Below are 55,977 nucleotides of genomic sequence, written 5' to 3'. Positions count from 1 at the left end.
ATCCCGACTGATTCCGAAACCCCTGCCCCGGCCGCCGCTTCCGCCCCCCGTCACCCTCGGCTGATGCGGGCCGTCAAGCGCCGCAAGAACCCGCCGCTGCGCCGCAGCGATATCACGGTGACGGAGGAGAGAGCGGTTCGGAAGGCCGTGAAGGCGGCGGCGCTGGGAAACGCCATGGAATGGTTCGACTTCGGGATCTACAGCTATCTTGCGGTCACCATCGGCAAGGTCTTCTTTCCGTCCGGAAATGACACGGCCCAGGTTCTCTCCTCGCTTGCGACATTCGCCGTCGCGTTTCTTGTACGGCCGCTCGGCGGGCTGTACTTCGGACCGCTCGGCGACCGTATCGGGCGGAAGAAAGTCCTGTCCGTCACCATGATCATGATGGCGTCCAGTACGCTCGCCATCGGCCTCATCCCCGGATACGCCACCATCGGCTTCGGGGCGCCCGCGCTGCTCATCCTCTTCCGGATGCTCCAGGGCTTCTCCACGGGCGGTGAATACGGCGGGGCATCCACCTTCATCGCCGAGTACTCGCCCGACAAACGCCGTGGATTCTTCGGCAGTTTCCTGGAGTTCGGCACCCTCATCGGCTACACCGCCGCCGCCGGAATGGTCACGGTGCTGACCGTGGCGCTCTCCGACTCCGCGATGCAGTCCTGGGGCTGGCGCGTTCCGTTCCTGGCCGCCGCCCCCGTCGGGCTGATCGGCCTGTATCTGCGGCTGAAGCTGGACGAGACGCCCGCCTTCCGGAAGCTGGAGGACAACGGCGCCACCGCGGCCGAGGAGCGCAACACCCGGCCGTTCTGGCAGGTGTTCCGGACCCAGTGGCCGGTGATGGTGCTGTGCATCGCGCTGGTGGCCGCGTACAACATCACCGACTACATGCTGCTGTCCTACATGCCGACGTATCTGTCGGACACCCTCGGCTACAGCGGCACCAGCGCCCTGGTGTCCATCATCGTGGTGATGCTGGTCCTGATGGCGGCCATCACCTTCGTCGGCCGCCTCTCCGACCGCATAGGCCGCAAACCGCTGCTGATGAGCGCTTCGGCCGGCTTCCTCGTCCTCGCCGTGCCCAGCTTCCTGCTCATCAAGCAGGGCAGCCCCGCCGCGGTGTTCGCCGGGCTGCTCCTGCTGGGGCTGTGCCTGCTGCCGTACGTCAGCGTCATGTCGGCGTCGCTGCCCGCGCTGTTCCCGACCGATGTGCGCTACGGCTCGCTGTCCATCGCGTTCAACATCTCCGTCTCGCTCTTCGGCGGCACCACGCCGCTGGCGATCGAGGGCCTGGTCAGCGGTACCGGCGACGATCTGATGCCCGCGTACTACACGATGGCCGCGGCCCTCGTCGGCATCATCGCCACCGTCGCGATGAAGGAGACCGCCCGCAAGCCCCTGGAGGGCTCCCCGCCCGCCGTCGCCACCAAGGAGGAGGCCATCGAGCTGGTGGCGGCCCAGCGCTCCTGACCACCGCCATGACCTCAGAGGTCATCGACCCTCCCGGCGGTGCCGCGGCAGAGTGAGGGCAACGGATCCCGGGCCGGCGCACTCCGGCCCGGTATCCGGTCCCTGACCAGTCGCATTCGCATTCCCGTTGAGGAGCGTGACCCCCATGACCTTCGACTACAACGCCGCCGTGGCCCGCTACTTCGAGGCGTGGAACGCCACCGAAGCCGACACCCTCGCCAAGGCCGTCGCCGCCGCCTGGTCCGAGGACGGCAGCTACACCGACCCGCTGGTCGACGTCCGCGGCCATGAGCAGCTCGCCGCCGTCATCGCCGGGGCCCATGAGCAGTTCCCCGGCTTCGAGTTCCGCCACACCGGCACCGCCGACGGCCACCACGACATCGTCCGGTTCACCTGGGAGCTGGTCTCCACCGCCGACGGCTCCGCGCCGGTCGCCGGATTCGATGTGATCACCCTGGCCGAGGACGGCCGGATCCGCTCCGTCCTCGGCTTCCTGGACCGCGTCCCTACGGCCTGACCAGCTCCCCCAGGGCGGCGGCGGTCTCCCGGTCGGCCGGGAGGAACGTCTCGATGGCCAGCTCGGAGACGGTCACGTCCATGGGGGTGTTGAAGGTGGCGATGGTGGAGATGAAGGAGAGCACCCGGCCGCCGTGCTCGATCATCATCGGGAGGGCGAACGGCGCATGGCCCCCGGCCACGGCGCTCTCCCGGCCACCGGCCACCGGCAGCGGATAGGCCGCCACCTCCTCGTACACCGCCCGCAGGGCGGGGGAGCGCATCACCGCGAGCTGGCGGTCCATCTGGTCCAGCAGATGGCCGCGCCACTCGCGGAAGTTGCGGATACGGGGCGCCAGGCCCTCCGGGTGGAGGGTGATGCGCATCGCGTTGAGCGGCGGCACCAGCAGATGGTCCGCGACGCCGTCCAGCAGCATGGCGATCCCGCGGTTGGCCGCCTGCACCTCGTAGGTGCCGTTCACCACCAGCGCTGGGTAGGGCTCATAGCCCGTGAGCAGCCGCTCCATCCCCTCGCGCAGCGCGCCCATCGAGGGGTCGTCGACCGCCCGCTCCGGGTAGTGCGGGGCGTAACCCGCGGCGAGCAGCAGCGCGTTGCGCTCCCGCACCGGTACGTCGAGATGGTCGGCGAGCCGCAGCACCATTTCCTGGCTGGGCCGGGAGCGGCCGGTCTCGATGAAGCTGATGTGGCGCGAGGAGGAATCGGCGCGCAGCGCGAGCTCAAGCTGGCTGATGCGCCGGCGGGTCCGCCAGCCGCGCAGCAGCTCACCCACCCCGGCCGACGTGGCAGTTGTCATGGACCGAAGGTAACCGACCCCGGAGGGCGGACGTGGCAGGGTGGAGGCGCCGACCCGTCACCGGGACGAGCCGGTCCGCCACCCAGGACGAAGGGATGTGCCATGGCAGTCGAGCCGCTCGGCCAGCAGGAGATCGAGGACCGCCTCGAACCGCTTTCCGGCTGGTCCTACGCCGACGACCGGCTCTCGCGCCGCTATGTCCTCGACGGTCATCCGCGGGCGGCCGGACTGGTCGCGGAGATCGCCCGGATCCAGGAGGAGCTGGGCCACCACTCCGATCTGACGCTCGGGTACAACACGGTCGGCGTCACGGTGAACACCCACAGCGTGGGCGGCAAGGTGACCGAGCTGGACTTCGGGCTCGCGCGCCGCATCGAGGCCGCGGCCAGGGAGCACGGCGCACGCGACGTGTGAGGTGACCAATCCGCCGCCCGGACGGCCCCGAATACCTCCCGGAAGATACCGGTGGCCGTGCGGCGGAGTGAGGACGCCGGCGGCTCTGCTTCAGGAGGCAGACCGATGAGCGACGTGGCCGCTGCCCTCGTCCCCTTCGCCGAGCGCCTGCTCGGCGCCCCGCTTCCGGTGCGGCTGTGCGCCTGGGACGGCAGCGAGGCGGGGCCGCCGGGGGCGCCCCGGGTGCGGCTGCGCTCCCGGCGGGCGCTGCGCGGGCTGGTGTGGCGGCCCACCGGATACGGCCTCGCCGAGGCGTACATCAGCGGTGACCTCGATGTCGAGGGCGACGTCACCGAGGGCCTGCGCGCCGTGTGGCACGCGGTACGCGGGCGTCCCGCGCCGCCATCCGGACCCGCCCTGACCACCCGGGCCAGAGCCGCCGCCACCGCCGCCCGGCTCGGCGCCCTCGGCCCCTGGCCGCCCGCCCGCGCGGCCCCCGGGGGCCCGGATGCCACGGCCGAGTTCCATGAACGGCTGCTGGACCCGTCCATGGCTCAGTCCTGCGCCTACTGGACCAGCGAGGACCCCGCGTACCGGCTCGCCGACGCCCAGCGCGACAAGCTGGACGTCATCTGCCGCAAGCTGAACCTGGTGCCCGGCGCCCGGCTGCTGGACATCGGCTGCGGCTGGGGAGCCCTCGCCCTGCACGCCGCCGACCGCTACGGCGCGCAGGTCACCGCCGTCACCACGGTCCGCGAGGAGCACGACCTGCTGGCCGAGCGGGTCCGCGAACTCGGCCTGGACCACCGGATCGACGTCGACCTGTGCGACTACCGCGCTCTGCGGGGCGGCCAGTACGAGGCCGTCGCCTGCGTCGAGACGGGCGAGTACGTCGGCGACGAGCAGTACCCGGACCTCGTCCGCACCCTGCACCGGATGCTCCGCCCCGGCGGCCGGGCCCTGGTCCAGCAGATCTCCCGCCCGTCCCCGGGGGCCGACGCGGGGCCGCCGCTCGCCGCGTACCTCGCCCCCCAGCTGCGGATGCGCCCGCTCGGCGAGACCATTGGCCGTCTGGAAGCGGCCGGACTCGAGGTGCGTGCCTCGGAGTCGCTGCGCGAGCACTACGTTCGCACGGTCACCGCCTGGCGCACCACCCTGGAGGCCGACTGGGACGGCTTCCGCCGCCTGGTGGGCGAGGCCACCGCCCGCGGCCGGCACCTGTGGCTCGCCGGTGCGGCCCTCGCCCTGGAGGAGGGCCGGATGGGCATCGACCAGATCCTCGCGGTCCGCCCCACCGACCGCGGCGTCAGCTGCATGCCGGTCACCCCCGAGTCCTGGTACCCGGCGGTGCCGGTCTGACCGCCGGGCCGGAGCGCGGGGCGGAGCCCCGACGGGACGTCAGCCGCGGCCCCGGGCACGTGTGAAGCGGTTCAGGCCCGCTTGCAGGTCGACGATGGGGTCGGGGTAGTCCAGACGGGAGCGCTCGGCTTCCGGGAGGCGCCAGGGGGTGTGGACGCGCGGGCCCGCCACTCCGGCCAGTTCCGGGACCCAGCGGCGCACATACGAGCCGTCCGGGTCGAAGCGCCTGGCCTGGGCGAGCGGGTTGAACACACGGTTGGGGCGGGTGTCGGTACCGGTGCCCGCCACCCACTGCCAGTTGAGCTGGTTGTTCGCCATGTCGCCGTCCACCAGCAGGTCCAGGAAGTGCCGGGCGCCGATCCGCCAGTCCGTGTACAGCGTCTTGGTGAGGAAGCCGGCCACCAGCAGTCGGGCCCGGTTGTGCATCCAGCCCTCGTGGCCGAGCTGCCGCATCCCGGCGTCGACCAGCGGATAGCCGGTGCGGCCCGCTTTCCAGGCGGCGATCTCCGCGTCATCGGCGCGCCACCGGTCGTGGCGGGGGCGGTAGTCGGTGTGGGCGGCGTCCGGGCGGGCGGCGAGCACCTGGTGGTGGAAGTCGCGCCAGGCGAGCTGCCGGACGAACGCCTCGGCGCCCGCACCGCCCGCCTCCCGTGCCCGGCACACCAGTTCCGCCGCGGACAGACAGCCGAAGTGGAGATACGGGGAGAGCCGGGAGGTGGCGTCGCCCGCCAGGTCGTCGTGGTCGTCGGCGTAACCGTCGAGCCCCGACCGCCGCCAGGCGTGGAACCGGCGGCGCCCGGCGGTCTCGCCCCCCTCGGGCAGTCCGGGCGAGGGGGTGCCCGGGGCGAGCGAGGCCACCGCGGACAGCGGTTCGGAGCGCAAGCCCGACAGCCCCGGCATCGGCACGGTGCGCGGGGCGGCCAGCGCCCGGCGCGGCTCGATCCGCTGCCAGGCGCGGAAGTACGGGGTGAACACGGCGAAGTGGTCCCTGCCCGCCGGGACCACCTCGCCCGGTTCGACCGCCGTCACCACCGCGCCGTGCACCCGCAGGGTCCGCCCGTCCGCGGCCAGCGCCTCGCGCAGCCGCGCCTCGCGCCGCCCCGCGTAGCCGCTCACCCCGCCCGCGATATGGACCTCCGCGGCGTCCGCCTGTGCCGCCACCCGGCGGATCTCCGCCACCGGATCACCCTTACGGAGGACCAGACGGCCCCCGCGTTTGCGCAGCCCCGCGTCCAGATCGGCCAGGGCGTCCGCCAGGAACGCCACCCGGTTGGGGGCGGCGAACCCCGTGCGGGCCAGTGCGCGGTCCACCATGAACAGCGGAACGACCTGGTCGGCGGCGCGGAGGGCGGCATGGAGCACGGGGTTGTCACACAGCCGCAGATCGGAGGTGAAGACGGCGATCGAAGAGGTCACCCTGTTCGTTTACACCGGCTCAGCCCGAGGGGAACGTCATCAGCGCGACCGGGTCGGTCGTCGGTGCCTTCGAACCCCCGGCGGGCTCCACGGTGAGCCCCATGGCCGACGCCTGTCCGACCGGCCCGTGCAGCAGGGTCGCCGTGCCACCGTCCTTGGTGTGCAGCAGCCCCGCCGAGCGCATCGTGCCCCCGTCGCTGAACCACAGCTGGTAGACCCGGCCCGAGGGCGGCTCGGGCAGTCCGGAGGCGAGGAACGCCGCCCGGTCAAGGCCGCGGGAGACCACGACCGCGCCCGTCGCCCCGTCCGTCAGCCTGCCGCTGCGGGTACGGGCGTCCGGCGCGGCCAGTACCCGGGCCAGCTCCTCCACCTCCGCGACCCGCCGCTCGGCGCGGCCCGCGGTGTCCCGGGCGTCGGACGCCTGCCGGTACTGCCACACCGCGGCCCCGCCGAGCGCGGTGGCCCCGGCCAGACAGGCCGCCAGGGCGTAGTCGAGGCCCCGGCGGCGCCCACCGCGCCGCCGGGGTCCGGCATGGGACTCGCGGGCGCCGGAACGGCCCTCCTGGGTCCGCCGGTCGTCGCGGCCGTCATGGGCCGCCACCCGCGGCGGCTCCTGACGGACCGTGGCGATCCGCCGCATCACCTCGTCCTTCATCAGCGGGGACGGCGTCAGCGAGCTGGCCACCGCCAGCCGTCCGGCGGTCTCCCGCAGCTCCCCCACCTCCTGGGCGCACGCCTCGCACACCGCGAGATGGCGCTCGAACTCCTCCAGCTCCCGGCCCGACAGCGCGTGCACCGCGTACGCCCCCGTCAAGGTGTGCAGATCGGCTCTGGTCATGCCCCGACCCCCATGCAGTCCCGGAGCCGGATGAGCCCGTCCCGGAGTCTGGTCTTCACGGTCCCCAGCGGCAGCGACAGCAGCTCCGCCACCTCGCGGTAGGTACGGCCCCGGTAGTAGGCGAGCGTCACCGACTGCCGTTGCAGCTCGGTCAGCGTCCGCATGCAGCGGCGCACCTGCTCCCGTTCCAGCCTGGCCTCCACCTGCTCGGTCACCTCGTCGAACGCGGGGGTGCGGGCGAGCAGCGCGGCGCGTGCCTCGCGGTCGGACGCGGCCTGCGCGGACCGTACCCGGTCCACCGCGCGCCGGTGCGCCAGCGTCATGATCCACCCCATGGCGCTGCCCCGCCCCGGCTCGAACCGCGCCGCCGTCCGCCACACCTCGACCAGCACCTCCTGGGTGACCTCCTCGGCCTGCGCGGGGTCGCGCAGCAGACTGCGGGTCAGCCCGAGGACGGGCCCGCTGACGGCGTCGTACAGGGCCGCGAACGCGTTCTGGTCCCCCCGGGCCACCATGTGGAGCAACTCCTCGAGGGCCGGGCCGCGGGCGGCCGGTCCGCCGATGTACACGGGTTCTCTCACAGGCCGTCCTTCCGGGATGAGCGATGCGGCGCACACGCACGTGTCGTACCTCATTCGTGGCGCGGAAGGGCGTGGATTGGTGAAGCTGCTCCGAAGATGCGCAGGAAGACGGGCAGGCAGCGGCGCGGACCGGGGAATTGCCGTTCCGGCAAGATACGTTGGCGTTCCCTCGGGGCGCGGGGGAGGCTCGGCGCCATGACCGGACACCAGGGCGCGCACGCCCACACCCAGGGACATCACCACACCGATCTCGACTGGAACGTCCTCGGTCCGCTCCTGGAGCAGGGTGCCGAGCTGAACGGCCCGGTCCACCGCCAGGCCGCGGAGTGGCTGGACGGACGGACCGGCCGGGCCGTGCACCGGATCCTCGATGTCGGCAGCGGCCCCGGGGTGGTCACCTGTCTGCTCGCCGAGCTCTTCCCGGAGGCCGAGGTGGTCGCGGTGGACGGCACTCCGGAATTGCTGGAGCGGACCCGGGAGCGTGCCGCGCGGCTGGGCCTCGCCGACCGGGTGACCACCCGGTTCGCCGAACTGCCCGGCGATCTCGGGGCACTGGGCGAGGCGGATCTGATCTGGTCCAGCAAGACCGTGCACCACCTGGGCGACCAGCGGGGGGCGGTCCGCGAGCTCGCCCGGCTGGTGCGCCCCGGGGGAGTGCTGGCCCTGGCCGAGGGCGGGCTGCCGCTGAACTGTCTGCCGTACCACACGGGGCTCGGGCGGCCCGGTCTGCTGGCCCGGCTCGAGGTGGTCAACAGGGAGATGTTCGCCGAGATGCGGGAGTCGCTGCCGGACTCGGTGGAGACGATCGACGACTGGCCCGCGATGCTGACCGAGGCCGGTCTCGACGGGGCCACGAGCCGTACCTTCCTCCTCGATCTGCCCGCCCCGCTGGACCTCCCGGCCCGCCGCTGGCTCCTGGCCGAACTGGGCCACCGGCGCGAGGCCGCCGCCGATCTGCTGGCCGACGGCGACCTCGTCGCGCTGGACCGGCTGCTCGACCCCGGCGACCCGGCCGGGATCATGCGGCGGCCCGATGTGTTCGTGCTGAGCGCCCAGACCGTCCACAGCGCGGTGCGGACGGGATGAGGCGGGGTCAGCCGGTGGTGAGGGTGAGGCTGTAGGCCGAGAGGATCGGATTCAGCGGCTGGTAGTAGGTCGTACCGCCCCGGGTGCAGTTGCCGGAGCCGCCGGAGAGAACGCCCTGTCCCTCGCTGCCGGAGATGTACGGCCCGCCGGAGTCACCGGGCTCGGCGCACACATTGGTGCGGGAGACGCCCCTGACGGTGCCCTCGGTGTACTGCACGCTGGTGTTGTGCTGGAGGATCGTGCCGCAGTGCCAGCCGGTGGTCGAGCCGGAGCGGCAGACGGAGGAGCCGACCGGCGCCTGCTGGGAGCCGCTGACGACCACATTGGTGTTGTCGGCGCCGACAACCCACGGCTGCGGCGTCCAGTTGTTGTTGGTCTCCACCCACGCGTAGTCGTTGCCCGGGAAGGTGGATCCCTGGAAGGAGCCCTGGGCGACCCGGTTGTACCCGGCGGTGGAGTCCCCGGGGTCGCCGCAGTGGCCGGCGGTGACGAAGCCGTTGCGGTCGCCCTGGGTGACCGAGAAGCCGATCGAGCAGCGCGCGGAGCTGTTGATGTAGTACGCCTCGCCGCCGCGCAGGTCGTAGAGCGGACGCGGCCGCTCGGCCGACTGCACGACCCGGACGACATCGCGGTCGGCGCCGCTGGCGGCGACGAAGTCCGTCGCCCCGGCGGTGTTGTTCGCCTGGACCACCACGCTGTTGCTCCTGACGTCGACGTACCAGGCGGAGGCGGCGTCGACGGCCGGGGCGCGCTGGGCGGCGGCCCGGTCCAGGGCCTCCTTGGCGGTGGTGAGTTCCGCCAGGCTGTGGTCGACGACCGCGGCCCGGGCGCCGCTGGCGGTGATGGTGCCGCTCTGGCCCCGGTCGGTGGTGGCCACCGTGAGCTCGGCGGTGTTGCCGCTCACCCAGGCGCCGCCGTAGCTGCTGCCGAGGCTCTTGCGCAGACCGGGCTCGGCGGCACCGGCCTGGTACTCGTTGTTGATCCGGGTCTTCGCCTCATCGGCCGTCAGACCGAGGTCACGCTGCATGGCGGCGAGCATCCCGGGCGGGATCTCCCGCTGCGGGCCGTGGGTGGGATCGCCGGGGTCGGCGGCGGCTGGTATCCCGTTGCTCAGGAAGAGGGCGGCCAGGGCGAGGGTGCAACCGGCGGCCAGTTCAAGGCCGTGACGGCGTCTGCGGGGCATGTTCTGTCTCCTCAGGCGTCATAAATGGTCACGCTGTGTGTCTTACTGATCGCCAAGCGTAATTGTGGGGGCCGAGGACCGCTCGGCGGGCGGCTCCCTGGGGGGTGGCCGCGAGAACGCCCCGAGGAGGCGCGCACAAGAACGCCCCGCCGCGTCGTACGCGGCGGGGCGGTTGGGCCGGTCGGCCGTCGGGCCGGTGCCGGGGTCAGATCATGTTGAAGGTGTCGGGGTCGGGACCCAGCCGGTTGCCCGCGTCCATCGCCCCGAGGGTGGACAGGTCCTCCGCGTCCAGCTCGAAGTCGAAGACGTCGATGTTCTCCGTGATCCGCGACGGGGTCACGGACTTGGGGATCACGACATTGCCGAGGTCGAGATGCCAGCGCAGCACCACCTGGGCCGGGGACTTCCCGTACTTGGCGCCGATCGCCGCCAGCTTCGGGTCCTCCAGCAGCCCCTTGCCCTGGCCGAGCGGGGACCACGCCTCGGTGGCGATGCCATGGCGTGAGTTGAACGCCCGCAGCTCCGCCTGCTGGAGCTGCGGATGCAGCTCGACCTGGTCGATCGCCGGGGCGACCGAGCCCTCGGAGAGCAGTCGCTGGAGATGCGCGGGGTGGAAGTTGGAGACCCCGATGGCCTTGGCCCGGCCGTCGGCGTAGATCTTCTCGAACGCCTTCCAGGTATCCACGAACCTGTTCACCTCGGGCAGCGGCCAGTGGATCAGGTAGAGATCGATGTAGTCCAGGCCCAGCTTGGTCAGCGAGGTGTCGAAGGCGCGGAGGGCGGCGTCATAGCCCTGGTCGGAGTTCCAGAGCTTGGTGGTGACGAACAGCTCGTCGCGCGGGATGCCCGACGCGGCGAGTGCTTTCCCCGTGCCCTCCTCATTGCCGTAGATGGCCGCGGTGTCGATGCTCCGGTACCCGGACTCGAGTGCCTGCCGCACCGCGACCTGTGCCTCGTCGTCCGGAACCTGCCAGACACCGAACCCGAGCTGGGGCATCCGGACGCCGTTGTTGAGGGTGATGAAGGGGATCTTGCTCACGAGCAGTCGATCCTTACGTCGGATACACATACGTCCTACGCCACCGTCAACGATCAACGGCCGTGGCGCATTCCCGCCGTCCGTAATGCTCCGGTCCGGCGCATATGTCCGAAGGGGCGAATCCGTGGTCCCTATGGCGTGCCGGCATGACGGACGGCGGCACCGCGTGATCTACGCGGGGGCGGCCCCGGTGCCGGCACCCCACCCGCGTCCCCCGGATCCGCTTTGCCGCCGGCCGCGCCGGCCGGCGCCGGTACCGTGCCCAGCGGACCGTAGAGACCGGCCGCGAAGGCCGCCGCGTCCGCACCGGCCCGCGAGTTGCGATGGTGATCATCACCTCGGCCGCCCCCGCGAAGAGCGGGGTGCCGGCGGGCCGCCGCGCGGGTCACCGAGGTGCCATGAGCGGCAGCGGGTCCGCGATCTCCTCCCGGAAGCGGTGCAGGGTGTGGCCTTCGCGCACGGTGGCCCCCACCGCGACCGACGCCCGGGTCATCGCCCCGCGCGGCGCCCGGACCACCATGGCCAGCCGGTACGTACCGCCGATCCGCACCGCGTGGGTGTGCCGGATCTCCCAGCCCGGATCGGAGCGCAGCTCCCGCCGCGCCTCCAGACAGATCCGCTCACCGGGGTCGGAGCGGCCGCCGTCGAGGAATCCCAGCCGCGGCCCGAGGCGGGCGGCCGGGGCGAACGGCGCGTCATCGGCCGCCTCGGTGCACTGCCGCGGGGTCATGGACCAGGCCACCGGCTGGAAGGCGGCGGCGCCGTCGCGCGCCGGCTCGGCCGAGAGCGTCAGATCGAGGTTGACGGAGTGCAACTCGGGCTCCGGCGCGTCCCGGGCGCAGGTCACCGAGCAGTGCAGCAGGTGGTAGACGGCGCTGTGCGCCTCGGCCTGGAGGAAGGCGGCCAGCTCCGGATCCCCGCCGACGAGCTGCGCCGTCACGGGTACGGACACCGGCCCGCCCAGGACGACGTGCCCGGTCAGCGCCGGGACGGAGGACCGGGGTGTCTCCTCGGACGGCAGGGACAAGATGCGTTCGGAAAGGTCGGGGAGAATGACGTCGATCATTTCGTGCCCCCTCAGAGCGGTCGGTGGCTCGTCAGCGGTACAGCGCCTCGACTTCGACGGCGTACGCCTGCTCGATCGCCTTCCGCTTCAATTTCAGCGAAGGCGTCAGCAGACCATGCTCCTCCGAGAACTGCGCGGCAAGTATCCGGAACGTACGAATTGACTCCGCATGGGAGACGGTGGTGTTCGCCGCGACCACGGCCCGCCGGATCTCGGTCTCCAGATCCGGGTCCCGGACCAGCTCGCTGGGCGGCAGTGCCGGCTTCCCGCGCATCGTCAGCCAGTGCGAGACCGCCTCCGGGTCCAGGGTGACCAGTGCCGCGACATACGGGCGGTCATTGCCGACCACGATGCACTGGGCGACCAGCGGATGCGCCCGGACCCGCTCCTCCAGCCCCACCGGCGCCACCGACTTGCCGCCGGAGGTCACCAGGATCTCCTTCTTCCGCCCGGTGATGGTGAGATAGCCGTCGTCGTCCAGGGCGCCCAGGTCACCGGTGGCGAGCCAGCCGTCGCGCAGCACCGCGTCGGTGGCCTTCGGGTCGTTGTGGTAGCCGGCGAAGATCTGCCCGCCGCGCAGCCACACCTCCCCGTCGTCGGCGATGTACACCGAGGTCCCGGGGATCGGCACCCCGACCGTGCCGTAGCGGGTGCGCTCGGGCGGATTGGCGGTGGCGGCGGCGGTGGACTCGGTGAGCCCGTAGCCCTCGTAGACGGTGACGCCCGCCCCCGCGAAGAACAGTCCGAGCCGCCGTTCCATGGCCGAGCCGCCGGACATGGCGTGCCGGATCCGGCCGCCCATCGCCCCGCGCACCTTGCTGTAGACGACCTTGTCGAAGAACTGGTGCTGCATCCGCAGCGAGGCGCCGGGGCCGGGCCCGGTGCCGAACGCCTTGGCCTCCTGCGCCTCCGCGTACCGCACCGCGACGTCCACGGCCTTCTCGAACGGCCCGGACCGGCCCTCCGCCTCGGCCTTGCGCCGCGCGGCGGCGAAGACCTTCTCGAAGATGTACGGCACGGCGAGGATGAAGGTCGGCTGGAAGGTCTGGAGGTCGGGCAGGAGCGCGGTGGCCGAGAGATTGGGCTGGTGGCCGAGTTTGACCCGGCCGCGGATGGCGGCGACCTCCACCATCCGGCCGAAGACATGCGCCAGGGGCAGGAAGAGCAGGGTGGCCGCCTGGTCGCCGGGCTTGGAGTGGAAGGCCGTCTCGAACCGCTCGACGATGTTGTCGCACTCGGCCATCAGATTGGCGTGCGTGATCACACAGCCCTTGGGGCGACCGGTGGTGCCCGAGGTGTAGATGATGGTCGCGGGCTGGTCCGGGGTCACGGCCCGGCGGTGCCGCTCCACCGTCTCGTCCTCGACCGAGCCCCCGGACGCGAGCAGTTCCTCCAGCGCCCCGGCGTCCAGCTGCCACAGCCGGGCCAGCTGCGGCAGCCGTCCCACCACCGAGCCGACCGTCATCGCGTGGTCCTCGTGCTCCACCACACAGGCGGAGACCCCCGCGTCGTACAGCATCCAGAAGACCTGCTCGGCGGAGGACGTGGGGTAGAGCGGCACACTCTGGGCGCCCAGGGTCCACAGCGCGAAGTCGAAGAGCGTCCATTCGTAGCGGGTGCGGGACATGATCGCGACGCGGTCGCCGAACCGGACCCCCTGCGCCAGCAGCCCCTTGGCGAGTGCCATCACCTCGTCCCGGAACTGGTGCGAGGTCACGTCCTGCCAGTGGCCGTCCACCGTCTTCCGGGCGAGCGCCACCCGGTGGGGATCGGCGTCCGCATGGTCGAAGACGGCGTCCGCCAGTCCTCCGGCCTGGGGCGTCGTCGCCATCGGGGGGACGGTGAACTCGCGCAATACCTGCTCCTTGAAGCCGCTCCGCACAGCGCCGCGACGCTACCGGATCGGGCCACCGATGCGGGAGAGGCCCTTTGTGCCCGGAACGCGCGGAATGCGTGGCGCCCGGTGAGATGAAAGGCTGTCAACCGGGGAGTCCGGGGGCGGGATTGCTGTGAGTCGCGTCCTATGCACCGCATGTGTGGCTCATATGTAACGGATTTCTGCACGGAATCTCTCCGATGGTGGCACAGGGCCCGCCCGAATGGTGCCGGCGGGACACTTCGCCGATGCCCGCACAGCGGCGTCACACGGCCGATTTCCGTACAGCGGTGCGAAGTCCGGTGACCCGGACACCGACCGCGGCCTGCGGCCCGGGGTCGATGCCGGATCCATGGGTTCACGCCAGGTGTGGTGACCGTCACACCGGCCTGGGGGCGGGGGTCAGCCGTGGCCGACCGGTTTGCGGGCGATCAGAAACGCCTGCGGGGTGGACTCCGTATGCGACTTTGTACGCACCGGCTCCCGCACCGTCCGCGCGTGCACGGGCAGCCCGGCCCGGTCCAGCAGCTCGGCGATACGGTCCGGCCGCCACCGCCGGAAGGTCAGGTCCACCTGGTGGCCGAACGCCTCCGTGAAGCACAGCGGATCGTCGCCCACCTGGAACGCGACCAGCAGCCGGCCGCCCGGCGCCAGCACCCGGTGGAACTCCGCGAACACCTCCGGCAGCCGTTCCGCCGGGACATGGATGGTCGAGTACCAGGCCACCACCGCCGCGAGCGAACCGTCCGGCTGGTCCAGGGCCAGCATCGACCCCTCCTCGAACCGCAGCTTCGGATGTTCCCGCCGGGCCAGCGCCACCATCCCGGGTGACAGATCGACCCCGAAGACGGACAGCCCCAGACCGTGCAGATGGGCCGTGACCCGCCCGGGCCCGCAGCCGACGTCGGCCACCGGCCCGCCCCCGTCCTCCCGTACGGACTCGGCGAACCCGGTGAGCACCGCGCGGTCCAGCGGTCTGCCCGCCAGCACGTCACGGAATTGTTCGTCGTAGTCGGCGGCCAAGGTGTCGTAGGACGTCCGGGTGGCCCGGAGGAAGTCGGCTTCGGTCATGATCGGGCACCCTACCGATGTCCCGGGGCCCGGACCTCGGACCCCGGGAACATGGCCGGTTCACCGTCTCAGCGGTGGGCGGACCGTACACGGTCCAGGGGCAGACGGACCAGGGCGCCGGAGCCATGGCCGTCGAGCGGGGCGTTGAACTCGCGGATCCGACGGAGTTCGGTGTCGCTCAGCGCCCGGTCGTAGAGCCGGAACTCGTCCAGATCGCCCGTCATCCGGGACCGGCTGTCCACGGACTGACCGAGGTGAAGGGCGAAGGGCGAGGTGCGGCTGACGGTGCCGGGGGCGTCGGGCGCGGTGGCGGCCGCGCCGCCGTCCACGCTGAGGGAGAGCCGTCCCCCCGAGCGGATCAGGGCGAGATGGTGCCACTGCCCGTCGTTGTGCGCGCTGCTCGTACTCACCGAGGCGCTGGTGAAGGTGGCGAAGCCGTTGACCGTGGTCATCAGTGCCCGGATCCGGTTGCTCGCCGGTTCACCGCGCAGCCAGACCTGTGGCTGCCTGGTGCCGATTCCGCCCATCCAGAGGAAGGGGTGCTGCCCCGAGGCGGCGGAGTAGCGGAACCACATGCTCACGGTGAAGTCGCGGGTGCCCAGTGGCAGTGCGTCCCGGTAGGGCAGCCGTACGGCGTCGTCGGTGCCGTCCAAGGCGAGTCCGCGGCCGAAGCGGCCCTCGGTGCCCGACGCCTCCCCGAGCACCGACGCGGGCCGGGCGGCGGGGGCGCGGTCCTCGGTGGTGGGCGCGGGGGCCCGGCGCGGGCCGAGCCAGTCCTCGGTGAACCGGGCGAAGCGGATCTCGTCGCGTGCGTCGACCGCGCCGCCCTCGTAGAGCAGCCCGACGGTGTGGCGCGAGATCGCGGTCATGTCCGAGTAGCCGGACCAGTCCGTGGTGACCACCGCGCCGTCCTCGACGCCGTCCCAGCTGCGGGCCTCGTCCCAGGAGGAACGGATCATCATGGTGCGGCGCCGGTCGGGGTCGGCGGGGGCGGAGAACAGCAGTCTGCCGTGGCCGCCGCGGCCGGGGTCGCGCAGCCGCAGGATCGACCCCTGCACCTGCGGGGTGGGCAGATCGGGGAGGGTGCGGAAGGGTGCGGTGAAGCTCTCGCCGCCGTCCCGGCTGATGGCGTAGTCGCGGTGGCCGAGGTCGGTGCCGTCCTGTTCGCGCCCGCTGACGTAGACCGAGCCGTCGGAGCGCTCCACGAGCGTCATCTCGGACGGCTTCTGCCGGAAGGTGCCGTCCGCCGCGATCGGGAAGGTGTCCACCGCGCCGATCTTCCATTGCCTGCCGCCGTCGTCGCTGTAGGCGAGCGCGGCGTGGTTGTGGGTGATGCGGGTGCCGTCGTGGCTCTCGGTGTTGACGGTGAAGAGGAGACGGCCCTTGTGGCGGCCGTGCCGGAGCTGGATGCCGTGCACCGGACCGGTGGCGTACCAGGAGTTCCAGGACGGCGGCAGGAGAGCGGGGCTGAGGTCGGTCGGGGCGGACCAGGTGGCGCCGTCGTCGTCGCTGTACTGGAGGTGCGGGGTGCGGTCACAGGGCACATCGCAGCTCTGGGAGTCGTCCCGGCCGGTGTTGTAGGTGCTGGCGAGCACGATACGGCCGGTGCGCAGGTCCACGATGGGCGCCGGGTTGCCGTGGGTGTCCCCGCCGCCCTCGTTGATCACCTGGAGCGGCCCCCAGGTGCGGCCGCCGTCGGTGGAGCGCTTCAGCACCAGGTCGATGTCCCCGGCGTCACCGCAGTTGTCCACCCGGCCCTCGGCGAACGCCAGCAGGGTGCCGTCCTTGGACTTCACCACCGCCGGGATCCGGAAGCAGGAGTACCCCTGCTCCTCGGCGGCCTTGAACAGCACCTGCTGCTCGAACCCGGAAGCGGCGCGGGCCGCGGACGCGGGGGAATCCGAGTCCGCGGCCCGTACCGGAAGCGGGGTCAGGGCCAGCGCCGCGGCGGCGAGCAGCACCGCCGCGCGGCGTCGCCACGGTCTGCTGCGGGGGCGGGGAAGGGGAACTGACGCCATGGTCACGACCTGCCCTTCGGACGGTCCGTCAGAGCCACCGGGACGGTGGACGGTATCTGGACGGCATCGGCATCTGGACATCAGGACATCAAGACATCCCATGTCTCAGGGTGACTGCGGCAGAAAGTTTCTCGTCTTCCGGCCGCCCGCCACAAGGACCTTGCGTCATATCTCTGCGGAACAGGGCGGGTTGGCGGCGTTCGGGTGCCGGTCCGGGGTCAGCGGGGGAGCAGTACGACCTTTCCGAGGTTGCCGCGTGATTCGATGATCTCGTGGGCCTTCGCGGCCTCCTCGAGGGGGATCTCGGCGTGCACGGCGGGGCGCAGCCGTCCCTCGGCGAAGAGCCGCCAGAGCTCGGCGCGATGACGTGCGTACAGCTCGGGGCGGGTCCGGGAGAAACGGGCCATGGTCAGTCCGGTGATGGTCCGCGAACCGGACAGCAGTTCCCAGGCGGGTACGGTCCCGCCGCCGGAGTTGAAGAAGACCAGCCGCCCGCCGGGGGCGACGGCCGTCAGGGCGCGGGGCAGGACCTCGCCGCCGACCCCGTCGAGCACGGTGTCGACGGACTCGCCCCAGGACTCGTCCCCGTACACCACCACCGCGTCCGCGCCGAGTCCGCGCAGGAACCCGGCCTTGCCGGGCGAGCCCACGGCGGCGACCACCCGGGACGCGCCCTGGAGCCGGGCCAGTTGGACCGCGAGATGCCCGACGCCGCCGGCTGCTCCCGTGATCAGCACGGATCCGCCGGAGGACGGCGCGGCGGGGGCGGCTTCGGCAGTGGCGGCTTCGGCGGTGGCGAGGGCGGCCAGGGCGACATGGCCGCTGCGGACGAGGGCGACGGCGTCGACGGCGGTCGCTCCGTCGGGGATGCGGGACGCCGTGAAGACGGGGCGGTGGTCACCTCGGCGTAGGCGCCCGAGAACGAGATCGCGGCGACCCGGTCGCCGACCGCGAAGCCGGTCACGTCCTCCCCGAGCGCGAGGACCTCGCCCGCCACATCCCCGCCCAGCACCCCGGGCAGCGGTGCCGACCGGTCCCGGACGCGGCGCACGCCGGGCAGGGTCACACCGATCGCCTCGGTACGGATCAGCAGCTCACCGGGGGCGGGGACGGGGGGTTCGGCATCCTCGACGCGCAGCACCTCGGGGCCGCCGTGGGCATGGAAACGGACACGGCGCATGGATGCCTCCAGGGGTCGCAGGAATTGTTGGGTGCCCCAACGGTATCTGAAATTCATGGGGAAGGCCAACGTTGGTAGGCCCCATGAATAAACGGGTAGGCTGGTGCCATGCCCGAGACCTCGTTCGCCCCCGCCCATATCCGCGCCCTGCCCAGCTGGCTGCTCGGCCGCGCCGCCGCGCGTGGTCACCGGCTGGTGGCGGAGGCCCTGGCCGGTGAGGGGATGCGGATGATGCACCACGCGGTGCTGTCCGCGGTCGCGGAGCTGGGACCGGTGTCCCAGGCGGAGTTGGGCCGCAGCCTCGGTATCGACCCCAAGGACATGGTCGGGATCGTGACCGATCTGGAGGGGGAGGGCCTGGTCACCCGCAGTCCCGATCCCAAGGACCGCCGCAAGAACGCGATCGCGATCTCGGCGGAGGGGGAGCGCCGGCTGCGGCGCACCCGGCGGCTCGGTGACGAGGCGAACGACGAGCTGACGGCGGGGCTCAGCGCGGCCGAACGGGCGCAGCTGGTCGCGCTGTTGCGGCGGATCGTCGAACCGGGTGAGCCGTGCGCGCCGGACGCGTCGGACGCGTCGGCCGCCCCGGGCGAGGGCGCGCGGAAGGGCTGACGGCCGGCACGGCGCGGCCTCAGCGCTCGACGGCCCCCGTCGGCAGGGCGACGCGCTCCTCGCCCGCGTACACGTTCATCGAGGTGCCGCGCAGAAAGCCGACCAGGGTCAGCCCCGTCTCCGCGGCCAGGTCCACGGCCAGCGAGGACGGTGCCGAGACCGCCGCCAGTACCGGGATCCCCGCCATGACCGCCTTCTGCGCCAGCTCGAACGAGGCGCGGCCGGAGACCAGCAGCACCGCCCCGGACAGCGGCAGCAGCCCCTGCTGGAGCGCCCGTCCGACCAGCTTGTCCACCGCGTTGTGGCGGCCCACGTCCTCCCGCACGTCCAGCAGTTCGCCGTCCGGGGTGAACAGCGCCGCCGCGTGCAGTCCGCCGGTCCGGTCGAAGACGCGCTGCGCGGCGCGCAGCCGGTCGGGAAGGGCGGAGAGCGTCCGCGGCTCGATCCGCACCCCCGCCGTCTCCGCGCCGTCCGCCGTCAGCGGCCACCGCGCGGTGGTCCGTACGGCGTCCAGGCTGGCCTTTCCGCACAGTCCGCACGACGACGTCGTGTAGACGTTCCGCTCCAGGGTGATGTCCGGGACGGCGACACCGGGCGCCAGCTTCACATCCACCACGTTGTACGTGTTCGAGCCGTCCTCGGTGGCGCCCGCGCAGTAGACGATGTTCGCCAGCTCGTCCTGGTGCCCGAGCACCCCCTCGCTCACCAGGAAGCCCGCGGCGAGGGCGAAGTCGTCTCCGGGTGTCCGCATGGTGATCGCCAGCGGTTTGCCGTTCAGCCGGATCTCGAGCGGTTCCTCGGCCACGAGGGTGTCGGGCCGCGCGCTGACCGCGCCGTCCCGGACGCGGATGACCCGGCGCCGCTCGGTGACCCGTCCCATGTCGATCAGTCCCGCTTCCGTGCGTGGTTCCGTACCGCCCCATTGTCCAGCACACGGACGGGCTCGGGCTTCAGCGGCCGGGGTTCTCCAGGCGCTCCATACGGTCCACCGCCTCCTTGGCCTCCACCAGGTCCGCGTCGGTGAGCTTGCGGTAGACCTTGATGGCCTCGACCTTCTTGTTCTCCCGCAGCAGCCTCACCACCTCCTCGACGCCGGGCTGGGGCACGGTGATCCCCAGATGGTCGATGACCAGGTCGACCTTGCGCTCGATCCGCGCGGCCCTGCGGTCCAGGCGTCGCATCCTGCCGTCGATGGCGGGGTAGAGCAGGACCAGCGCAAAAAGAGTGATGTAGACAGCTATCTCCATGGGCGGCAAGCGTAATGGCCTGCCTCTCCGACGACATGGACGGACGAGGTCCACTGCCTGGACCGACCTGTGCGCCCAGTCGGCTGACGTGATGTCAGCCATATCGGGAAGGGAACCGGGGCATCCGCGCGCCCTGGACCAGTACCGTCACATGCGTACGGAACTCGCACGTCACTTCACGCTCCGTACGGAACCGCACATCGGAAACGCCACCCCCGCCCCGCCCGTGCGCACGAGAGCGGAGACAACAGATGGCACCCACCCTCACCCTCAAGCCCAACACCGCCTGGGACGACGCCTGGCGACGCTGCCTGGCGCTCGCACCCGAGGCGTTCCAGGACGACGGCGTCCACAACCTCTGGAACGGCCGCTGGCAGGCCGACGGCCATGCGCTTCCCGCCACCACCCCCGTCGACGGCAGTCCGATCGCCGGTCCGCCGCGCCTCGACGCCGACACCGCTCACCGGGCCGTACGCGCCGCCCTCGACCAGCACCGCGAGTGGCGCCACACCGCCCTGCCGGAGCGGCGGGCCCGCGTCGTCGCCGCGCTGGACGCGCTCACCGAACACCGCGACCTGCTCGCCCTGCTCCTCGTCTGGGAGATCGGCAAACCGTGGCGACTGGCCCGCGCCGATGTGGACCGGGCCATCGACGGTGTCCGCTGGTACGCCGAGGAGATCGAGCGCATGGTGCGGGGCCGTGCCCCACTGCCCGGACCGGTGTCCAACATCGCCAGCTGGAACTACCCGATGAGCGTCCTCGCCCACGCCATGCTCGTCCAGGCGCTGGCGGGCAACGCCGTGATCGCCAAGACCCCGACCGACGGCGGGCTGGCCTGTCTCACCCTCGCCTCGGCGCTCGCCGTCCGTGAGGGCGTCCCGATCACACTCCTCAGCGGCAGCGGCGGCGAACTCTCCGAAGCCCTGGTCCGCTCGCCGGAGATCGGCTGTGTCTCCTTCGTCGGCGGCCGTGACACCGGCGCCCGCGTCGCCACCGCCGTCGCCGACCTCGGCAAGCGCCACATCCTGGAGCAGGAGGGGCTCAACGCCTGGGGCATCTGGAACTTCACCGACTGGGACGGCCTCGCCCCGCGCATCCGCAAGACCTTCGACTACGCCAAGCAGCGCTGCACCGCCTATCCGCGCTTCGTTGTCCAGCGCTCGTCCTTCGACGCCTTCCTCTCCGTCTATCTGCCCGCGGTCCGTTCGGTCCGGGTGGGCCATCCGCTGGCGGTGGAGCACCCCTCGGACCCCTTTCCCGAGCTCGACTTCGGTCCCCTGATCAACGCGGCCAAGGCCAAGGAGCTGAACGACCAGGTCGCCGAGGCCATCGACCGCGGCGCCGTCCCCCTGCACCGCGGCGATCTCGCCGACGGCCACTTCCTCCCCGGCCAGGACCTGTCCGCCTACGCGGCACCGGTCACCCTGCTCAACCCGCCCTCGACCTCACCCCTGCACCATGCCGAGCCCTTCGGCCCGGTGGACACCATCGTCCTGGTCGACACCGAGGCCGAACTGCTCGCCGCCATGAACGCCAGCAACGGCGCCCTGGTCGCCACCCTCTCCTGCGACGATCCCGCCACCTACGACCGTCTCGCCCCTCAGATCCGCGCCTTCAAGACCGGCCACGGCGTCCCCCGCTCCCGCGGCGACCGCGACGAGCTGTTCGGCGGCTTCGGTGCCTCCTGGCGCGGCGCCTTCGTCGGCGGCGAGCTGCTGGTCCGGGCCGTCACCGAGGGTCCGGAGGCCGAGCGACTCCCCGGAAACTTCCCCGACTACCACCTGATGCCGGACTGACGCCGAGCGTGACGACCGTCCGCCCCGGGTCCGCGTCACCCCAGGTCGGCCCCGCCCGGGGCGGTGCGCATACGCAGGTGAAACGCACTCCAAAACCTTGGTATCGTTGTCCATGTCGCCGCGGGGGACCGCGGGGCACACCTGTCCGGGTGGCGGAATGGCAGACGCGCTAGCTTGAGGTGCTAGTGCCCTTTATCGGGCGTGGGGGTTCAAGTCCCCCCTCGGACACTCTGACCGCACACATCGATGGTGCTGACCGGATCCCGGTCGGCACCATTTGTGTTGTGTGACCTGTGTTCCGCGGCGGAGGGCGAACAGCGGACCGACGCTCTTCCGGTCCCTTCATCTGCCTGAAAGGCAAGGGAATGCCCGGCCGCTCACCGGCGGGTAGAAGCGGAATTCCGGACAGGCGGAGCAGGGTGCGCCTCGGCATTTCGAGTGCTCAAGGTTTCGCCGTACGTGCGCTGTTTCGACGGGGGAACTCGGTGTGTGATCTCCGGCCGTTGTGTGTTGACGTTCTGGGTTTGCTGCGGGCGGCTGGAGCACGGCCCTTCGGACCGGACCGCAGCCGTGGTGAGAGCGGCATTACCTTCAGCGTCCAAGGGCCGGATCGTGTTACCCGGACAGGATCGGCCGGTCGCGCCGAGGGGCAATGGCCGGGGAGTAACACGCATGTGCGGCGCGGCGCTGTGTGTACTGCCGATTGATCATCGGTGCGCGTCCTTCCTGGTCGATTCCGGTCCCCCCCGGTTCAGGGAGACAGGACGCGTGGCGCGGGCGGGTTGCACGCCGTCCGCCCGCGCCCGTCCCTCATGTCGGGCCAAGACGGCGGCGGCCGGTCTCCCTTCCACGAGAAGGGGTACCGGCCGCCGTCCACACCTCGGTGAGGTGCGAGGTGTCAGAGCCGTCGCACCCACGCCGCGGCGCCGTGGCCGATTGCCAGGTAAATCGCCGCGGGAAGTGCGTAGTTGAAGAAGACGCGGACGCTCTCCGCGTCCATCGTGAAGATGTCCTGTGACCAGCCCGCGAGCCAGTCGGCCATACCGTGAACGAAGTCGACGAAGACATTCGCCTGATTCGCGTCGAGCAGGTACAGCAGGATCCACAACACCAGAAAACCCGCGGCGATGTCCGCGAGGGTGTGAATGATCAGCGCTGTCCTGTCTGCCCCGAGACCTCTCTCATTGCGTATCCGACGCTGAGGGGCGCCATGGTGGACGCTGGAGTCGTCAGGGTATGGGTGATTTTGATCGTTGCTGTGCGGACCGTTTTCGGCTCGGTAGCCATGGGGGTAACTCATGAGCCTTCCCTAGCCTCCCGAGCATCACCGAAACCTTCTTCACACTCGTTTCACACCGGCTTTCTCGGCGCGTTATCCATTCTTCTGGACTGCGCATCACCCGCATGGCGATGGATTTTTTGAAGCCCCCGCAGGCAGCTCCACTGATCATCGGCTCCGAGAGCGCACGACTCGTAGGCGTCACCCGTGCCGCGGTCTTCAACTGGAGTCGGCGCTACGACGACTTCCCCGCGCCTGCGGGCGGCGGCGTGAACAGCCCGTTGTTTGCCCTGGACGATGTGCAGGCATGGCTGGACCGGCAGCGTAAGGGACAGCGGGTTTCCGGGGAGGTCCAACTGTGGCAGGTGCTGCGAGGGCCTGCGGTGCCCCTGTCGGGCAGGACGCGTCCTCGGGCGTAGGGCCCTCCGTTCGGCAGCCGCAGGCGGAACTCCGGGTACCCGTCGGCCATGGGTCTCCTCGCGCGCCTACCGGACGGATTCCTGCGGGCAGCGCAGTAGGGGCCACTGCGCGCGCCTGCGTTTTGCCTGCAATGGCGAGGAGGAACTGCCCGCCCGACCATTGGCCCGGCGCGCCCGTAGGCGTCCGTGCGGCGCCGTGGCGCCGGTGCGGATGGACCGCACCGGCGCCGGCGAAGCCGCGGCCGCGGCCGCGGCTCGGACGGTCGATGTCACTCCCGGGCGGCCGCCCGCCGTGCGAGAACTCTGATCGACAGGAGCGCGATCACGGCGAGGCCGATGATGTAGCCGGAGACGGCCATCGAGGTGCCCGTCGCCTCCAGCAGCAGCACCATGATGAACGGCGCCAGACCTCCGCCGAGCACCGCGGCGATCTGGTAGCCGAGCGAGGCGCCGGTGTAGCGCATCTCGGCGGTGAACAGCTCGGCGAACAGAGCCGCCTGCGGCCCGTACATGATGCTGAGGAAACAGCTGGTGACGAACGTGCCGACGGCCAGCCACAGCAGTGACTTGGTGTCGATGAGCAGGAACAGCGGGACCGCCCAGACCAGGAGGCCGACCGCGCCCGCGGCGTAGATCCGCAGCCGTCCGATGCGGTCGGACAGCGCGGCGGCGGCGGGGATCAGCACGAGCTGGGTGACGCTGACGCCGAGCGAGACGAGGAGCACCGACTCGCGCTTCATACCGAGTTCGCGGGTCGAGTAGTCCAGTACGCCGGTGATGATGATGTAGAACGTCGCGGTGTTCACGGCGAAGGAGCCGCCGGCGAGGAGCACGGTGCCGAGGTGGTTGCGCAGGATCGTCCGCAGCGGGGAGCGCTGTTCGTTCTTCTCCTGCTCGGCCAGCGCCTGTTCGGCCTCGCGGAACTCGGGGGTCTCCTCGACGCGGGCGTGGATGTACCAGGCGAGGGCGAGGACGAGGAAGCCGACCAGGAACGGCATCCGCCAGCCCCAGGACGCGAAGGCGGCGTCGTCGGTGAGGGCGCCCGCGGTGAGGAACACGGTGTTGGCGGTGACCACGCCGATCGGCACCCCGAGCTGGACGAGGCTGCCGTAGAGCCCGCGCTTCCCCTCGGGTGCGTACTCGGTGGCCATCAGCATGGCGCCGCCCCACTGGGCGCCGACCGCGATGCCCTGCATGACGCGGAGCAGGACGAGCACCAGCGGTGCCGCGATGCCGATGCTCTGGTACGTCGGCAGGATGCCGATACCGGTGGTGGCGAGGCCCATCAGGGTGAGCGCGAGGACGAGCATCGGCTTGCGACCGCGTTTGTCACCGAGCTGACCGGCGATGATGCCGCCGATGGGGCGGGCGAGGAAGCCGACCGCGAAGGTCGCGAAGGCGGCGAGCACACCGGCCGAGGGGTTGCCCGCGGGGAAGTAGAGATCCGGGAGGACAAGAGCGGCGGCGATGCCGAAGACGAAGTAGTCGTACCACTCGACGGCGGAGGCGAGGGTGGCCGCGGTGGCCACGCGGCGGCGGTGTGGGTCGGCGGGAGGGGGCGTCTGGGCTGTACTGGCGAGCGGAGACGGGGGTGCCGTGTCCATACGTGCACACTCCTGAGGGTGCGGGGACGAGGAGTGCGGGGACCGTACCGACCGGCTGGTATGTAGGTCAATGGGATCGTGCGCAGGAGTTTTTACTTTCCCATTACCGGTTAGTAGTGTTCGCTGACGCCCCCATGCACGGCCGGGGTGAGCGGCACCTCCGGGTACGGACGTCGCTCAGCGGCGGCATCCCCGCACGGCGGCCGGTCTTCCTGGTCGGGTCACTCGACGCGCTCATAGTGGTATCCGTCGCCGTGGGCGGGTCCGACGTCATGGCGGATGCCGCTCGAGCCGTCGAGGACGAAGGAGGAGGGGGCGGAGTCCGCGCAGACGGCGGGGCTGGAGCGCGCCTCCTCCACTTCGGCGGTGCCGATGTCGATACGCGCGCCGCTGTCCGTCACGGCAACCAGTTCGGCCACCTGCTCGCAGTGGGCTCCGCCGGAATCGGAGATGAGGGTGACCGCGTGCCGGCCGGGGGCGGCCCGGTCAATGGTCACCTTCTGCGGTTGCGGAGCGTACGGTGAGGTGAGGGACCAGGTGCCGACGAACCGCGCCGGAACCCGGTTGTCGGATGTGCCGGAGCCGGGCGAGCCGGGGCCGGGCGAGCCGGGGCCGGTACCGCCGCTGCTGCCAGTGTCACTGCCCGTGCCGGGAGTGGACCTGGTGATGTTGCCAGGCGTTCCGCTGCCGTCGGAGGTGGAGGCGCCGCCGGAGGAGCCGTGGTCACGGTCACCACCGGACGACGACGGACCGGGCCCGGCCTCGCGGGCGTCCCCGCCCTGGCGCCTGTCTCCCTCCTTGCCCTGGTGCCTTCCCGTGTCACCGGGGTCCTTCGACGGTGAAGGCGTGTGGTGCGGGGCGGAGTTGGCCGGCCGGGGCGCGGCGGTGTGGTGGTCGCCGGGGGCCGCCCCTCGCCTGCCGCCATCGCGGTCGAGGAGGGGCACGGTGCTGCCGGTGACCGCTACGACGACGGCGACGATGCCGACGCCCCAGGTTCTGCGACGGCTGACGCGCGTGGGCCCGGGGGCGGTTGTGGCTCCGGCGGGGGCGGAAGGAGGAGTCTTGGCTGCCGGTGCCGGTTTCCGCTCCGGCTGTGGTGCGGGCTCCGGTGCCGCCCGTTCCGGCGTCGGTGCCCTGGACTTACCGGAGGGCGCCGACTGCGGCGGCGCGCCGACCGCGGAGGCGTCGGGGCCCGCTGGAGCCGCGGGAGCCGCCGATCCGGGTGCCGGAGCCGGCGCCGGTTCCGCGGTGGACGGCGCCTCCGAGTCGAGAAGCCGTGCCGCGTCCTGCGCAAGGCGGGCCACGAGCCCCGGGGGCAGCCAGGCCCGCTTCGCGGCCTCCGAAGGCCGCGCCCGCTCGGGATCCGCCAACAGCGCGTCCACGCCGGTGCGTTCGGTGGGCGTCTTCGTCAGACAGCGGGCGATCAGGGCGCGCAGCGGTGGGTCCTCGATCGGGGTCAGATCCGGCTCGGACTCGACGGCCCGGTACATCAGCGCGTGCTGATTGCTCGCGTCGCGCCCGAACGGCAGCCGCCCCGTCGCCGCGTACATCAGGACACAGCCGAGCGCGAAGACGTCGGCGGTGGGCCCGATCTCCTCTCCGATGATCTGTTCGGGCGCCATGAACCCGGGCGAGCCGATGACCCTTCCCGTGCTGGTCAGCAGGGACTCCGCAGATCTCTGCAACGCGCGTGCGATACCGAAGTCGATCACCCGTGGGCCCTTGACGGTGAGCAGCACGTTGGACGGCTTCAGATCGCGGTGCACGATCCCGGCGCCGTGAATGACCTGGAGCGCCCGTAACAGCCCGTCGGCCAGTACGTGCACGGAGGCGGTGGGCAGCGGACCGTACTCCCTGAGGGCCTGGCCCAATGACGGACCCGGCACATAACCGGTGGCCACCCAGGGTTGCCCGGCGTCCGGGTCCGCGTCGAGCACGGGTGCGGTGTAGCGGTCACCGACGCGTCGGGCCGCCGCGATCTCCCGGCGGAAGCGCGCCCGGAACTCCCGGTTCGAGGCGTGCTCTTCGTGCACCACCTTCACAGCCACCGTGCGACCGCCCCCGGAGCGGGCCAGATAGACCCGGCCCATGCCGCCGGCGCCGAGCCGGCCGAGCAGCGCGTAGGGGCCGATCCGGGGCGGGTCGGCGGGCGACAGCGGCTGGATACTCCGGGTGCCGCCGTCCCGCTCGTCGTCGTGGTCACTGCTCATGCCGCTCCGCTCTCTGACGTCCTGCCACCGTCCAGTGTGCCCGATCGGACGCCTCCCATTGAAGCATCTTTCTAGAATTAACTTCTAGTAAGGCGCTACAGTGCCCGGTATGGAGGACACCTTGACGACGGTGGTGACAGGCGGCAACCGGGGCATCGGCTACGCGGTGGCCTCCGCACTCGTGCGGCGGGACTGCCGCGTCGTGCTCGTCACCAGGGACCGCGAGCGCGGGGAACGGGCGGCCGCGGCACTGGGGGGCTCCGTCGACCTGGTGACCGGCGATCTGTCCGTACTCTCCGAGGTGCGGTCGGTGGCGGACGAATTACTGCGACGGTGCGGCTCCATCGATGTGCTGGTGCACAACGCCGGCGTGTGGCCCACCCGGCTGGTGAACACCCCGGACGAGCTGGAGCGCTCTTTCGTCGTGAATCACCTGGCGCCATTTCTGCTCAACCGCCTCCTGGAGGGGCGATTGCTGGAGAGCCGGACCCGGGTCGTCCACGTCAGCGCCGGCCTGTACATCAAGGGACGACTCGATATGGACCGCACCCCCGTGGGCGCGGACTTCCATCGGATGCGTACCTACTGCACCACCAAACTCGCCAATCTCCTCATGGTCCCGCTGTTCGCCGATCGTTGGCGGGGAACGGGCGTGACCGTCGACGCGGTACACCCGGGGGTGATCAGGACCGGTCTCGGAGACCCCGGCGGGGTGCCGGGCGTTCTCCTGAAGGCGATGAAACGGTCCTGGGCCAGCCCCGAGCGAGGTGCCACGCCCGTGGTCCGGCTCGCTCTCGAATCCGGTGGCGCTTCCGGTCGCTACTTCGATGCCGACCGGCAGGCCCCCCTGGCGCCCGTCGCGGCAGACCAGGCCCTGGCGCAGCGGGTCTGGGACCAGGCCGAGACGCTGACAGGGCTGACAGGGCTGAACGCGACCGAAGGCAGACCCTAGTCCGGTCGAAGAGACCGCCAGATCCGGTCGGGCAGGATCCGCGCCGCCTGGGCGAGGTCGATGTCATACGTGCTGGACAGCCAGCGGCGCGCGGTTTCGGCAACCGGTCCGATCACCAGTGACTCGATCAGGGGCTCGGGGGTGGGCAGGATCTCGCCGGATTCGATCCGCGGCCGCATCCAGTCCACGATGCCTTTCAGCATGACGCCCTTGGCGGCGCGGATCCGGTCGGCGTGAGCCGCGAGGTAGCCCGAGTACGCGGAGGCATGGATGAAGAGCGCGGCGTCGGGCCGTTCCTCGGTGAAGCGCAGATAGGCCCTGACGATCGCGGCGACACCGGTGCGGGCGGTGCGGGTACGGGTCACGGCAGTGGTCAACTCGTCGAACAGCTCCGCCATGCACTTCGTGTAAAGGGCCGCCGCGAGACCGTCGAAACTGCCGAAATGGTGGTAAAGACTGCCGAGACTGACGCCAGATGCCTCGGTGACCGCGTTCACCGTGAACCCCTGCTGGCCCGACGAGGCGTAGACCTCCAGGGCGGCCGTCAGGAGACGGTCGACGGTTGCCTCGCCGCGCTGCTGCTTAGGAGACATGGTTCGAACCTGTTGGCGTCATGGCGGACAGCCTAATGCACCAGAACTGGAAGAAATTTCCAGAAGAACGCCCCACGGCCCCAGCCGGCGGGAAGGTGTCGCCGACGGATCACCCATGGGCTCAGCCGGAGCGGGGGTCCAGCTCGGCCCATACGGTCTTGCCCACGGGCTGGTGCGGCTCGGTGCCCCAGCGGTCGGCGAGCGTGGCGACCAGGAGCAGGCCACGGCCGGATTCGCGGTCCGGTGGCGGGGTCGAGACGAGCGCGGGCAGTTTCTCGCCACGGGTGTCGGTGACCTCGATGCGGAGGACTCCCGTCGCCTCGTGCTGGGTGAGGGTGAGCCGGAAGTCGCGGCCCTGGACGCGTCCGTGCAGTGCCGCGTTCGCGGCCAGCTCGGCGATGATTCCCTCGGCGCGCTCGGTGAGGCTTGGCGATACCGGCCAGGTGCGGAGCTGTTCGACGGCGAACAGGCGGGCGAGCCGGGCCCCGCGCCGGGTGGAGGACAGGCGCTGAGTGAAGGCTCGTGGGGTGGCGGGGAGTTGGGACGTGCTTACGTTCATGGGACCACGGTGGTGGGTGTGCGGTGGCCCTCGCCAGCGGCGCGCTGCGTACGCTGAGTCAGCGTACATGCGCGTTCGGTGGACGGTACGCCGGTTGATCCATCACCCTGGGTGAGTGAGCGCGGGGGCCCTCGCACGTACGCAGCTGGAGGTGTCCGCGTATGACGACCGACAACGCCTGTGTGACAGGGGACGGCGACTGGGAACGGGAGCCCGACCCCTCCGACAGTCTGCGGACCTTCGGGGCCGTCGTCCAGGCCCTGCGCGAGCACGCGGGCCTGAGCCGGGTGGAGTTCGGGGAACTGGTCCAGTTCTCGAAGCACACGGTGGCCTCGGTGGAGCTGGGGCGGCGGATGCCGGACGAGTCGTTCGTGGAGCGGGCGGAGGAGGTGTTGGGCAACACGGGTGCGTTACGGAAGGCGGCGGGGTTTCTGACGCGCGGCAAGCCGGGGCTCGCGGCGTGGTTCCGGCGGTGGGCTCGGCTGGAGCGGGTGGCGGTGAGCCTGTGTACGTACGAGTGCAGGCTGGTGCCGGGGCTGTTGCAGTCGGAGGCGTACGCGCGTGCGGTGTTCGACAACAGCATTCCGCTCCTGACGGACACGCAGTTGGAGGAGCAGGTGACGGCTCGGCTGGAGCGGCAGAAGATGCTGTACGAACGGCCGAACGTCCCGTTCACCTTCATCGTGGAGGAGTCGGTCCTGCGGAAGCGGCTCGGCGGTTCGGAGGTGTTGCGGGGTCTGTGCGACCACGTGCTGGAGCTCAGCGCTCTGCGCAATGTGATCCTTCAAGTCATGCCGGTGGACGCGGAGTTCCATGCGTGCCTGGATGGCCCGGTTCAGCTGTTGGAAACCGCAGAGGGACGGCGGCTCGCGTACTCCGAAGGGCAGCAGAACGGACGGTTGATCACTGGTCCGAAAGAAGTGAGCCTCCTGCATCAGCGCTATGACACACTGCGGTCGCAGGCCCTGAACCCCCAAGACTCCCGGGGCCTACTGGAGCGACTGCGAGGAGTGCTATGAGCAGGTCCGAACTCGCCTGGTTCAAGTCCAGCTACAGCGGTACCCAGGGCGACAGTTGCGTAGAGGTCGCCGTCACCGAACAGGCCGTCCACGTACGGGACTCCAAGGACGTGAGCCGCCCTGCCCTCGCGGTCGGACGCGAAGGCTGGAGCCAGTTCGTCCAGTACGCGGCGCGCGGCTGAGCCCAAGGGCGGAGGTGTAGGCCGACTTCAGGCCCCGCTCCGGCCGACCCAGCGGCGAGTGCACCGCCGGGCCGCGTCTCAGCCCGGGTCCTCAGACGAAGTGGATGACCCAGAAGTCGATGAGAATCGCCAGCGGGTCGGGCCATTCGATGTTGAGCCGGAATCGGATCTGCCCCGATTCCGGTACGACGTTGTGCACGGTGAAGGGGGCGAGTCCCAAGAAGGAGCCGGCCGTCGCATCGCCGAGAACTATCGCTTCTCCGGCAGCGAGCCACGCCTTGGAGTCGGGCCGCATCTCGGGCCAGCCCGTCAGGAGATAGTCCCCCATGCCCCGTCGCTTGAACGTCCAGGGGTGGCGGTAGGCCTCACTCGTCGATTCGAGTCCGCCTCTGTCGCCGACCGCATAGCTCACGCTGCTCCGCATGATTCTGGACTGGTCGACTTCTTCTGTCTGAAGCTCTATGTCGGTGTACGTAGTGGACATGGTCGACTCCGGTAGAGCGAGATTTCCCCCGAGCCATGACTACTGCGAGCGTAACGCCGGAGTATGCGGCTCGCATGATGGCTCGGGTCTCGGCCTCAGCCACGGCAGCCCTGCGCCCCGGCCGCGCCGTGGGCAGATAGGAGCGCAGGAAGCGGTCCAGGGCCTTGCGGCGCCTGGACACGTCTTTCGGGGTCGGGGTGAACGGATAGGCCTCCAACGCGAGCGTGGTGTTCTTCCCCTTCGGCGGACGGGACATGGCTATGAGCGCCCCTGTCCGCCCGTCGGGCATCGTCCCCGATGTTCACCTTCTTCGGGTTGCGGTACCTGATCAGATCGTCCTTCTGGTCCGGCCCCCTACGCGTAGTTTCCGAAGACGGCCGGACCGAGCTGTTACGAGGTCCCGGACACCGCGAAGGGCACCTGAGCGGCAGGCGGCGGGGCGGCGTCGGTACGGGCCGGATGGGCCCACAGCCCCCGCGCCCGGAGCAGCGGCAGCACACCCTCCCCGAACCAGTACGCCTCCTCCAGGTGCGGATAGCCGGAGAGCACGAACTCCTCGATACCGATGCCGTGGTACTCCTCGATCCGCTCCGCCACCTCGGCGTGGCCGCCCACCAGGGCGGTCCCCGCGCCACCACGGACCAGACCGATCCCGGCCCACAGATTGGGGTGGATCTCCAGTGCGTCCCGGCTGCCGCCGTGCAGGGCGAGCATGCGTCGCTGCCCCTCGGACTCGCTGCGCCCCAGCCCGTTCTGGACGGCCCGTACGGTCTCCGGGTCGAAACCGTCCAGCAGCCGCCGGGCCTCGGCCCACGCCTGCTCGGCGGTGTCCCGGGTGATGACATGCAGCCGGATGCCGAAGCGGACGGTGCGCCCCTCGCGCTCGGCCAGCCCGCGGATCCAGGCGATCTTCTCGGCGACCTGGGCGGGCGGTTCGCCCCAGGTGAGATAGACATCCGCATGGCGGGCGGCCACCTGCCCGGCGGCGGGGGAGGAGCCGCCGAAGTAGATCTCGGGCACCGGGTCGGGCAGCCGGGCGAGTGTGGCGTCCTCCACCCGCAGATGGTCCCCGGCCAGATCGACGGTCGCGCCGTCCCACAGCCCGCGCACGATGTGGAGGAACTCGCCGGTGCGGGCGTAGCGGGCGTCCTTGCCGAGGAAGTCGCCGTAGGCGCGCTGTTCGTGGCTCTCGCCGCCGGTGACCACGTTGAGCAGCAGTCGGCCGCCGCTCTGCCGCTGGTAGGTGGAGGCCATCTGTGCGGCGAGCGTCGGGGAGACGAAGCCGGGCCGGAACGCCACCAGGAACTTCAGCCGTTCGGTGTGCCGGCTGACCATGGCCGTGGTCAGCCAGGCGTCCTCGCACCAGGCCCCGGTCGGGGTCAGCGCGCCGACGAAGCCCAGGTCCTCGGCGGCGCGGGCGATCTGGGTCAGATAGCCGACGGACGGCGGACGGTCACCGCCCGCCGCGGTGACGGGCGTTCCGTGGCCACCGCCGACCACGTGGCGGCTGTCGCCGTTGGTGGGCAGGAACCAGTGGAAGGTGAGGGACATCGCGGATCTCCGTGGTCGGGGTGCGGGGGTGCGGGTGTGCGGACTCGGGCGGGGGACGCGGGTGCGCGGACGGGGCTTGAGCGGCCTCGCCGACGTCCGGCCCCGCGGAGCGCTCAGAGCAGTCCGTGGCGGGGCGGCCGGATGCCGCCCAGCACATAGCGGCCGATGTGCTGGACCTTCCAGCGGGCCGGATCGTGGAGGGTGTGGGTGCGGGCGTCCCGCCAGTGGCGGTGCAGATTGAGCGAGTCCAGCGCCGACCGGGTGCCGGACACCTCGAACAGGGCGCTGCCGGTCTCGACCGCCGCCTCCGCCGCCGCCACCTTCGCCGCGGCCACCGCGATCGACGCCTCGGCGGCGGTGTGGTCGGTGAGGTCGTCCCGGGCGGTGTCCACCGCGAGGGCGGCGGTGGACAGCAGGGCCTCGGCGGCCCGCACCCGGATGGCCAGTTCGCCGAAGCGCTGGATGAGCAGCGGGTCCTCGGCCGCGGTGTCCACCCCGCTCTCGAACCACGGACGGCTGCTGGTGCGTACGAACTCCACCGCCTCGGCCAGCGCCCCGGAGGCGATCCCGGCGTCGATGGCCGTGTGCAGCAACTGTGCGACGGAGCCGTGCAGTTGGGGCCCCTGAAAAGTGAGGTGGTGCGGTATGACGCGGTTCGCGGGCACCGGCACCGCGTGCAGCCGTACGGTGCCGCTGGCGGTCGTCCGCTGGCCCATCCCGTCCCAGTCGTCGACGACGGTCACCCCGGGCGCGTTCCGCGGGACGTACGCCACGTGCAGCGTGTCGTCCCCGGCGCGGGCGAGCACCGGGATCCAGTCGGCGAACAGGGCGCCGGTGGAGTAGTGCTTGACACCGGTGAGCGTGTACGAGCCGTCGGGCAGCGGCTCCAGCCGGGTGCGGATGTCCTGGACGTGCCGGGTACCGGCCTCCGACTGGGCGTTGCCGAACCGCTTCCCCGCCAGCACCTCGCCGAAGAAGAACGCGCGCTGCTCCGGTGTGCCCTGACGGCGGAGCACCTCGATGTAGACGAAGTGGCTCTGCGGGATCTGGGCGAGACTGGCGTCGGCCGAGGCCAGCAGCCGGAACACCTCGGCGAGGGTGCGGGCGGTCACCTCCGCGCCGCCGTGCCCGGCCGGGATGGTGACGGCCGGCAGTCCGGACGCGGACAGCCGGTCCAGTTCGGCGCGCGGCAGCCTGCGCGCGGCGTCGCGTTCGGCGGCGCCCGCGCGGAACTCCTCGGCCAGCCGCGCGGCCACCGCCAGCGCCTCGGCGTCGTCCGCGATGATGTGCACACCTTCGGGCGGGGAGGACATGGGCGTACTCCTCGGGAGGGGGTTCAGCCGGCGGCGGCGAACACGGCGGTGCGGCCGAGCGCCACCGAGAACTGGTCGACCACCTGCCCCAGCGCCTCGGCAGCGCCGGGCGACACGGTCACCCCGCCGTCCGGGTCGACGGTGATGTCCTTGTCGAGGGTGAACCAGCCCTGGACGATATGCGCCGCGCCCATCGACGACAGCACGGGCCGCAGGGCGTAGTCGATGGCCAGGACATGCGCCGTGGTGCCGCCGGTGGCCAGGGGCAGCACGGTCTTGCCCGCGAGCGCGTACTGCGGCAGCAGATCCAGCAGCGACTTGAGCAGCCCCGAGTAGGCGGCCTTGTAGACGGGGGTGCCGACGACGATCCCGTCCGCCTGCTCGACCAGGGCGGTGGCACGGGTGATGGCCGGATGGCTGAAGTCGGCACCGAGCAGCGCGGCGGCGGGCAGCGTACGGACGTCCAGCGGGACCACCTCATGGCCCTGTGCGGTCAGTCGCGCGTCCAGATGGCGCAGCAGCCGGGCGGTGCGGGAGGTGGCGGAGGGGGAGCCGGAGAGGGACAGGACGGTGGCCATGGGGGACCTTTCGAAGAACCGGGGGTGCGGGGTGGGGCTGCGGGGCGGGTGCGTCGGCCCGCCGACGGGCCGACGCACCCCCGGAAGAGCGGTCAGGAGTACCAGGTGGGCTGGGGGAGTTCGCCGGTGAGCACATGGCGGCCCACCTCACGGCGCTTGTAGGCCACCGGGTCGTGCAGGGTGTGGGTGCGCACATTGCGCCAGAAGCGGTCCAGACCGTCGGCGGAGGCGGTGGAGCGGGCGCCGGTGACCTCGAAGATCCGGCTGCTGACCTCGAGGGCGACCTCGGTGGCACGCGCCTTCACCGCGGCGGCCCGGACCTCGAACGCGCCGCGGGCCTCCTCGGTCACCGCGTCCGGGTCGTCGTGCAGCCGCTGGCCCTCGGCGGCCACGGTGTCCGCGAAGGACTCCACCGCCCAGAGCTTGGCGGTGAGATCGCCGTAGGTGTCGATGACATGCGGCTCCTCGACGGCCGTCTCGTATCCGCCGTGCAGCCAGGAACGGGACCTGGTGCGGGTGTAGAGGGCGGCGGTCTCCAGGGCCCCGGCCGCGATGCCCAGGTAGAAGCTGACGAAGACCAGCTGGATCGTCGGTACGTTCAGGGTGTTGTAGACACGGGGCCGGAACTCCTTGTCCACATAGCCCGCGGCGGCCGACCAGGGGACGCGCACACCGTCGATCGTGACGCTGCCGCTCTCGGTGAGCCGTTGGCCGATGTTGTCCCAGTCGTCCTCGAAGGCCAGCCCCTCGCTGTCGGACGGGACGATGGCGAACACATGGTTCTCGGTGCCCTCCAGGACACCCTCCAGCACGGTGACGTCGGAGACCTTGCTGCCGGTGGAGAAGGACTTGCGGCCGGTGAAGGTGAGGGTGTCGCCCTCGTCCCTGACGACCACGTCGTTGTCGCGCGGGTTGACGGCGCCTCCGAAGAACCACTGGTTCCGGGCCGCCTCGGCCTCCACCTGCTCCCACTGTTCCCGGGTGGCGACCAGGCGGGCGGCCCAGTTCCACAGATAGTGGTAGCCCAGCAGCTGGCCGATCGAGCCGTCGGCCTTGGCGACCTCGCGGACCACCCGGTACGCGGTGGTCCAGTCCTGGCCGCCGCCCCCGTGTTCGGCGGGGCCGAGGAGGGTGACCAGGCCCGAATCCTTCAGCAGCCGGATCTCGGCGTACGGGGTGGCTCCGGCCTTGTCGCGCGCGGCCGCGTCGGTGGCCAGGACGCCGGCGACGTCGGCGGCGCGCCCGATCCAGCCGGCGGCGTCGGTGGGGCGGGGGCGAGTGTTCCAGTCGACGCGGGTGACGGTGCTCATGGGGGTTCCCCTTTCGGTGTGCGCGGTGAGATGGCGGGCCGGATCAGATGAGGGCGGGCTCGGGCTCCGGCAGTTGCGCCTCCAGCTCACGGACCAGCGGCAGCACCCGGGTGCCGAAGTACTCGACCTCCTCCAGGTAGTGCAGGAAGCCGAGGAGGAAGAGGTCCACGCCGAGCCGCTTGTAGGCGACGATGCGCTCGGCGATCTGCTCGGGGGTGCCGATCAGCCCGGTGCGGAAGCCGTCGTTGTACTGCACCAGGTCCTCGAAGGAGGAGTCCTGCCACATGCCCTTGCCGTCGCTGGTGGACTGCCCGGCCTGCCGTACGGCGTCGCGGAAGCCGTGGACGGCGTCGGTGTCGGCCTTGGCGACGATCTCGCGCAGGGTCTCCCGGGCCTCGGCCTCGGTGTCACGGGCGATGAGGAAGCCGTTGAGCCCGAAGCGCGGAGCCGGCCGGCCCGCGGTGGCGGCGGAGGCACGGACGTCCCGGAGCTGCTCGGTGACCCCGTCGAAGTCCTTGCCGTTGCTGAAGTACCAGTCGGAGACCCGGCCCGCCATGGCGCGGGCGGCGGTGGAGTTGCCGCCCTGGAAGATCTCCGGATGCGGGCGGTCGGGGACGTCCACCGGCTTGGGCTTCAGCGAGAAGTCGCGGATCCGGTAGAAGTCCCCGGCCAGGTGGGCGTGGTCCTCGGTCCAGATCGTCCGCAGGGTACGGATGAACTCCTCGGCGCGCCGGTAGCGTTCGTCGTGCTCGAGCCAGGGCTCGCCGAGCGCGGTGAACTCGCCCTTGAACCAGCCGCTGACCACGTTCACCGCGAACCGTCCGCCGGACAGCTGGTCGGCGGTGGCGCCCAGTTTGGCCAGCACCCCGGGGTGCCAGAGCCCCGGGTGGACGGCGGCGATGACCTTCAGCCGTTCGGTGGCGAGCAGCAGGGCGAGGCTGAAGCTGGTCGACTCGTGCTGGTACTCGGCGCCGTAGCTGGCCATGTAGCGGACCTGGCTGAGCGCGTAGTCGAAGCCGTTGTTCTCGGCGAGCCGGGCCAGCTCGCGGTTGTAGTCGTAGCCCCAGTCGGTGCGTTGCTCGATGGCACTGGTGACCAGGCCACCGCTGACGTTGGGTACCCAGTAGGCGAAACGGAGGGGGTCTGCGGGCATGGGGGGACTCCCGGAAGACAGGTGCGGGCAGGCGGGATCGGCGCACGGCGTTCGACGGGGGCGTCGCCGTGCGGGGACGAGCTGTGTGGCTACGCGCCAGGAGCGGGAAACGGCGGCGCGCAGCGGCAGCCGGACATCAGCCGGATGTCGGGAGGAGAAGGCACACAAGAACCACGGGGCTCAGTGGGGGAGAGCGGCGGGACGCGCTCGGGCCCGGTGGTGGATCAGGCCGGATGCGACCGGATCAGGCCGTGCAGCAACAGAACGAGCTGGAGACACGCGCGAGGTCGACATGGCGTCGCCGCGTGAGGTCCTGTCGCTTCATGCCATCGATCCAACCAGCGGTACCTCCGGCCGGTCAAGAAGTCCCAGCTCACATTCCATATCCCGGACACGGGGGCCGGGGTGCGGCATGGGCGCCGCGCGCGGGTCGTCCCACGGCTCACGGCGTCATGGATGACGGCGCTTGATCATGTCCGAACACTTCTCGCCGATCATCATCGTGGTGATGCACGGGTTGACCGCGACCAGATGCGGCATCACCGAACCGTCGCACACCCGCAGCCCCGCGACCCCCTTGACCCGCAGCTGGGGGTCGAGCGGCGCGGCCGGGTCGTCCGGGGCGCCCATCCGCACCGTGCAGGACGGGTGGTAGACGGTGTTGTGTGTCTGCCGGATGTAGTCGAACAGCTCGTCGTCGGTGTGCACATCGGGGCCCGGGGCGAGTTCGGCGCCCGCCCACAGGGCCAGCGCGGGCCGGGCCGCGATGTTGCGGGCGACCCGGAACCCCTCGGTCATCACCCGGATGTCGTGCTCGTGGGTGAAGTAGCGCGGATCCACCCGGGGTTTGTCGCGGAAGTCGCGGGTGCGCAGCCGTACGGTCCCGGTGGAGCGGGCGCGCGTCACATTGGGGGTGAGGCAGAAGGCGTTCTCGGAGGTCGGATAGCCGCGCCGGTAGGTGTTCATGTCGAACGGCACCGAGCCGTAGTGGAACATCAGGTCCGGGCGGTCCGGACCGGGTTCCGTGGGGGAGAAGATGCCGATCTCCCACCACTGGGTGGAGCGGGTGACCATGGGCTGCTCGGCGTTCCACATGATGACGCCCTCCGGGTGGTCCTGGAGGTTCTCGCCGACACCGGGGGAGTCCACGGCCACCTCGATGCCCGTCTCGCGCAGATGGTCCGCCGGGCCGATGCCGGAGAGCATCAGCAGCTTCGGGGAGTCGATCGCGCCGCAGGAGACGATCACCTCGCGACGGGCGTGCACGGTGTGGGTGTGGATGAGGTCGGGGGCCAGATAGTCGACGCCCGTGCAGCGCCGGTCCTCGTTCAGCACCAGCCGCTTGGCCTGGAGCCCGGTGCGCACCTCCAGATTGGACCGCCCGTCCATCACCGGATGGAGATACGCCACCGAGGCGGAGCAACGGGTGCCGTCCTCACGCGCGTTGATCTGGAACCAGTTGGCGCCGTGCACCACGGTGGTGCCGGAGTTGAACGGGACGGTGGGGATCCCGGCCTCCTCGCAGGCCGTGAGCAGCGCCACCCCGCACGGGTCCTTCGGCGGCACACTGCGGATGGTGACCGGGCCGTCGTGGCCGTGGTGGTCGCCGGGCGCGTCGTTGGACTCCAGCCGCCGGAACAGCGGGAAGCAGTCGGCGGCCGACCAGCCGTCCAGCCCCTGGGAGGCCCATTCGTCGAGGTCCTCGGCCGGGGCCCAGAAGGCGATGCAGGAGTTGTGCGAGGAGCAGCCGCCGAGCACCTTGGCGCGGGCGTGCCGCATAAAGCTGTTGCCGCTGCCCTGCGGCTCGATGGGGTAGTCCCAGTCGTAGCCGGACTCCAGCAGCCCCATCCAGCGGTCCAGCCGCAGTACGTTGTCGTCGCCGACGTCGGAGGGGCCCGCCTCCAGCAGACACACCGAGATCGAGGGGTCCTCGCTCAGCCGCGCCGCCACGACCGATCCGGCCGTACCGCCACCGACCACCACGTAGTCGAACTCGTCCACGGGCCTCTCCTCACGGGGTGGTGGTGGCGGCGTGCTCGGCGAGCACACCCGTGTGTCTGCGCTGGACGAACCAGTAGTAGGCGAAGCCACCGAGCGCGACCACGCCGATGAACAGGAACGCGCCCCAGCGCAGATACCAGTGCTGTGGACCGGAGGCGTTGTAGACCTGCGCGCGCGGCCAGGCCAGGTTGATGGACATCGCCACCCCCCACAGCACCGCCAGGACGTTGACCGTCAGCCCGAACCGGCCCAGTGAGAAGCGGCCCTCGGCCGGTTTCCACTCACCCCGGAGCCTGCGCACCAGCATGGGGACGGTGACCAGCAGATACGCGATGTAGATCATGATGATCGCGATACTGGTGACCACCGAGAAGATCTGTGGCTGGTTGATGTTGATGACCAGGATGCCGACCGCCACCAGACCGATGAGGATCGCCGGGAGCAGCGGGGTCTGGAACCGCGGATGGACCCGGGCCAGCCTGGAGCCGCCGGGGAGGTTGTTGTCCCGGGCCATGGCGAACATCAGCCGGATCCCCGCGGTGTGCACGGCCAGCGCGCACACCGTGATCGCGACGACCACGCACCACAGCACCATGTCGCCGATGGTGCCGCCGAGGACCGACAGCACCACGTACTGGAGCCCGTCCACCGACAGCTGCTTGGCGTTCAGGTTCTCCACCGCGAGCAGCGCGAAGAGCAGGATGAGCCCGCCGATGACGAACGAGGCGACGAGCGCCCGCAGGATGGCGCGCGGTGCGTTGCGGGCCGGGTCCAAGGACTCCTCACCGAGCGAGGAGGCGGTGTCGAAGCCGTACATGACGTAGGCCGAGGCCAGCGAGGCGGTCAGAAACGCCCCCAGATAGCCCAGATGCTCTCCGCTGCCGAGGCCGTAGGTGTCCATCACGGCGGCCGGGCCGCGGGTGATGTGCGCGGCCAGCAGCAGGATCAGCACGATCGCGGCGACCAGCTCGATGGCCACACCCGCCGAGTTGATCCGTGCCATCAGCTTCACGCCGAAGCCGTTCACCAGCGTGGTGAACAGCACCAGGACGCTGCCGAGCATCACCGCGTTGGCGGCCCGTTCGGTGCCGCTGCTGCCGTCGCCGATGAACTGGAACCACGAGGAGATCTGCGGCAGCGTGATCTGGTACGCGAGCGCCACCGCCGACAGCGACACCATGGTGGCCGTCATCATCATCCAGCCGCCCAGCCAGCCCACATGCGGCCCGCCCAGCAGCTTGGACCAGTTGTAGACCGACCCGGCCACCGGATAGCGGCCCGCCAGCTCACAGAAGCACAGCGCCACCATCAGCTGGCCCGCGAACACCATCGGCCAGGACCACCAGTAGGCCGGGCCGCCATGGCTCACGCCGAAGTAGAACAGCTGGAAGGTGCCGGTGAGGATGGAGATGTAGCTGACCCCGGCGGCGAAGGTATGGAAGTTGCCGAGGGTCCGCTTGAGTTCGGGGCGATAGCCCAGTTCGGTGAGCGAGTCGTCGTCGTGCCCGCCCTCGGGCCGGGCGCCCGGCGATGGCCCGGCGGGCTCGGTCGCCGTCATACGCACCACCTCTGCGGCAGCACGCCGACCACCCGCGGTGTCATGCCGACCACCTCGGTGGTGTCATGCGAACCACCTCTGCGGGCGGGGCGCGGTGTTGCGCCAGATGTGCTTGGCCTCCTGGTACTCGGCCAGACCCGCCGGGCCCAGCTCGCGCCCGATCCCCGACTGCTTCATCCCGCCCCATTCGGCCTGCGGGACGTACGGGTGGAAATCGTTGATCCACACGGTGCCGGCGCGCAGCCGGGACGCCACCCGGTGCGCCTTCTCCGCGTCCTGCGTCCACACCGCCCCCGCCAGCCCGTACACCGTGTCATTGGCCAGCGCGACGGCCTCGTCCTCGTCGCGGAACCGCTCCACGGTGAGCACCGGGCCGAACGACTCCTCCTCCACCACGGACATGTCCGGGGTGCAGTCGTCCAGCACCGTCGGCAGATAGAAGTAGCCGTGCTCCAGCGCCGGGTCGTCCGGCGGTGTCCCGCCACAGCGCAGCACCGCGCCCTCGTCGATCCCGGACGCCACATAGGCCGCCACCTTCTCGCGGTGCGCCGCGGAGATCAGCGGACCGCTGCGGGCGTCCTCGTCGAACGGACCGCCCAGCCGGATCTGCCGGGCCCGGTGCACGATCTCGTCGATGAACGCGTCGTGCAGCTGCTCCTGGACCAGCAGCCGGGCACCGGCCGAGCACACCTGCCCGGCGTGCAGGAACACGGCCATCAGGGCGTAGTCCACGGCCGTGTCGAAGTCGGAGTCGGTGAAGACGATGTTGGGGTTCTTGCCGCCCAGCTCCAGCGCGATCTTCTTCACCGTGGGCGCGGCGGCCGCCATGATCCAGCGGCCGGTGACCACTCCGCCGGTGAACGACACCAGGTCCACCCGCTCGTCCGTGGCCAGTGGCGCGCCCACGGTCGCGCCCGCTCCCAGCACCAGATTGGCCGCGCCCGGCGGCACCCCGGCCTCGGCCAGCAGCCGCATCAGCCCGATGGCGCTGTGCGGGGTCAGCTCGCTGGGCTTGAGCACGAAGGTGTCCCCGGCGGCGAGCGCGGGGGCGACCTTCCAGGCGGTCTGGAGCAGCGGATAGTTCCACGGCGTGATCAGGGCGCAGACCCCCACCGGCTCGTGCACCACCCTGCTGTCCACCTCCGGGCTGCCCACGTCGATGACCCGCCCCGGGCCCGTCGAGGCGATCAGATGGCCGAACCAGCGGAAGCAGTTCGCGATGTCGTCGAGGTCGTACTCGCTCTCCACCAGCCGTTTCCCGGTGTCCAGGGACTCGGCGCGGGCGATGTCGGCCTTGTCGCGCTCCAGCAGGTCGGCGACGCGCAGCAGCAGCCTGCCGCGCTCGGCGGCCGGGGTGCCGGGCCAGGGGCCGCGGTCGAAGGCGTCACGGGCGGCCGCGATGGCCGCGGCCGTGTCCTTCGGCCCGGCCTCGTCGACCGTGGCCACCAGGCTCCCGTCCGCGGGGCAGCGGATCTCGCGGGTGTGTCCGTCGAGGGCGGCTGTCCAGCGGCCGCCGATGAAAAGCTCCGGCATGAATCGCCTCCGGGCTCGGACGGAGTGACCGGCCTCCGTGGTGACACCTCGCGGGGTGCTCCTTCGCCGTCCCTCGGTCCCTCGGGGCGCGAGGCCGGTCCACACACCGAGCGTAAGTGGCGCCGGTCCGCCTCGCACGGCGTAACCGGAAGGCCGCTGATCGGCGGGGTCGCGCGGAACGGGTGGCGACGGCCAGGGGCCCGGTGGCGACGTACGGCAGCGGCGGCAGCGGGGTACGGCAGCGGGTGGCGATTGACGGGTGCGCGGGGACTCTGCCAGCATCTCCAGCCCTATGGCTGGATGGACACAATTCGGCGGCGCCCTCGTGAAGATGGCCGTGGGCCCGTCGGCGAAGAGACGCTTCCCCACTCCGTTGACCTCGCACCAGCGGTGGATGGTCTCCCTCGCGGCGATCCTCGCCGAACGCACCCCGGGGCACTCCCACACCCTCCTCTACCCGCTCAAGCGCATCGACCGCTCGACCTCCCGGGCACGGCTCTCGGACAGCTGGGACATCACCTCCACCGAAACGCTGCTGGAGATCCTGGGCTTCCTCGCCTCGCACGGCCACCGCGACCAGATGGCCCCCCGGCTCGGCCACCCGCCGCTGGCCTGGGACATCGTCCGCTACGCCGATGTGGTCCGCTACGGCCTCGCCTCGGAGTACATCGACGAGCCCACCGCGTGGCGGCTGCTGCGCGAGGTGGTCGCCCCGGTGGCCCGCACCTACGGCTCCTGGAAGGAGTACGCCGACGACTACATGATCGGCCGCCGGGTGTGGATGCACGGTCTGACCGGGACCGAACACGAGGACTGGCCGGTGTCCCAGGAGGACACCGCCCGCGCGGTGCAACGGCTGGTGGACCCGATGAACGAGAAGAGTCCATGGCGCCAGGTGCCGTGGGAGACCATCCACCAGCCGGATGTCTGAGCGCGGTGTGACGGCGGCCCGGCGGGCGCGTCCGGTGGCACCGGGCCGACACCCCTACGGCGCGGTCACCCCCACCGTGCACAATCCTCGTCATGGTTCATGAGCCCCGAGCCCCCCGCGCCCTCGCAGATGAGCTGCTCACCGCCCTCGACCCGTTGCCGCATCCGCGCCGGATGCACGAACTGGCCGTACGTACCAGGGCGGCCACCGCGCGCGGTGAACTCGGCGCGCTCATCGGCGAGTTGGAGCGTCGCGGGGTGTACGAGCGGCGGCTCGCCGCCGCGGCCGCGGCGGTCGGCGGACGGACCGGCCATCTTCAGCGGCGGCTCCTGGACCCGGACCCCGTGGTGCGCCACCACGCCCTCGCGGCGGCGCGGGACGGGGAGGGGATCGACGACGAGGCGCTCGAGGCGGCGTTCCAGGACGCGCCCGCCGCCGTACGGCGGGAGTTGACGCGTACCGTTGTCGCCGGACGGCGCGTTGCGCTGGCCGACCGGCTCATCGAGCCAGTGCGGGAGCGATGGGGCGACGCCGAGGCGGCCCGGCTGCTGCCCGGCTGCGGAGCGGACACCTTCGCCCGGCTGCTGCCCGCCCTCTTCCACGCCGTCGGCAGCTGGCGCCCCCTCGTCCCCCGCCACCCCCTCACCTTCCTCGACGAGGCCGAACGGCAGCTCACCACGCTGCCCCAGGCCCTGCGCGACGCCTGGTGGGCGCGGTACGCACACGGTGTCGCCCTCGCCGTTCCCGTCGCACCGCACCGGGTGCTGGACCTGCTGGAGGACGTGTGCCACGGCGCGCTGCCGCTCCCGGTGCGCCACCGGCTGTCCGCCCTGGTGGCCGCCGACCCCACCCGCACGCTGCGGCTGCTGCTCACCCCGGCCCAGGCGCCCCTGCTGCGCGCCCCGGGCCTCGAACGGGCCGTACTGCGCCGCCTCGTACGCGCCGACCCGCCCGGACTCCCCGAGCTGGCCCGGGCCCTGCGGCACGACGCGGGTGCGCTGGCGCGGCTGCTGGCCGCGCTGCCGCCCGCCCGCCGCGCCGATGTCTTCGCCCGCGCCACCGAGGGCCGCGACCCCGCCCACGCGTCCCTCGACCCCGTTGTCCTCGAGGTCCTGCCGCGCGCCGCCCGTCAGGTCGAGGCGCGCCGGATGGCAGCGCGGGCGCGCGAACGCGGGGCGCACTGGACGGCGGTGCTGGAGGCCGTGGCGTATCTGCCCGTCGACGAGGCGCGCGAGGAACTGCTCAGCGCGGCACGCCGTTCCCCGGCCGAGGACCGCGCCCTCGCCTATCCCCTGCTGATCCGCAATGCCGCACACTCCGGCGACCCCGACGCCGTCACCTCGCTGCTGGCCCTGCTGGAACGACTGCGCAACGAACAGGACCCGGTGCGCTGCGCGGCGCTCGGCGCGCTCGCCACCGTCCATCCGGCCCTGTTCACCGACGCCGCCGCCGAGCATCTGGACCGGGTCGCGGGCGACGCGATCCAGGCCCGTGACTCCTCAGCGGCCACCCGGCGGGCCCTGCGCCGCCTCGCCGTCGCGCTGCTGCGCGAACACGCCGTCACCGGGCAGCGGGAGCTGCTGGGCTGGGCGCTGCGCACCGTCACCCGGCTCGCCGGGCGGGTCGGCGCGGCCGACCTCGGCAGACTCGACCACACCCTGCGGCGCGGCCAGGAACACACCGTCTTCGAAGCGCTGCGGCCCTGGCTGGAGGCGGGCGCCGACCGGGTCGACCACGAGCTGACGTTCGCCCTCGTCCGTTCGCTCGGGCGACGCGCCCACGCCATGCCCGAGCTCCAGGAACTGCTGCGCCAGGCCATCCAGTTCGGCAGCGACACCACCGCACGCACCGCCGTCGGGCTGTGGCTGGAGCCCCCCGGTGAGCGCGACGCGCGAGTCGCGGAGATCCTCGCGCAGGACCCCTCGGCGGCCGTACTGCCGGACGTCCTGGCGGTGTTGACACGCCGGCGCACCGATCTGCTCGACCTCGTCCTGGCCGACACACCGCCGTACGGCCGGTTTCTGACACCCGGCACCCCCTGGACCCCGCCCGCTACCCATGACGCCGTCCGCTGGCTGCCCCGCCAGCAGGCCGCCGCGGCGCGTCTCCTGGAGCGGACCGCCGCCGACTCCTCCCGCCCGCCCCATGAGCGCACCTCGGCCATCGCCCGCGCCGCGCCGATCCCCGTCACCGGCGCCGCCGCCGTACGGGCCTGGGCCGATGCCGACGACCCGGTGCTCGCCGAGGCCGCGCTCGCCGCCCTCGCCCGCACCGACCGGCCCGGCGACGCCCTGCCCGCGCTGCTCGCCCACGCGGGAGACGACCGGGCCCGGGTGGCGATGTACGCGGCCACCCGGGCGGCCCGCTACGCCGAACCGTCACGGCTGGAGGGCGCGATCCGCGGTGTCCTCGCACCGGACGGGGTGGCGACCGCCGTGCCGACCGTGCCCCCGAAGGTCACCAGCCGCAAGGAGGCCGCCCGGCTCGCCGCCACCCTGCTGCCCGTGCCCGACGCCGCCACCCTCCTCGCCGACGCCTGTGCGCTGCCCGGCCAGCACCACGACGTCCAGGCCGCCTGCGTCGCCCTCGCGACCCGGCTGCTCGACGCCAAGCGCGTCTGGGAGATGCTGACCGCCGCCGCGAGCGGCCGACGCGAACTGCGCCACGCCGTGCTGCGCGTCCATCCGCTGGACCTGCCCGAACCCCACCGGGCGCGCTACGCCCAGCTCGTCCGCGTCGTCTGCGACACCGACGACCCCGAGGTGGCCGCGGCGGGCCACGCCGCGCTCGCCGTCTGGTCGCCCTGGGCCCCGGACGTGGCGGCCGTCCTGGTCGCCGCCGTCACCGACCTGGACAACCGGGCGGGTTGGAGCTCCGCAGCCGACGCGCTGCTGGCCCTGGTGGCGGCCGCCCCCGACGGCACACCCGAGGACAACCCCCTGGCCTGGGCGCTCGCCGCCCTCGCCATCGCCGACACCCGGCCCGGCACCCCCGACGCCGCGCCCGGCCGGGACCGGCCCGCCCGCCGCCGGATCCGCCACCTCGCCACGCGGCTCGCCGCTCGCGCCCCCGGCGGTACGGCGACACGCCCGATGCGCCGCGCCGCCACCGCCGCCGCCGAACTCCTCGCCGGCTACGAGACGTTCATCCCCGACGCCGCCCATGTCCTGGTCCACGTCCTGGATCTGAACTCCCGCCCCGGCCCGCTGACCGCCGCGCTCGCCCGCCTCAGCCGACTGCACTCCGCCCGCCCGGCCCTCGCCGCCCGCACCGCCGAGGTACTGCACCAGCGGCTGAACGCGGCGGTGCGGCCCGGCTCCGACGAGGCGCTGCTGTACGCGGCGTGGCAGCTGAGCGAGGACGGCGGCCACGCCGCCGGGCTGTTCGCCACCACCCTCACCGAGGCGGGCGGCCGCCGCACCGACTGGTCGGAGCCGTGGCGCGAGCACCTGCGCGCGCTGCGCGGGCATCCGCACCCGGACGTACGGGACGCGGCGCTGCTGCTGGCCACGGCGGCGGAGTGAGCGCGGCGTCCGGCCGCGCTCCGGCGGTCAGCCGTATCTGTGCCAGACGCCGTCTCCGTAGTCGTAGCCGTACTCGGGGCGGCCCTTGACCCCGCTGGTGCGGAACGGCGCGCCGTGGTCGTCGATCCGCGCCGTCCCCTCGCGTCCGCCGCTCGACCACTCCAGCTCCAGATACCAGCGGCAATCGCAGCCGGAGGTACGGGCGTTGATCAGCAGCACCTCCGGATCCGTGGCCGAAACGCGGTACGGCAAGCGGACGGCGGGGAGCGGCTTGCCCGCGTCATTGCCGTCGGTGGGGCGCGCCAGCGGACGGGACGCGTCCAGGTCGACGGAGAACGCGCGCGGGGTGAGGGAGCCGCCGCAGCCGTTCTCCATCGCGAACGACGACCACGCCAGGGGGCTGTGCCGCCCCACGACCCGTACGTGCAGCGCCTGGAGGACCACCGCGGACGACGCCCGGCCCTGCACCGTGACCTCCACATGGGTGGTTCCACCGTGCACGGCGCCGTGGGCAGAGGCCCAGGTCGGCGCGTCCTGCTCGGTGGGCGGCGGAGCGACGTCGGTGGGCGACCGGTCGATGAGATAGCGGTGGTCGCAGCCGTTCTCCCACACATGGGAGCGGGTGCTGAGGGTGAGTGGGGCGCGCGAGCCGCCGTTGCCGGGCGTGTCCCCCGGCCGGCCGGACGCGCCCGGCGAGGGCGAGGCGGAGGCGGAGACGGACGGCCCGCCGCCGTGGCGCCCCTTGCTGTCGTGGCGCGGCGCGCCGGACCGGTGCCCGCCGTCGCCCGCCTCCGCCCGGTCCAGATGCCCGCGCGCCGTCGGGCCGACGGGCACGGCGGACCGCGGGTGGGCGGTGGCCCGGGGTGAGGCCGCGGCGTCCTTCCCCTCGTCGTCGCCGGGCGGCCGTACCTCCACCGCCGTGACGGCGAGCACGACCATGGCGGCGGCCCCGGCCATGAACGCCCACGGCCGCCGTCGCCAGGCGGCCCGGCGCGGGACCGTACCCTCTCCCGTGGGCACGGCCCGCAGCCGCTCCCGTGTCCCGGAGCGCGCTCCGGAGCCGCCCCCCACCGGCGCCCACCGCACCCCCGCCCCGGACTCCGGGGCGGCCCAGCTGGGCCGGGGCCGCGCGTCCCCCGCGGGGTCGGACACCGCGCGCGGACCGGACTCATCGGGCTCCGGAGGGAGGTGAGCCCCGCCCTCGTCGCCGCCACCGCCGCCGTCCGCCGGGGCGGCATCCACCCGCTCACGCCCGCCTCGGCCGACCCCGGCGACCCGGCGAGCCGAGCCGTTCGGTGAGGCGCCGGTGGTGCTCCCACCGTCCGGGGTGCGTGCCCGCTCGTCCCGGCGTGTCCCGTCATCCGCCGCACCGTCGGCGACACGCCCACCGCTCGCCGCGGCGCGAGTCCCTGCCGCGGACCGATGGCTGTCCGACGGCCTGTCGCGGTCGTCAGCCGCGGCCGCCCCCGTCCGCCGTTCCCCGGCGCTTGCCGCGCTCCCAGCCGGGGGCGAGGCGGTCGCGGCGGGGCGGCGGGGTCTGCCCGGGGGGCCGCCGCGAGGTGTGGTGGTGCGGCGTCTGGCCGCGTCGGCCAGGATCCAGCGGCGGTGGAGCGCGATCAGCTCCTCCGGTGTGGCTCCGCACAACCGCGCGAAGCGTTCCACCGGCGCGTAGTCCGCCGGGACCGCGTCGCCGTTGCAGTAGCGGTGCAGTGTGGACGTGCTGACGTGCAGTCGCGTGGCCAGTGAGCCGTAGCTGCGGCCCGAGCGTTCCTTCAGGACCCGCAGCCTCTCCGCGAAGTCCGCGACCTCATGGGCGCTCCCCATGGAACCGTCCCCCTTCCTCCCCGACTCCCCACCCGTTCGCGTCCCGCGGGCCGTGTCCCACGGGTGTCCCGCGGACGCGTTCCAGGCTGTTGTCATACCCCCAAGTCAGCGTACGTGCAGGCATTCCAGCGTCCCGGATGCCACGCCTTTCCTGGCGCCCGCGCCCCGGCGGCCCGCACGCTGGGCACCTGCCGCCGCGAACCGCGCGGCGTCACCGTGACATGACAGGTCGCACCGGCATGAGTGGTACCGGCATGAGTCGCGCCGACATGACAGGAAGAGACGGGGAATCACCTGATGCGCATGGTCAAGCACGCGGTCCGCAGGGCCGCCGCGGGCGCGCTGGCCGCGGCCGCCGTCGTGGGGGCGGCCGGAACCGGGCCCGGCCCAGGCAGCGGTCCTCAGCCCTCCCGCCCACCTCGTGCCGAGGGAGCTTCCGCCGCGCCCCGGCTCGGACTGGTACGCGAGTGATGTCACCAAGGGGCTGCCCGAGAACATCCCGTTCTGCGTCGAGAAGACCTTCCCCTCGGCCGGGGCGACCCACCGCACCTTCTGGACCGAGTACGACACCGGCGCCGCCCAGATCGTGGTCAGGACCGGCACCGTGGACGCGGCCCGCAAGCTGGCCGCCGCCGCGGAGAAGAAGATCCGGAACTGCGCCGCCGACTGGCGGCGCGACCACCCCGAGGGCACCGCCTCCTGGCGGGACTACGGCGCGCTCACGGCCGAGGACGGCGCCCATGTCTACGGCGTCCACACCTCGTACCCGGACTCCGAGCCCGGGATCCACCTCTACGGCGTGGGGCGGGACGGCCGGACCGTGACCGTCGTCGCGTGGGGCGAGACGGGCGGTTTCGCGCACGCTCCGGTCGCGGACTTCAAGCGCACCACCACGACCGCCGTCGTCAAGCTCTACCACCCGTAGGACCACCCGTAGGGCCACCGGCGGGAACACCCGTAGGACCGGCCGCAGGGCCACACATGAGCCAGGGGCGGCGGTCACGCGCGCGCAAGGGGGGTGCGCGTGGCCGCCGTCCCGGCGCGGCCTCCGGCGGTTATGGTCGGGACACCTCGCACCGACCGGACGACACCACCGACCGGAGGCCCCCGTGCCGAACGGCTCGCTCTCCCTCGCAGCCGCACTCCATCTGCTCGCCTTCGACCCCGGGACCGGCAAGCCCACCGGTGCCCACACCGCGCTCCTCGTCCGCGCCGGAGCCCTCACCGAACTGGCCCAGCGCGGACTGCTCACCGACACCGACGGCAAGCCCCGCCCCGTGGCCGATGCCATGACCGGGAACAGTGCGCTCGACGGGCTGCTGGAGCTGATCGGGGAGTCCCGGCCGCGCACCTGGGCGACCTGGGTGGAACATCAGCCGCGGCTGACCGAGCACGCCGTGCGCGACCAACTGGTGGCGGACGGGTATCTGCGGGTGGCGGCGCGGCGTGTGCTGGGGGTGTTCCCGCTCAAGGAGTACCGGCTCGAACGGACCGATCTGGTGGCGGGGATGCGCGAGGACGCGGTGCGGGTGCTGCACGGTGACCGGCCGGTGGCCGAGGTGTCCGAGCGGGACGCGGCACTGGTCGCACTCGCGGCGGCGGGGGAACTGCGGACCGTGGTGACGGCCAAGGACGCGAAGCTCCACAAGGAGCGCATTGCGGAACTCGGGGAACGAAGTGGGGGAATGGGGCCGGTACTGGAGAAAGTGATCGCACAGGTGCGGGCGGCGCTCGCCGCGGCGGTCACCACGGCGATCCTCGTGGCGACCACGTCCCCGAACAGCACCTGAGGGGCCCGAGAGGCCCCAGTGCGCCTGAGGGGCCTGACGGCCCCCGGCGCGGGAGACGGGAGACGGGGGCGCCGGCTCAGGCGGGAGCGTCCCCCAGCAGCGACGCCAGACCGTCGTCCAGGTCCAGCTGTCCGCTCTCGCTGCCCTCGGGGACCACGGTGTACGAACGGCCGAGGAATCTGAGCAGGTCCCCGGTGTCGAACTGGACCATGGCCATGCCCTCGGGCGCGTGGAACTCCAGCACCGTGCGCTGCGGACCGCACGGCCACATCTGCACATCGCCGTTCCCCGCGGGCCCGCGCAGCCCGGCCGCGAGCAGCTCGCGCCCGAACGTCCACTCCACCGCGGACCCGTCGAGGGAGGCGGAGGGCGGGAAGGAGATGCGGACGGCGTACGGGTCGTCGGGCTCGTAGCGCAGACAGGCCGGGATGGCGCGTGCCTCGGGCGTCGACGCGATGAGGTGGGCCTGAACGGCTTGGTCGATGACTGTGGACAACGCCGGCTCCCTTGTGATCGGTGCGGGTCCTCGCCTCGCTTACGTCCGTTAAGACGTACGGGCGATCAGGCCAGTGCACCCATGGTTGCTGTGACGTGTGTCACGACTGATTTTTCGAGGGGACATAGGGCATTTAGGCTTGCGAAAACCATGCCCGGTCTCGGGCGCCGTGCGGAGCTGTTACAAAACTCCGCCGCCGACGAGGCACCACCCCAGGGGTTGTTCCACCATGCACCAAGGTCCCGCGGCGCTCGACGCGGCCGCCTACAGCCGTCTCTACGAAGCCGAATACCCGCGTCTCGTCGCGTACGCCCGCACCCTCACCGGTAATCCCTGGACCGCCGGCGACCTCGTCGCCGAGGCCCGTTACCGGGTGTGGCGGCGGCTGCGGACCGGGCAGCCGATCGGTGCCGACGCGGTACCGGCCGAACTCACCGGCGCCGTGCGCGGGCTCTCCGCCGCGGCCGCGAGCTGGGGGCCGCCGCAGCGCGGTTCGTACCTCGAGCCGCTGGTGGACGTCCTGGGTGAGCTGCCGCAGCGATGGGTGACCGCGCTGTGGCACGCGGAGGTGGACGGGCTGTCGCCGGAGGGCGTGGCCCGCCGTCTCGGCACCCACGCCGACGGCGCCGCCGCGCTGGTCGAACGGGCCCGTGAGAGCCTGCGCCAGGAGTATCTGCGTGCCCAGCCGGGCGCCCCGGCGAGCGCGGCGTGCGGTGCGCACTGGGAGCGGATGCCCGCGCATGTGCAGGGTGTCGACACCCCCCACCAGGCCGAGCAGATAGCCGTGCACATCGAGGGCTGCCAGGACTGCCGGAGCCGGATGGAGCGGATGGTGGCGGCCGACGACCGGCTGCCCGCGCTCACCGGACCGGCGCTGCTGGCGCTGCTGGACCGGGGGACGGCGAAGTGGCTGGTGCCGCTCGCCGCCACCGCCGTCGGCGCGACGGCGGTGGGTACGGCCACCCGCACCCTGCCGCTCGGCGGTGCGCACGCGGCGGCCGCGGGCGGCACGCTGGTGTCCGCCCGGCGTTCGGTGCGCCATCTGATGCGGGGGCAGGTGCGCCAGGCCGGGCCGGTCGCGGCCACCGTGGCCGGTGTCGGTGTGCTGCTCGTGGCGAGTGCGGCGGTCGCGGCCGGGCTGGCCCTGACCGACGCCGACCAGGCGGGGCCGGGACAGCCCGCGGCGGCATCGGCGCCGTCGGATCCGGGCGGTGCCGGGGTGCCCTCCGATGGGGGCGATTCATCCGCGTCGTCGGGTTCGTCGGAGACCTCCGGTACGTCCCCGCGGACCTCGGACGACCTGCGGTCGGAGGCCGCGCGGGAGGCGTCCCGGAACCGGCCGTCCACGGGGCGGTCACCGTCGGACGTGCCGTCGAGCGCGGTGTCTCCTTCCGGGCCGGCGTCGTCCTCCGCCGCGCCGTCCTCTTCGCCCTCGTCACAGCCGACTTCACCCGGTTCGTCGGCTTCGTCTTCTCCGGGCGAGCCGTCCGATCCGTCCTCCCCGCCGACCGGCCACCCGACGGATGACCCGACCGACGGTGGTACGTCGGAGCCGACCCGGTCCGGAGAGCCCAGTGGCACCCCGAGCGAGAGCGCCACGCCAAGCGACGAACCGACCGAGGAGCCGACCGAGGAGCCGACGGCCAAGCCGACCGACGAGCCGACGGCCAAGCCCACCGCCTCGTCCGACGACAGCGCGAAGGACTGTGTGTCGGTGCTGGCCCGGGTCTGCGTCGACAACAACCGCTGAGGGACACCACCACCGAGGGCCGGGGTTACTTACGGCTGCCGCTCCCCGCGGCCGCCGGGCCCCGGGTCCGTCGGCCCCGGCCCCGGCCTCGTTCCGCACGGCCCCGCCCCGTCGCAGTACGGGTCGTTGCCGGTGGCGCCGCAGCCGCACAGTGTCGCGCGGGTCTCCTTGCGGGCCCCGTCCGGGGTCTCGATCATCAGATCGCCGCGGACCAGGATCTGACCGGAGGACCTGCGGGCGAGCGCCGTGGGGCGGTCGGGCTGCTCCGTCCGGCCGTTGGCCATCCGGTACCGGAGCGCCCCGGAGGTGCAGCGCCGCACCACCTCGGCGACCACATCGGCGGGTGCGCCGTCGGCCTGGATCCACGGCCGCCGCTCCGGGTCGAAGACCTGCGGCAGGGCGCGGGCGCACTCACCGGCGTGCAGACAGCGCTCCGCCTCATAGCTGACGGTGACCATGGCGCCCACGTACGGCTTTCCACGTTCGTTGTCCATGGCGGTCACCTTAGGAAGGCCGAGCCGGTCCCGCGATTCGGAGTTTCTCACTCTCACTCGTTCACCTGTCCGTGGACGGCGTCCCACGGATGGGCTAGCTTCCCGCCCCATGAGGGCCATGGGGATCATGAGCATGATGAGACGTGCGGTGGCGGCCGGACTCTGCGGGGCGGCGCTCGCCGCCGTGACCACCGCGCCCGCCCACGCTCAACCGGCGGGCGCCGAGGGCCGGTTGGGGGTGTACTGGCGGCTCACGGAGAGCGGGGCCGACGCCCGGTTCCGCGGACTCGCCGCCGTCAGCCGGAACACGGCGTGGGTCGCGGGCACCAAGGGCACGGTGCTGCGGACGCACGACGGCGGGCGCAGTTGGCGCAATGTCTCCCCGCCCGGTGCGGAGGGGCTGGAGTTCCGCGATGTCGAGGCGTTCGACACCCGGCGTGCGGTGGTACTGGCGATCGGCGAGGGCGAGGCGTCCCGGGTCTTCCGCACCGACGACGGGGGCGCGACCTGGAGCGAGAGCTTCCGTAACGCCGATCCGCGCGCCTTCTACGACTGCATGACCTTCTTCGACTCCCGGCACGGGATCGCGCTGAGCGATCCGGTGGACGGGCGCTACCGGATCCTGTCGACCGGTGACGGCGGCCGCAGCTGGCGGGTCCTGCCCTCGGACGGTATGCCCGCCGCACAGCCGGGCGAGGCCGCGTTCGCGGCGAGCGGGCAGTGTCTGGTCGCCTCCGGTGGGCGCAACGCGTGGTTCGCCACCGGCGGGGCGGCCACCGCCCGGGTGTTCCGCACCGCCGACGCGGGCCGCACCTGGACGGTGGCCGAGACCCCGGTCCCCGCGGGCGATCCGGCGCGCGGGGTGTTCGCGCTCGCCTTCCGCGACGCCCGGCACGGCCTCGCCGTCGGCGGCGACTACCGGCCCGACCAGCCGTCCCCGCGCGCGGCGGCCGTCACCGGGGACGGCGGATCCCGCTGGACCACGGCGGACCGGCCGCCGGCCGCCTACCGCTCGGGTGTCAGCTGGCTGCCGTACAGCCGCCGGGCGGCCCTGGCCGTCGGCCCCACCGGCACGGACCTCACCACCGACGCGGGCCGCACCTGGCGCACGGTCGACACCGGCTCGTACGACACCGTCGACTGCACACCGGACCTCGGCTGCTGGGCCGCGGGGGAGAAGGGCCGGGTCGCCCGGCTGGGGACAACACCGGTGGGGTGACGAGACGGCCGCCGGACCCCGCCCCGTCACGGGGCCCGGCGGACAGCGGGGCGGTCAGCCGGCCGGCTGCTGGCGGTAGGGCTCCAGTGCCGGGGCCGTCTTGGTGGCGATGAACTCCGTGATCGTGTACTCGCCCACCCCCGCGAGCGAGAACGGATCGGACGTCACCAGTTCCTCGATCCCCGCGCGGTCGTCGCCGACCGCCAGGATGACCCCGCCCACGCGTGGCTCCTTGCGGCCGGAGGCGATGAAGACGCCCGCCGCGTACTGCTCGTCCAGCCAGGCGATGTGCTGGGGGAGCAGGGCCTCGACGCGGTCGAGCGGGGCGGTGTAGGTCACGTCCAGTATGAACATGATCGGGATAGTAGCGTGGTGCCCACGATGACCAGTGCCTACCCTCCCCACCCTGACCTGCCGCGTTATGAGCTGCCTGCCGACTGGCCCACGACCGGGGCCGAGGCGACCGCCGTTCAGCAGCGGCTCCGGGCGTCCGTCGTGACCGTCGGGGAGGTGCCCGCGCCCGGTGCGGGCGCGGGCCCGGTGGCCGGGGTGGACGTGGCCTACGACGACGAGCGCGGGGTGGTCGCGGCCGCCGCCGTGGCCCTGGACCCCCGCACCCTGGCGGTCGTCGGGGAGGCGACGGCGGTCGGACCGGTCACCTTCCCCTATGTGCCGGGACTGCTGGCGTTCCGTGAGATACCGGCCGTCCTGGAGGCGCTCGGCGCCCTCGACCGGGCCGGTCACCGTCCGGAGCTGGTGGTGTGCGACGGCTACGGACTGGCCCACCCCCGCCGCTTCGGGCTGGCCAGCCATCTGGGGGTGCTCACCGGGCTCCCGGTCATCGGCGTCGCCAAGAACCCCTTCACCTTCCGCCACACCGACCCCGGACCGCACCGCGGCGACTGGTCACCGCTGCTGGACGGGGACGAGGAGGTCGGCCGGGCGCTGCGCACCCGGGACGGGGTGAAGCCGGTGTTCGTCTCGGTCGGCCACCGGGTCGACCTCGACGGCGCCTGCGCCCACACCCTCCACCTCGCCCGCGACTACCGGCAGCCCGAGACCACCCGGCGCGCCGACGCGCTGTGCCGCCGGGCGCTGGCCGGCGCACGGGCCCCGCGCACCTAGCCGCGGGCGCGCCCGGTCGTCACAGGCGCCGGGTCTCGGCCAGGAAGCAGCCGTACTCCACGCCGCGCACATGGACCGCCGCCACCCGCGGATCGCGGTAGAGCCGGTCGAGCCCCTCCTCGATCGTCGGTGTGCCGCCGTCCAGCAGCAGTCCGCCCAGGATGGAGCCGTCGGCGGAGTAGGCCCGCAGCACCCGCCGCTCGCCGCGGAGGCCGTCGGGAACGCCGGGGCCCGTGAAGCCGTCGCACTCCTCGCGGTGGATGAAGACCGGACCGGTCTCGTCGTACGGGCCCGGATCGGCGCCGGAGTCCAGTGCCCAGCGCAGAAGCGGGGCGTACGAGATGAGCACGATGGTCTCGTGCGGTCTGCTGCGGCCCAGGCAGCAGCGCAGCGGTGAGTCGCCGTTCTCGTCCTCCACCACGACGCGGGGCGGACGGTCCGCGTCGTCGGTGATCCGCAGCCGCTTCAGTGCCTCGGGCGCGATGGCCCGCAGCTCGTACCGCGTCTCGTGCCCCGGGGTGTGCCTCTCGGGCGTGTTGTTGTCGTTCATATGTCTCATGCTGGGCGGGGAACGCGGCCGGGGCTGGCGGTATTCGGACGCCGCGCTGGGGGCCGGGTGGCTCCGGCCGACGGAGTACTTGACAGCGGTGTCGGCGCTGAGCGAGATTCAGCCCCGACATAGGACGTCCCACGTCCCTATTGCCCGCTATTTCGGCGGTTGTGGCGGGGCGTCAGGTGTCGCATCGGCCATCCGTCCGGGCCCCAGGCCGCCCGCGTTCAGAAAGCTGGGTTGTGATGAGTCTTCCGGCTCCGCTCACCGGTGTCGTTCCGCCGCTGTGCACCCCGCTCACCCCCACCGGCGCGATCGACACCCGCTCCCTGGCCGCCCTCGCCGAGCGGCTGATCGGCGCGGGGGTGAGCGCGCTGTTCGCGCTCGGCTCCAGCGGTGAGGCCGCCTATCTGGACGACCGCGCGCGCCGCACCGTCC

The 55,977-nt window shown here is 72.2% G+C and carries 50 protein-coding genes, 1 tRNA gene and 2 pseudogenes (1 of these 53 running past the window's edge); 20 read left to right on the top strand and 33 right to left on the bottom strand.

Annotation, left to right across the window (positions count from 1 at the left end):
* The first annotated feature begins 63 nt into the window (after positions 1-63).
* Positions 64-1,467: an MFS transporter gene (locus tag HUT19_RS08780; RefSeq protein WP_176179912.1), complete on the top strand. Its 1,404-nt coding sequence runs from the start codon at positions 64-66 to the stop codon at positions 1,465-1,467.
* A gap of 145 nt (positions 1,468-1,612) precedes the next feature.
* Positions 1,613-1,984 carry a nuclear transport factor 2 family protein gene (locus HUT19_RS08775; RefSeq protein ID WP_176179911.1) on the top strand — a complete coding sequence of 124 codons (372 nt, stop codon included), beginning with the start codon at positions 1,613-1,615 and terminating at the stop codon, positions 1,982-1,984.
* Here HUT19_RS08775 and HUT19_RS08770 read toward each other — a convergent pair.
* Positions 1,974-2,777 (bottom strand): helix-turn-helix domain-containing protein, encoded by an 804-nt coding sequence (locus HUT19_RS08770; protein WP_176179910.1) that lies wholly within the window; start codon positions 2,775-2,777, stop codon positions 1,974-1,976. The genes HUT19_RS08775 and HUT19_RS08770 overlap by 11 nt on opposite strands.
* Positions 2,778-2,879: 102 nt before the next feature.
* Between HUT19_RS08770 and HUT19_RS08765 the strand changes: the two genes are divergently transcribed.
* Together HUT19_RS08765 and HUT19_RS08760 are read left to right on the top strand one after the other, a co-directional pair.
* Positions 2,880-3,191: a 4a-hydroxytetrahydrobiopterin dehydratase gene (locus HUT19_RS08765; RefSeq protein ID WP_176179909.1), complete on the top strand. Its 312-nt coding sequence runs from the start codon at positions 2,880-2,882 to the stop codon at positions 3,189-3,191.
* 105 nt (positions 3,192-3,296) lie between these two features.
* Entirely contained in the window at positions 3,297-4,529 is a 1,233-nt protein-coding gene (locus HUT19_RS08760) for a cyclopropane-fatty-acyl-phospholipid synthase family protein (protein WP_176179908.1), read from the top strand.
* A 39-nt stretch (positions 4,530-4,568) separates the two neighbouring features.
* Here the strand turns inward: HUT19_RS08760 and HUT19_RS08755 are convergent, their stop codons facing one another.
* The 3 genes from HUT19_RS08755 to HUT19_RS08745 are packed head-to-tail and all read right to left on the bottom strand — an operon-like array spanning position 4,569 to position 7,364.
* On the bottom strand, positions 4,569-5,945 hold the full coding sequence (locus HUT19_RS08755; RefSeq protein ID WP_176179907.1) for a deoxyribodipyrimidine photo-lyase: 1,377 nt from the start codon (positions 5,943-5,945) through the stop codon (positions 4,569-4,571).
* 19 nt (positions 5,946-5,964) lie between these two features.
* A complete protein-coding gene (locus HUT19_RS08750; RefSeq protein ID WP_176179906.1) occupies positions 5,965-6,783 on the bottom strand; it encodes an anti-sigma factor in 819 nt (272 codons plus the stop codon).
* Positions 6,780-7,364: a sigma-70 family RNA polymerase sigma factor gene (locus HUT19_RS08745; protein WP_176179905.1), complete on the bottom strand. Its 585-nt coding sequence runs from the start codon at positions 7,362-7,364 to the stop codon at positions 6,780-6,782. The genes HUT19_RS08750 and HUT19_RS08745 overlap by 4 nt, the downstream gene beginning before the upstream one ends.
* Positions 7,365-7,559: 195 nt before the next feature.
* Between HUT19_RS08745 and HUT19_RS08740 the strand changes: the two genes are divergently transcribed.
* Positions 7,560-8,450 (top strand): trans-aconitate 2-methyltransferase, encoded by an 891-nt coding sequence (locus HUT19_RS08740; protein ID WP_176179904.1) that lies wholly within the window; start codon positions 7,560-7,562, stop codon positions 8,448-8,450.
* A 7-nt stretch (positions 8,451-8,457) separates the two neighbouring features.
* On the opposite strand, the gene HUT19_RS08735 is transcribed toward HUT19_RS08740, so the two are convergent.
* The 7 genes and pseudogenes from HUT19_RS08735 to HUT19_RS08705 all read right to left on the bottom strand — a co-directional run bounded on the left by HUT19_RS08735 (position 8,458) and on the right by HUT19_RS08705 (position 17,883).
* A complete protein-coding gene (locus tag HUT19_RS08735) occupies positions 8,458-9,633 on the bottom strand; it encodes a S1 family peptidase (RefSeq protein ID WP_176179903.1) in 1,176 nt (391 codons plus the stop codon).
* Between the two features lie 205 nt (positions 9,634-9,838).
* Positions 9,839-10,672, bottom strand: coding sequence for an aldo/keto reductase (locus HUT19_RS08730; RefSeq protein WP_303331600.1), 834 nt, complete (start codon positions 10,670-10,672; stop codon positions 9,839-9,841).
* Between the two features lie 385 nt (positions 10,673-11,057).
* Positions 11,058-11,738 carry a hypothetical protein gene (locus tag HUT19_RS08725; protein WP_176179901.1) on the bottom strand — a complete coding sequence of 227 codons (681 nt, stop codon included), beginning with the start codon at positions 11,736-11,738 and terminating at the stop codon, positions 11,058-11,060.
* A 31-nt stretch (positions 11,739-11,769) separates the two neighbouring features.
* Complete coding sequence (locus HUT19_RS08720) at positions 11,770-13,569, bottom strand: long-chain fatty acid--CoA ligase (protein WP_176179900.1); 1,800 nt, start codon at positions 13,567-13,569, stop codon at positions 11,770-11,772.
* A gap of 447 nt (positions 13,570-14,016) precedes the next feature.
* Positions 14,017-14,685, bottom strand: coding sequence for a class I SAM-dependent methyltransferase (locus tag HUT19_RS08715; RefSeq protein WP_176179899.1), 669 nt, complete (start codon positions 14,683-14,685; stop codon positions 14,017-14,019).
* A 68-nt stretch (positions 14,686-14,753) separates the two neighbouring features.
* Complete coding sequence (locus HUT19_RS08710) at positions 14,754-16,703, bottom strand: sialidase family protein (RefSeq protein WP_176179898.1); 1,950 nt, start codon at positions 16,701-16,703, stop codon at positions 14,754-14,756.
* Positions 16,704-16,921: 218 nt separating this feature from the next.
* Positions 16,922-17,883, bottom strand: a pseudogene (locus tag HUT19_RS08705) (zinc-binding alcohol dehydrogenase family protein).
* Positions 17,884-17,991: 108 nt separating this feature from the next.
* On the opposite strand from HUT19_RS08705, the gene HUT19_RS08700 reads away from it, so the two are divergent.
* Positions 17,992-18,495 (top strand): MarR family winged helix-turn-helix transcriptional regulator, encoded by a 504-nt coding sequence (locus HUT19_RS08700; RefSeq protein WP_176179897.1) that lies wholly within the window; start codon positions 17,992-17,994, stop codon positions 18,493-18,495.
* Between the two features lie 19 nt (positions 18,496-18,514).
* Here the strand turns inward: HUT19_RS08700 and fdhD are convergent, their stop codons facing one another.
* Both fdhD and HUT19_RS08690 read right to left on the bottom strand, forming a co-directional pair.
* Positions 18,515-19,375 (bottom strand): formate dehydrogenase accessory sulfurtransferase FdhD, encoded by an 861-nt coding sequence (fdhD, locus tag HUT19_RS08695; RefSeq protein WP_176179896.1) that lies wholly within the window; start codon positions 19,373-19,375, stop codon positions 18,515-18,517.
* Positions 19,376-19,445: 70 nt separating this feature from the next.
* Positions 19,446-19,742, bottom strand: a complete 297-nt coding sequence (locus HUT19_RS08690; protein ID WP_176179895.1) for a hypothetical protein — start codon at positions 19,740-19,742, stop codon at positions 19,446-19,448.
* A gap of 251 nt (positions 19,743-19,993) precedes the next feature.
* On the opposite strand from HUT19_RS08690, the gene HUT19_RS08685 reads away from it, so the two are divergent.
* Together HUT19_RS08685 and HUT19_RS08680 are read left to right on the top strand one after the other, a co-directional pair.
* Positions 19,994-21,538 (top strand): aldehyde dehydrogenase family protein, encoded by a 1,545-nt coding sequence (locus tag HUT19_RS08685; RefSeq protein ID WP_176179894.1) that lies wholly within the window; start codon positions 19,994-19,996, stop codon positions 21,536-21,538.
* A gap of 143 nt (positions 21,539-21,681) precedes the next feature.
* A tRNA-Leu gene (locus HUT19_RS08680) sits at positions 21,682-21,766 on the top strand.
* Between the two features lie 670 nt (positions 21,767-22,436).
* On the opposite strand, the gene HUT19_RS42875 is transcribed toward HUT19_RS08680, so the two are convergent.
* Complete coding sequence (locus HUT19_RS42875) at positions 22,437-22,838, bottom strand: hypothetical protein (RefSeq protein WP_254885492.1); 402 nt, start codon at positions 22,836-22,838, stop codon at positions 22,437-22,439.
* 110 nt (positions 22,839-22,948) lie between these two features.
* Here HUT19_RS42875 and HUT19_RS42870 point away from each other — a divergent pair.
* Positions 22,949-23,191, top strand: a pseudogene (locus tag HUT19_RS42870) (helix-turn-helix transcriptional regulator); the annotation flags it as partial.
* A gap of 314 nt (positions 23,192-23,505) precedes the next feature.
* Here HUT19_RS42870 and HUT19_RS08670 read toward each other — a convergent pair.
* Both HUT19_RS08670 and HUT19_RS08665 read right to left on the bottom strand, forming a co-directional pair.
* Positions 23,506-24,840, bottom strand: coding sequence for an MFS transporter (locus HUT19_RS08670; protein WP_176179893.1), 1,335 nt, complete (start codon positions 24,838-24,840; stop codon positions 23,506-23,508).
* Positions 24,841-25,061: 221 nt separating this feature from the next.
* Complete coding sequence (locus tag HUT19_RS08665; protein WP_176179892.1) at positions 25,062-27,050, bottom strand: serine/threonine-protein kinase; 1,989 nt, start codon at positions 27,048-27,050, stop codon at positions 25,062-25,064.
* A gap of 109 nt (positions 27,051-27,159) precedes the next feature.
* Between HUT19_RS08665 and HUT19_RS08660 the strand changes: the two genes are divergently transcribed.
* Positions 27,160-28,002: an SDR family NAD(P)-dependent oxidoreductase gene (locus HUT19_RS08660; RefSeq protein WP_176179891.1), complete on the top strand. Its 843-nt coding sequence runs from the start codon at positions 27,160-27,162 to the stop codon at positions 28,000-28,002.
* On the opposite strand, the gene HUT19_RS08655 is transcribed toward HUT19_RS08660, so the two are convergent.
* Positions 27,999-28,595, bottom strand: a complete 597-nt coding sequence (locus HUT19_RS08655) for a TetR/AcrR family transcriptional regulator (protein WP_176179890.1) — start codon at positions 28,593-28,595, stop codon at positions 27,999-28,001. The two genes, HUT19_RS08660 and HUT19_RS08655, sit on opposite strands and share 4 nt — an antisense overlap.
* A 121-nt stretch (positions 28,596-28,716) precedes the next feature.
* On the bottom strand, positions 28,717-29,154 hold the full coding sequence (locus HUT19_RS08650) for an ATP-binding protein (RefSeq protein ID WP_176179889.1): 438 nt from the start codon (positions 29,152-29,154) through the stop codon (positions 28,717-28,719).
* A gap of 161 nt (positions 29,155-29,315) precedes the next feature.
* On the opposite strand from HUT19_RS08650, the gene HUT19_RS08645 reads away from it, so the two are divergent.
* Together HUT19_RS08645 and HUT19_RS08640 are read left to right on the top strand one after the other, a co-directional pair.
* On the top strand, positions 29,316-30,173 hold the full coding sequence (locus tag HUT19_RS08645) for a helix-turn-helix transcriptional regulator (protein ID WP_176179888.1): 858 nt from the start codon (positions 29,316-29,318) through the stop codon (positions 30,171-30,173).
* Positions 30,170-30,355 (top strand): DUF397 domain-containing protein, encoded by a 186-nt coding sequence (locus HUT19_RS08640; protein WP_176179887.1) that lies wholly within the window; start codon positions 30,170-30,172, stop codon positions 30,353-30,355. Before HUT19_RS08645 ends, HUT19_RS08640 begins: the two co-directional genes overlap by 4 nt.
* Positions 30,356-30,446: 91 nt before the next feature.
* Here HUT19_RS08640 and HUT19_RS08635 read toward each other — a convergent pair whose 3' ends face one another.
* From HUT19_RS08635 to HUT19_RS08595, 10 genes are all read right to left on the bottom strand, one after another.
* Positions 30,447-30,839: a hypothetical protein gene (locus tag HUT19_RS08635; RefSeq protein ID WP_176179886.1), complete on the bottom strand. Its 393-nt coding sequence runs from the start codon at positions 30,837-30,839 to the stop codon at positions 30,447-30,449.
* Positions 30,840-31,229: 390 nt separating this feature from the next.
* Entirely contained in the window at positions 31,230-32,390 is a 1,161-nt protein-coding gene (locus HUT19_RS08630) for an LLM class flavin-dependent oxidoreductase (protein WP_176179885.1), read from the bottom strand.
* 113 nt (positions 32,391-32,503) lie between these two features.
* Positions 32,504-33,703, bottom strand: coding sequence for an SfnB family sulfur acquisition oxidoreductase (locus HUT19_RS08625; RefSeq protein WP_176179884.1), 1,200 nt, complete (start codon positions 33,701-33,703; stop codon positions 32,504-32,506).
* 23 nt (positions 33,704-33,726) lie between these two features.
* A complete protein-coding gene (gene ssuE, locus HUT19_RS08620; RefSeq protein ID WP_176179883.1) occupies positions 33,727-34,281 on the bottom strand; it encodes an NADPH-dependent FMN reductase in 555 nt (184 codons plus the stop codon).
* 92 nt (positions 34,282-34,373) lie between these two features.
* On the bottom strand, positions 34,374-35,591 hold the full coding sequence (locus HUT19_RS08615) for an acyl-CoA dehydrogenase family protein (protein WP_176179882.1): 1,218 nt from the start codon (positions 35,589-35,591) through the stop codon (positions 34,374-34,376).
* Between the two features lie 43 nt (positions 35,592-35,634).
* Entirely contained in the window at positions 35,635-36,744 is a 1,110-nt protein-coding gene (gene sfnG, locus HUT19_RS08610) for a dimethylsulfone monooxygenase SfnG (RefSeq protein ID WP_176179881.1), read from the bottom strand.
* Between the two features lie 244 nt (positions 36,745-36,988).
* The gene (locus tag HUT19_RS44210; RefSeq protein WP_368661744.1) at positions 36,989-37,069 is read right to left on the bottom strand and encodes a putative leader peptide; all 81 of its coding nucleotides are present in this window, start codon (positions 37,067-37,069) and stop codon (positions 36,989-36,991) included.
* Between the two features lie 125 nt (positions 37,070-37,194).
* Positions 37,195-38,745 (bottom strand): GMC family oxidoreductase, encoded by a 1,551-nt coding sequence (locus HUT19_RS08605; RefSeq protein ID WP_176179880.1) that lies wholly within the window; start codon positions 38,743-38,745, stop codon positions 37,195-37,197.
* Positions 38,746-38,755: 10 nt separating this feature from the next.
* The gene (locus tag HUT19_RS08600; RefSeq protein WP_176179879.1) at positions 38,756-40,303 is read right to left on the bottom strand and encodes an APC family permease; all 1,548 of its coding nucleotides are present in this window, start codon (positions 40,301-40,303) and stop codon (positions 38,756-38,758) included.
* Between the two features lie 63 nt (positions 40,304-40,366).
* Positions 40,367-41,836 (bottom strand): aldehyde dehydrogenase family protein, encoded by a 1,470-nt coding sequence (locus HUT19_RS08595; RefSeq protein ID WP_176179878.1) that lies wholly within the window; start codon positions 41,834-41,836, stop codon positions 40,367-40,369.
* A 292-nt stretch (positions 41,837-42,128) separates the two neighbouring features.
* Here HUT19_RS08595 and HUT19_RS08590 point away from each other — a divergent pair, with 292 nt between their 5' ends.
* Positions 42,129-42,767, top strand: a complete 639-nt coding sequence (locus tag HUT19_RS08590; protein ID WP_176179877.1) for a DUF1266 domain-containing protein — start codon at positions 42,129-42,131, stop codon at positions 42,765-42,767.
* A gap of 92 nt (positions 42,768-42,859) precedes the next feature.
* Complete coding sequence (locus HUT19_RS08585) at positions 42,860-46,291, top strand: hypothetical protein (RefSeq protein WP_176179876.1); 3,432 nt, start codon at positions 42,860-42,862, stop codon at positions 46,289-46,291.
* A 27-nt stretch (positions 46,292-46,318) separates the two neighbouring features.
* Here the strand turns inward: HUT19_RS08585 and HUT19_RS42285 are convergent, their stop codons facing one another.
* The gene (locus HUT19_RS42285; protein WP_217712250.1) at positions 46,319-48,115 is read right to left on the bottom strand and encodes a transcriptional regulator; all 1,797 of its coding nucleotides are present in this window, start codon (positions 48,113-48,115) and stop codon (positions 46,319-46,321) included.
* Positions 48,116-48,536: 421 nt separating this feature from the next.
* Between HUT19_RS42285 and HUT19_RS08570 the strand changes: the two genes are divergently transcribed.
* Both HUT19_RS08570 and HUT19_RS08565 read left to right on the top strand, forming a co-directional pair.
* Complete coding sequence (locus tag HUT19_RS08570) at positions 48,537-49,040, top strand: hypothetical protein (protein WP_254885491.1); 504 nt, start codon at positions 48,537-48,539, stop codon at positions 49,038-49,040.
* A 184-nt stretch (positions 49,041-49,224) separates the two neighbouring features.
* Positions 49,225-49,905, top strand: coding sequence for a GPP34 family phosphoprotein (locus HUT19_RS08565; protein ID WP_176179875.1), 681 nt, complete (start codon positions 49,225-49,227; stop codon positions 49,903-49,905).
* A 76-nt stretch (positions 49,906-49,981) separates the two neighbouring features.
* Here the strand turns inward: HUT19_RS08565 and HUT19_RS08560 are convergent, their stop codons facing one another.
* Positions 49,982-50,401, bottom strand: a complete 420-nt coding sequence (locus tag HUT19_RS08560; RefSeq protein WP_176179874.1) for an SsgA family sporulation/cell division regulator — start codon at positions 50,399-50,401, stop codon at positions 49,982-49,984.
* Positions 50,402-50,630: 229 nt separating this feature from the next.
* Between HUT19_RS08560 and HUT19_RS43925 the strand changes: the two genes are divergently transcribed.
* Positions 50,631-52,151, top strand: a complete 1,521-nt coding sequence (locus tag HUT19_RS43925) for an RNA polymerase sigma factor (RefSeq protein WP_176179873.1) — start codon at positions 50,631-50,633, stop codon at positions 52,149-52,151.
* Between the two features lie 29 nt (positions 52,152-52,180).
* Here HUT19_RS43925 and HUT19_RS08550 read toward each other — a convergent pair whose 3' ends face one another.
* Positions 52,181-52,645 carry a (4Fe-4S)-binding protein gene (locus HUT19_RS08550; RefSeq protein ID WP_176179872.1) on the bottom strand — a complete coding sequence of 155 codons (465 nt, stop codon included), beginning with the start codon at positions 52,643-52,645 and terminating at the stop codon, positions 52,181-52,183.
* 127 nt (positions 52,646-52,772) lie between these two features.
* Between HUT19_RS08550 and HUT19_RS08545 the strand changes: the two genes are divergently transcribed.
* A complete protein-coding gene (locus HUT19_RS08545; protein WP_176179871.1) occupies positions 52,773-53,864 on the top strand; it encodes an oxidoreductase in 1,092 nt (363 codons plus the stop codon).
* A gap of 54 nt (positions 53,865-53,918) precedes the next feature.
* Here the strand turns inward: HUT19_RS08545 and HUT19_RS08540 are convergent, their stop codons facing one another.
* Complete coding sequence (locus tag HUT19_RS08540; RefSeq protein ID WP_176179870.1) at positions 53,919-54,218, bottom strand: YciI family protein; 300 nt, start codon at positions 54,216-54,218, stop codon at positions 53,919-53,921.
* Positions 54,219-54,245: 27 nt separating this feature from the next.
* Between HUT19_RS08540 and HUT19_RS08535 the strand changes: the two genes are divergently transcribed.
* A complete protein-coding gene (locus tag HUT19_RS08535) occupies positions 54,246-54,989 on the top strand; it encodes an endonuclease V (protein WP_176179869.1) in 744 nt (247 codons plus the stop codon).
* A gap of 19 nt (positions 54,990-55,008) precedes the next feature.
* Here HUT19_RS08535 and HUT19_RS08530 read toward each other — a convergent pair whose 3' ends face one another.
* Positions 55,009-55,539: a DUF1203 domain-containing protein gene (locus HUT19_RS08530; RefSeq protein WP_176179868.1), complete on the bottom strand. Its 531-nt coding sequence runs from the start codon at positions 55,537-55,539 to the stop codon at positions 55,009-55,011.
* A gap of 245 nt (positions 55,540-55,784) precedes the next feature.
* On the opposite strand from HUT19_RS08530, the gene HUT19_RS08525 reads away from it, so the two are divergent.
* On the top strand, positions 55,785-55,977 hold the beginning of the coding sequence (locus HUT19_RS08525) for a dihydrodipicolinate synthase family protein (protein ID WP_176179867.1). The gene runs 746 nt beyond the window's last position; only the first 193 of its 939 coding nucleotides appear in the window; it begins with the start codon at positions 55,785-55,787; its stop codon lies off the right edge, out of view.

It is taken from the genome of Streptomyces sp. NA02950 (assembly GCF_013364155.1).
In the GTDB taxonomy this organism is placed as follows: domain Bacteria; phylum Actinomycetota; class Actinomycetes; order Streptomycetales; family Streptomycetaceae; genus Streptomyces.
This window is presented reverse-complemented; position numbering and strand designations above follow the sequence as displayed.

Bases quoted from the DNA above. Each gene is read 5' to 3' on its own strand.
- HUT19_RS08590 (WP_176179877.1), top strand. From the start codon at position 42,129: ATGGCTGGATGGACACAATTCGGCGGCGCCCTCGTGAAGATGGCCGTG.
- HUT19_RS42875 (WP_254885492.1), bottom strand. From the start codon at position 22,838: ATGAGTTACCCCCATGGCTACCGAGCCGAAAACGGTCCGCACAGCAAC.
- HUT19_RS08715 (WP_176179899.1), bottom strand. From the start codon at position 14,685: ATGACCGAAGCCGACTTCCTCCGGGCCACCCGGACGTCCTACGACACC.
- HUT19_RS08690 (WP_176179895.1), bottom strand. From the start codon at position 19,742: ATGGAGATAGCTGTCTACATCACTCTTTTTGCGCTGGTCCTGCTCTAC.
- HUT19_RS08540 (WP_176179870.1), bottom strand. From the start codon at position 54,218: ATGTTCATACTGGACGTGACCTACACCGCCCCGCTCGACCGCGTCGAG.
- HUT19_RS08625 (WP_176179884.1), bottom strand. From the start codon at position 33,703: ATGTCCTCCCCGCCCGAAGGTGTGCACATCATCGCGGACGACGCCGAG.
- HUT19_RS08635 (WP_176179886.1), bottom strand. From the start codon at position 30,839: ATGTCCACTACGTACACCGACATAGAGCTTCAGACAGAAGAAGTCGAC.
- HUT19_RS08765 (WP_176179909.1), top strand. From the start codon at position 2,880: ATGGCAGTCGAGCCGCTCGGCCAGCAGGAGATCGAGGACCGCCTCGAA.
- HUT19_RS08760 (WP_176179908.1), top strand. From the start codon at position 3,297: ATGAGCGACGTGGCCGCTGCCCTCGTCCCCTTCGCCGAGCGCCTGCTC.
- HUT19_RS08545 (WP_176179871.1), top strand. From the start codon at position 52,773: ATGAGCATGATGAGACGTGCGGTGGCGGCCGGACTCTGCGGGGCGGCG.
- HUT19_RS08670 (WP_176179893.1), bottom strand. From the start codon at position 24,840: ATGGACACGGCACCCCCGTCTCCGCTCGCCAGTACAGCCCAGACGCCC.
- HUT19_RS08725 (WP_176179901.1), bottom strand. From the start codon at position 11,738: ATGATCGACGTCATTCTCCCCGACCTTTCCGAACGCATCTTGTCCCTG.
- HUT19_RS08780 (WP_176179912.1), top strand. From the start codon at position 64: ATGCGGGCCGTCAAGCGCCGCAAGAACCCGCCGCTGCGCCGCAGCGAT.
- sfnG (WP_176179881.1), bottom strand. From the start codon at position 36,744: ATGCCCGCAGACCCCCTCCGTTTCGCCTACTGGGTACCCAACGTCAGC.
- HUT19_RS08750 (WP_176179906.1), bottom strand. From the start codon at position 6,783: ATGACCAGAGCCGATCTGCACACCTTGACGGGGGCGTACGCGGTGCAC.
- HUT19_RS08735 (WP_176179903.1), bottom strand. From the start codon at position 9,633: ATGCCCCGCAGACGCCGTCACGGCCTTGAACTGGCCGCCGGTTGCACC.
- ssuE (WP_176179883.1), bottom strand. From the start codon at position 34,281: ATGGCCACCGTCCTGTCCCTCTCCGGCTCCCCCTCCGCCACCTCCCGC.
- HUT19_RS08535 (WP_176179869.1), top strand. From the start codon at position 54,246: ATGACCAGTGCCTACCCTCCCCACCCTGACCTGCCGCGTTATGAGCTG.
- HUT19_RS08630 (WP_176179885.1), bottom strand. From the start codon at position 32,390: ATGTCCCTCACCTTCCACTGGTTCCTGCCCACCAACGGCGACAGCCGC.
- HUT19_RS08770 (WP_176179910.1), bottom strand. From the start codon at position 2,777: ATGACAACTGCCACGTCGGCCGGGGTGGGTGAGCTGCTGCGCGGCTGG.
- HUT19_RS08775 (WP_176179911.1), top strand. From the start codon at position 1,613: ATGACCTTCGACTACAACGCCGCCGTGGCCCGCTACTTCGAGGCGTGG.
- HUT19_RS42285 (WP_217712250.1), bottom strand. From the start codon at position 48,115: ATGGGGAGCGCCCATGAGGTCGCGGACTTCGCGGAGAGGCTGCGGGTC.
- HUT19_RS08640 (WP_176179887.1), top strand. From the start codon at position 30,170: ATGAGCAGGTCCGAACTCGCCTGGTTCAAGTCCAGCTACAGCGGTACC.
- HUT19_RS08660 (WP_176179891.1), top strand. From the start codon at position 27,160: ATGGAGGACACCTTGACGACGGTGGTGACAGGCGGCAACCGGGGCATC.
- HUT19_RS08685 (WP_176179894.1), top strand. From the start codon at position 19,994: ATGGCACCCACCCTCACCCTCAAGCCCAACACCGCCTGGGACGACGCC.
- HUT19_RS08530 (WP_176179868.1), bottom strand. From the start codon at position 55,539: ATGAACGACAACAACACGCCCGAGAGGCACACCCCGGGGCACGAGACG.
- HUT19_RS08650 (WP_176179889.1), bottom strand. From the start codon at position 29,154: ATGAACGTAAGCACGTCCCAACTCCCCGCCACCCCACGAGCCTTCACT.
- HUT19_RS08655 (WP_176179890.1), bottom strand. From the start codon at position 28,595: ATGTCTCCTAAGCAGCAGCGCGGCGAGGCAACCGTCGACCGTCTCCTG.
- HUT19_RS08595 (WP_176179878.1), bottom strand. From the start codon at position 41,836: ATGCCGGAGCTTTTCATCGGCGGCCGCTGGACAGCCGCCCTCGACGGA.
- HUT19_RS08700 (WP_176179897.1), top strand. From the start codon at position 17,992: ATGCCCGAGACCTCGTTCGCCCCCGCCCATATCCGCGCCCTGCCCAGC.
- HUT19_RS08645 (WP_176179888.1), top strand. From the start codon at position 29,316: ATGACGACCGACAACGCCTGTGTGACAGGGGACGGCGACTGGGAACGG.
- HUT19_RS08615 (WP_176179882.1), bottom strand. From the start codon at position 35,591: ATGAGCACCGTCACCCGCGTCGACTGGAACACTCGCCCCCGCCCCACC.
- fdhD (WP_176179896.1), bottom strand. From the start codon at position 19,375: ATGGGACGGGTCACCGAGCGGCGCCGGGTCATCCGCGTCCGGGACGGC.
- HUT19_RS44210 (WP_368661744.1), bottom strand. From the start codon at position 37,069: ATGAAGCGACAGGACCTCACGCGGCGACGCCATGTCGACCTCGCGCGT.
- HUT19_RS08600 (WP_176179879.1), bottom strand. From the start codon at position 40,303: ATGACGGCGACCGAGCCCGCCGGGCCATCGCCGGGCGCCCGGCCCGAG.
- HUT19_RS08710 (WP_176179898.1), bottom strand. From the start codon at position 16,703: ATGGCGTCAGTTCCCCTTCCCCGCCCCCGCAGCAGACCGTGGCGACGC.
- HUT19_RS08740 (WP_176179904.1), top strand. From the start codon at position 7,560: ATGACCGGACACCAGGGCGCGCACGCCCACACCCAGGGACATCACCAC.
- HUT19_RS08550 (WP_176179872.1), bottom strand. From the start codon at position 52,645: ATGGACAACGAACGTGGAAAGCCGTACGTGGGCGCCATGGTCACCGTC.
- HUT19_RS08665 (WP_176179892.1), bottom strand. From the start codon at position 27,050: ATGAGCAGTGACCACGACGACGAGCGGGACGGCGGCACCCGGAGTATC.
- HUT19_RS43925 (WP_176179873.1), top strand. From the start codon at position 50,631: ATGCACCAAGGTCCCGCGGCGCTCGACGCGGCCGCCTACAGCCGTCTC.
- HUT19_RS08585 (WP_176179876.1), top strand. From the start codon at position 42,860: ATGGTTCATGAGCCCCGAGCCCCCCGCGCCCTCGCAGATGAGCTGCTC.
- HUT19_RS08720 (WP_176179900.1), bottom strand. From the start codon at position 13,569: ATGGCGACGACGCCCCAGGCCGGAGGACTGGCGGACGCCGTCTTCGAC.